Here is a 52,240-nt window from a genome sequence, read left to right as displayed (position 1 = left end):
CCCCCCCTCCCCCATCTCCCCCATCTCCCTCATCTCCCCCATCTCCCCCATCTTTCTCATCTCCCCCACCTCCCCCACCTCCCCCACAACCTACTGAGACATTTGTTGAGCCATCACAATTTGATTTTGCTCAAATTTGGCAGCAGGTAGTGAGTAATATTCAGCAAATATCCAGACGTGCTTTACTGGGGCAAATGTGTCATCTAATTGAATTTGATGGTGCAACAGCCCGTGTTGGTGTCAAACCTGCATGGTATGACAAAGTTAAATCTGATTTACCGATGATTACTGCGGCTTTTGGACAAACTTTCCAAAGGGAAGTGTTGGTAACTCTAGAAAAAGCTACTCCCTCAAATTCTGCCACCGCCAGGAAAGAACCACCAGCTAGAGGTAACGGTTCCCAGACTGTCAAGCAGCCACCGCCACCTAGTTATCACAACCAAAAACCACCAGCACCCACACCCACACCACAGCCACCAGTACCAGCCCCACCAGCAAAAACAGAAGCGGTAGTCAAAAGTACAGGAGGCGCGAAAACGCCAACACCATCACCCCAACCAGCACCTTTAGCAAATTGGGAAACCGATGAAGTGGCGATCGCTGCCCAACGTTTAGCACAATTCTTTGATGGGCAACTTGTCAGATTAAGCGAGGATAGCGAAGAATTAAGCGAAATCAGTACATCAGAATTGGTAGATAACTTGCCAGATGATGATTGAAGTCATTAGTCATTAGTCATTAGTCATTAGTCATTAGTCATTAGTCATTAGTCATTAGTCATTAGTCATTAGTTATTAGTTATTAGTCATTAGTCATTAGTCATTAGTTTTTCTCCCCCCACTCCCTCATCTCCCCCCACTCCCCCAGTCCCCAGTCCGCCAAAAAAAATGCAAAATCCAAAATGTAATTTGGGATTTTGCATTGGGAGTTTTGAATTTTCTCAAGTGGTTAATGTCCACTACCTGTATGCACGGTTTTCACCCACTTGAGGCGTTTTGGTCTAACTGACATCCGTGCTGTGGTACTGCTCATTACTACTAACCAGTGCAACATATACAAAGTACCGCGCACTGTTTGCAGCAGTAATACAAAAGGTGTGGAAACGTTAAATTTTTGCTCTTGGCGTATGCGCTTCAAACCAGCATACATACCTACAACTGACATAGCTACCGACAAGGTAGTAACCGGGGCTAAAATTGGTAGGCGATGGCGAGCCAGGGATATTAATAAATCTGGGATGGCTGCTGTAGGCAGAATATACATGGTGAGCAAGAACATGAGTAAATCCCAGGTTTTGCGCGTACCCATGCGGTTTTTGAGGATGAGATCCCAATAATCTAGATAGCGTTGATAACCGCCCTCTGCCCAACGGTTGCGTTGATGCCAAAGTGCGATCGCATTGGTAACACCTTCTTCCTGCACGAATGGGTAGAATACACATTCAATATCCCAATTATCTAAATGCAGGCGGAAAGTCATATCTAAGTCATCCGTGATGGTTTCTTCATTCCATCCCCCAAAACTTTCTAAAGCTGCACGGCGAACAAATTGGCCATTACCTCGCAGTTCACCAATGCCACCCAAAGCAGCACGCTGCTGCTGAAACCAAGTGTCGAGAGCCATTTCCGCCATTTGACCCTTTGTCCAAAAGTTTTTTTTGGCGTTGCCGTTCGCGCCAGGTTCTGCTTGCAGAATCGCTTTTCGCACCTGCACCGCCCCCACCTTTTCCCGTTGGAACAAAGGCACTACCTGAAGTAATAAGTCTGATGCTACTTGAGCATCAGCATCAAACACGGCGATAATTTCGCCTTTTGTCAATGGCAAAACTTGATTTAATGCCCCTGATTTACCGCCAGTGGCTTGAGCAGAACGCCTGATTACCTTGAGATTGCCGTACTCCTGGGCTAGTTCCGCTAACACATCGGGGGTTTTGTCGCTACTGTGATCGTCAATAATCCAAACTTCGTATTGCCCGTTAGGATATTCCAGATTACAAAGATTTTTGACTAATTTACCAATTACAGCCTCCTCATTTTTCGCAGCTACCAATATAGAGATCAAGGGCAATTCGCCCTGTATTTCTTTTTGGTAGCGGCGGGGTTTAGCAAACACTATCACCAAAGCATGAATCCCTAGGAGGGTAGTCAGTCCAAGGATAAAGAGAGAACCCCAGGAAGCTAAATGTAAGGCGAGGGTGCTACTCCAGACTATGGTTAAAACTAGAGCAGCTTTACCTCTACGCCCTTGAAACCGGGATGGTAAAGACAAATCCCGTGTTTCTACCACCGACTCCTCAGTTACTGATAGGTCAGACAACAAGGAGTTGAGTGGATCAAGTTCTTTGTAGGAATCGTTGTCGGGCCAGGAATTCGCTGGCATAAGTTACTTGATACAAAAACCAGTATTTGTCTACACCTCAAAAGAAGCTGGGAATCAGGTAACACTAAACTGTGTGAGTCAACTTTATCCCTCTTTAGCTGTACTAGATAGTAATCCGGTAGTAACTACGACTCATAACTTACTAGACAACTAGATGCGTTCCAAAATAGGGAACTGAGTTTGGGGCAAAGTAGCAACAGTTTATTGTTGGCAGAAAGTGCAATTACAGCATTTACCCCTTGAGGAGGGAGTATTTGCCGTATTATTGCGCCCAGCTTCAAAAAAGCTAATGCAGCCCTATTGTAACTGAGATTTTAATATTTCTTAGCAGTAACTTTTGATGCTGCTCTTGTTATGGGCGAATTCAGAGGTGTTGAAGGCAGCAGAGGAGAAATCCCATCAATAAATTTAGGACAGGGAACACCGGATGCTAGAGAATCCAAAATTTTGCTTTTGAAGCACTGGGAGAATCAATTGCTACCTTCTGCTTTTAACTGTGTGCATCATAAACTTTTTGGGAATACTTCATGGAGAGACACCTATATCCTCAGTTGTCAACTATGTCTTTTGAAAACATTCAGCCTGTGACTCCACAACAAGCCAGCGTTTATATGCCTTACATTCAAGGTACAAAGCGCAATTTACTGCCCTATGCTATCAGTCTCTATCAAAAAGGCATTTTGGAAGGACATCGTAAAATAGAAGCTGGTGAAAATGTACCCTTTGTCGTTTCTTGGAATGTTGCTACTCTACCTTCCGATTTAACCCGTTGCCGGATGCAGTTTGATGGTAATGCTGATTTAAGTTATGAAGTGATGATGGCAAGTTTTGAATTTATTAATTTTTTGATTGAATTAATGGAAAATTATAAACGTTATAAAATTACTGATTTTTCACAATCTTTCTACCGTAAATTACTCCGTATCGACGAATAATTTAGTTAATTTAATTCTTATGGGTGTCAGGGAAAGTTCTAATTCATCGCCCTTACACCCTTGTTGATCTGATTCAAGTCTCGTCTTGAGGTAATAGAAAATCTCAGACAAAATCATTTTTAAGTAAAACTAACAATCATATCTTAATACACCTAAAAATGATAAACTTTTAGTATAAATATATATTATTTTATCATAATAAAGTTACAGAAAAACAAGGATATTTAGGGAAATTTAATTTGGCGATCGCATCAGACTTCTGTCGGAAGGAACTAAAATTAATAAACACCTGGCTGGGTTTTACATCCTTTTGCAATTAGGAGTGCATGTGTGCCAAAATCTGCTAAATATTTGCTGATTGGCTCAACTGAGGCTTACAGTGGTAAGTCAGCAACAGTTTTGGGTTTGTCTCATCAGCTACAGCAAAAAGGATTAGAAATTGCTTACGGTAAACCCCTAGGCAATTGTTTGAGTACATCTGATGGCTCTGTAGTTGATGAAGATGTCCAGTTTATTACTCATAGTCTGAATCTCTCGGCAAACCGGATTGTGCCGACAATGCTGGCTTTGAATGAAACCAATGTGCAAAGACGCTTAAGTGGTGAAGACTCAACTGATTATCGTCAGTCTTTAATTGAGCAGTATTTACAAATTCCTAGAGGGGATTTAGTGCTGTTAGAAGGGCCTGGCGATCTGGTGGAAGGTCATCTGTTTAATTTATCTTTGCTACAGGTGGCACAAGTGTTAGATGCTGGTGTAGTGTTGGTCAATCGCTATCAATCGCTAATCTCTGTAGAGTCGATATTATCAGCCAAGCAGCGCATAGGCGATCGCTTGATGGGAATTGTGATCAACGACGTTCCCAGCAAGGAGTTAGAAACCGTGGAGAATTTCCTCCGCCCATACTTAGAAAAGCAAGGTATCGCAGTCCTAGGAATGCTACCCGAAAATGATTTACTTCGTAGTGTCAGTGTCGGGGAATTAGTCAAACAGCTAAACGCCGAAGTTCTTTGTCGTAGCGATCGCTTAGATTTAATGGTGGAAAGTCTAGCCATTGGTGCGATGAACGTTAATGCGGCTGTGAAATATTTCCGCAAACGGCGGAATATGGCAGTGGTGACAGGAGGCGATCGCGTGGAAATTCAACAAGCCGCCTTAGAAACTTCTACCCAATGTCTGATTCTCACCGGACAATTGCCGCCACAGCAGTTTATTCTCAGTCGTGCGGAAGAGTTAGAAATCCCCATTTTGTCCGTTGACTTGGATACCCTCACCACTGTAGAAATAGTTGACCGTACCTTTGGGCAAGTGCGGGTACATGAGCCAATCAAAGTTGAGTGTATTCGTCAGTTAATGGCTGAACACTTTGATAGCGATCGCCTCTTATCAAAGTTGGGTTTAACACCCGTCATTAGTCATTAGTCATTAGTCATTAGTTATTAGTCATTAGTCATTCTCCCCTGCGCCCTGCCCCCCTGCCCCCTGCCCATTTTCCACTCCCCGGAAATCTTAATTCAAAAAACTTAGTAGTATGTAACTCAAGTTCGCTTCGGATTTACACGCTCTTTGGTAGAATAGCTTGGTCGTTTAATCTGATTATCTCCGTCTTTGAGTCAGTCAATAGACCTCATCAACCTCGATACGTTAGCGCAAGAATTGGCGACAATCCAGCAAACCGGTTCTAAAAGAATTGCCTTGCTGGGTTCGCGCCATGTGCCAATCACGCATCAAAATCTCATTGAAATGATGACTTATGCCCTAGTTTTAGCGGGTAATCGAGTCATTACATCCGGTGCTACGGGTACTAACTCAGCTGCCATTAAAGGAGCAATGCGGGCTGATCCTAATTTGTTGACAGTAATTCTGCCCCAAAGCTTGGAACGCCAGCCCCTAGAATCACGGCAGCAACTAGAACAGGTTATGCACTTGGTAGAAAATCCTAGTAATGATAACTTGTCTCTGGCTGAAGCTAGTTACTTGTGCAATAAGGAAATTGTTTCCCGTTGTCAGCAGCTGATTTGCTTCGCATTTCATGACAGTCGCACTCTGCTACAAACTTGTAGCGAAGCTGAAGAACAAAGAAAGGTGGTGACACTTTTCTACTTTGATTAGTCCACAGTCAATAGTCAATAGTCCCATAACTCACCGACTATAGACTAATGGCTATAGATTATAGATTCATGATTATTTTTTTGTATGCGATCGCCGCAGCTGCGATATTAATTTACCTGCCATTTTTAGTTGTAGGGTATGCGCGTGCGCGAGTTGGCTATGATGTTTCTGCCCCTCGCGCTATGTTTGATAAATTGCCAGCTTATGCCCAAAGAGCTACTTGGGCGCATCAAAATTCTTTTGAAGCGTTCATGGTATTTGCGGCGGCTGCACTCATGGCTTATGTTACTGGTGTGAATTCTTCTACAGCAGCATGGGCTGCGATCGCCTTTGTTGTAGCTCGGTTGCTATATTCAATGTTTTATATTTTGAATATACCGCTATTGCGATCGCTAATGTTTGGCATTGGCTCTCTTAGCTGTGGTACTCTCATTGTCTTGAGTATCATTCAAGCAAGGGGGCATGGGGTATAAGGCTAATAGCATTGCTGAGGAGACAAGAAAGCAGAGGGAGCGGAGGAGGCGAAAGAGGCTTGCGGAGTAGGGAGCAGGGAGCAAGGAGGAGAGGACTTTCCCTTTTCCCCCTGCAAAGAGTCCCAATTCTTCTTTCCCAATCCCCAATCCCTTCCAGTCCCCAGTCAACAATCGAACATTTCAAGTGCAAGATAAAATATGGCTGCTACTTATTCCTTTGACATTGTGAGTGATTTTGATCGGCAAGAATTGGTAAACGCCGTTGATCAAGTCGTGCGAGAACTCAAGAGTCGTTATGATCTCAAGGATACTCAGACTACAGTTGAGTTGGGTGAACAAAGCATTACTATCGGCACTGATAGCGAATTCACCCTAGAGTCTGTACACAATATTTTGCGTGAAAAGGCTGCCAAGCGGAATCTTTCCCAGAAAATCTTTGATTTTGGCAAAGTAGAATCAGCTAGTGGTAATCGTGTCCGCCAAGAAATCCAACTCAAAAAAGGTATTAGCCAAGATATCGCCAAGCAAATTTCCAAACTGATTCGTGACGAATTCAAAAAAGTGCAAGCCTCAATTCAAGGTGATGCTGTGCGAGTGTCTGCTAAAGCTAAAGACGATTTGCAAACTGTAATCCAACGTTTAAAACAAGAAGATTATCCTGTAGCGTTGCAATTCACCAATTATCGATAACATCACAAGACACGGAGAATAATTCCTCCGTGTTTTTTTGAATCCTGAAAAATCAACTAAGAGCGTCCAGTCATCGCTTTTTGATATGCTGGTCTTGCAGTCATGCGTTGAATATACTTTTCAACGGCTGGGTAAGCACTTAAATCTAGCTTTAGCATCAAAGGAATATAAGCCAACATAGATCCGACAGCCACATCAGCAACGCTGAATTCATCTCCTAGTAAAAAAGGTTGCTTTTCAAAAATTTCATTCAGAGGAGTTAGCAATCGAGGAGTTTCTCGTTCTCGATTGGCTTCGATAAAAATACCAGTCCCCAGAGTGGAATTTGCGAATAGTACCCATTGATAAATGATGGCACGTTCCTCTGGTGAGCGGGTGGCTTGGTCATACTTATCAGCCAAATACAACAAAATCGCCCCTGATTCCCATAGCTGGAAATCCCCGTCTACAATGGTTGGAACTTTACCAATAGGGTTAATTTTTAAGTATTCTGGCTGGCGATGCTCCCCGGCTTGCATATCTAACAACACAAACTCATAGGGAACTGTCAACTCTTCTAAATACCACTGAACTATCGTTGCTCGACTACGAGAGCCGCCATACAGTTTCAACATGATGTTCTGAAATTAAAGGACTTTGTGAGTGTGAGAATGCTGTTTCACATTATCTTCTTTTGTGACCAGTCTTGAGGCATTTAGTAGCCGCTTGCGCTCTAGGGAGTATTGAAAACCAGTGTAGGTTGTTCCTTGAGGAATTAGTGCTTGTGCGCTTTCCCGACGCTTGTAGGTGCGCGCCGCCGCAAACACCCGTTGTACAAATTCATCAGCAAATTGAGCCGATTCAGGAAACCCGACTGGTAAATTTGGCTGCTGATGGTTTACGACTGCGCTGACTGTGGTGGCAACAGCTAACTTATATGAGGTAGGAATACCTTTTAACAGAGCTTCTAAAGCAGCCGAGGGAATCGGTTCAATAATTTCAACTTGATGAACTTCTCCAGCGTCTTTGATGAAGCAGGTGGCTAAACCGATAACAACATAATCATCAGCCGCTACATCAGGAGTGTTTTGGGAAGTAATTGTGGTTGTCATACAAAATATTGGGGAATGGGGTATGGGGCATGGGGGTTATAGCATTGTGCATGGGATTTTTCTCCCCCTGCTCTCTTCACTTTGGCATTTTACCAACTGGTCACTGTGACTACTGGAATCTTCTTAGAGATTAATATTTAATGTTTCAGGAATTTAACCTAAGAATGACGTATCTATTACTAGATTGGAGCATTAATTGTCTGTATTAGGTCAGTTTTCCGCTTTTTGTAGTTGCTCAAATCTAGCTGGATGCTTGTCTGCCAGTAATTCTTAACACAAATTAAGTGACACAAAAGCAAAACTACTATGACAGCAAAAACTTTGATTCTCTTGTCAAGAGCAAGTAACTCAGGTGATAACGCATGAACAGATACTCATTTCTAGCTTCTAGCGGTCAGCAAAATAACTGTCACCAATTTGTATCAAATAGTACAGTTTCGCCAAAAGAACAGGGATTTAACGGTGACAGTTCTTTACGCGCTTGTGCTTTGCAGTTAGCTCAACAAGGAAAGTACACGGAAGCGATCGCGCTGTTAACTGAGTTGATTCACCGCTATCCAGATAATGCAGTAGATTACAACAACCGGGGCTTAATTTATTTTCAAAGTGGTGCCATGCAAAAAGCTTTGCACGACTACAACACAGCCCTGAAATTAAATCCTAATTTAGCTAGTGCTTACAATAATCGTGCCAATTATTACGCAGCCTGTGGAGAATTAACAGCCGCCCTAGCTGACTATGATCTCGCCATTGATTTTAATCCAGGCCATGTGCGAGCCTGGATTAACCGAGGCATTACTTTACGCGACTTGGAACAATACGAACAAGCGATTGAGAATTTTGATAATGCCTTGCTTTTTGGTCAGCTAAAAGGGCATATTTGGGCTGAACGGGGTAGAACCTATCATCTTTGGGGTGATTGGAATGGTGCGATCGCTGACTATCGTCGTGCTTTAACTAAACTTCCTGCCCTGAATAATCAAAAAGATGTTCCTGGCTATCGCTTGCGTTTACAAATAGAAAATTGGTTAAATGAATTATTGCCATCTCATCTTAACTGGTAGATTTTGGCATCAGCTTGATTAGCAACTGCCGGCGAAAATAAAGCTATGATTCATATTTAGTTTTGACGTTTGACTTTCGCGTAGTATTACTAGCTGCTGAGGACTATGCAAAATTCAAAATCAAAAATTAAATATAATTTTTAATTTCCGTTCTGTGAATGATTAGCCCTAACAAATTAGCTGTTAGTGACTGGCATCCAAGTCCATTTTTTATACGCCACTATACTTGTCAGCAATTTTTATAATTCCCATCCCCAAATTAATATTTTTATTAGGGTGCGGTGTCTGAAAGATCAATTTCCTGGCCATACTGATCTGTTAACACCACCGGACGCTGATTAGCTTCAAATTTGAATACTTGTTCTTGCATCACGCTTTTAGTTTGACGGGGATCAAAATTACGGCTAAATTCTGCCTGTAAACTACTGACGCGTCTTTCCATTTTCTTGACTTCTGTCAGGAGTTCTACTAACTTTGCTTGCTGTGAGAAATGATGAGGTAAAAGTTGTAATAAAGCAGATATGGCTGCTGCGGAAATGGCAAAATTGACCGTTATTTTGGCTGTTACTTCTACAGCCATTACTTTATAAGAGCGTTGGCGAAGATGACGTTTTGGCCGGGGAGCAGCCGGTTTTTTCTGTATTGGTGGTTGTTGGGGGAGTCTAGAAGGTTGAAAAGCGTTCATGATGATCAAAAAAGAGAAATTTTCTGATTGAATAGCCAAGCCATTAACAGCCTGCTAGCAATGATTGCGGCTAATATTAGCCGACATATTACTTCATTTTTTCCAAATTGCTACACGTATATTACTTGTAAAAAAACACTCAACATACGTAGGTAACTGGTTGGCACAGCATAAAGCTATTCAGCCATCAGTTTATGGTAAATGCACCTTGTCTGCCAGGATTATTATCGTTTTAGGTGTTAATGTCAATTCCGAATTATAGTCTCACTTGTGAAGCACAAGTTACTGTATGATGTTATTTTTGCCGTTTTTTGGTATTTATCCAGTTGTGGCAGTTATTTCTGTCTAAAATATCAAATCAATAGAGATGTTGTAAATATTAAGACGCTAATTTATGCTGATTCTTTATAACTATATGGACAAATATAAGCTAATGGCTGACTTTAGCAATGCTAATTCATCAGTATCATTGGTGTTTTTATTGAAATAGATTTATAAAATATTACAAATTACACTTACAACCTCACTGGACAGACAAACCACTGCTAGAAACAACAATCAGGATGAGCCTGATTGTTGCCGCAGGTGGTAGAGCCTTGATTAAATGAGGCTCCAACACCTGCTGAAAAAATGGCGTTATTTATAAAGTTCGGTTGCTAAACGCCAAGCCAGAATGCCTGGAATGAGGGCGACAGCCAGAGCGATGTAAACTTGGGTATCAGAGATAGGCATGATGATAAACCTCCAAAGTTCTCAATAAATTTTGAACACTTCGATTACTACTTTTCCTTGTTTTGCCAAAAATGTGGAATATCTTGTTACAAGATGCAACAAAAGCCGGAATCAAATCGGTACTATGAGTTATTTTTCATTAAAAAAAGTTATAAAACTATGACTTGTTATCTAGGAATCGACTTTGGTACGTCTGGCGCGAGGGGAATAGTGATTGACGCACAAGAGCAGATCCAGACACAAGTGCGATATCCTTGGGAAGCTGGGGCAATTTCTGAGCCAGCAGCATGGCAAAGGGCTTTATTGACGCTGCTGGGGGCAATTCCTGAAGCTGTGCGGCGAGAAATCAAGGCGATCGCTATCAACGGCACTTCCTCTACAGTGTTATTATGCGATGCGGCTGGCAACCCTGTATATCAGCCTTTACTCTACAACGACGGGCGGGGTTCTGTGGTGTTGGAGGAGTTGCGGAAGATAGCACCGCCAAATCATACCGTTTTAAGTGCAACCTCTAGCTTGGCTAAATTGCTGTGGATGATGCAATTACCTGCTGTGAGTGCAGCGAGATATTTTTTACATCAAGCTGACTGGCTGGCGTTTCTGCTGCATGGTAAGTTAGGGATTTCTGACTATCACAATGCTTTAAAGCTGGGTTATGACGTAGAACAGTTAAAATACCCAGAATGGTTAGAAAATCTGCAACTACCGATTCAGCTACCCGAAGTTTTGTCACCGGGAACTGCAATTGGGGAATTACGTGATGAAATTGCGCGCCAGTTTTCTCTACCTGCTGATTGTTTAGTTTGTGCTGGCACTACTGATAGTATTGCGGCTTTTCTCGCCAGTGGTGCAACATCACCAGGCGAAGCTGTGACTTCTCTCGGTTCAACCTTAGTTTTAAAACTTTTGAGTCGTACTCGTGTAGAAGATGCGCGATATGGAATTTATAGCCATCGCCTGGGGGATTTGTGGCTGACTGGTGGTGCGTCTAATACTGGGGGTGCGGTGTTAAGGGAATTTTTTACTGATGCAGAGTTAGAAAACTTCAGTCGTGAGATTGATAGTGAGCAAGCTAGTGAGTTAGATTATTATCCCTTATTGAAGGCAGGCGATCGCTTCCCCATCAATGATCCGAATTTACCCCCAAGACTCACACCACGCCCTGATAATCCCGTCGAATTTCTGCATGGTTTGTTAGAAAGTATCGCCCGTATAGAAGCACAGGGATATGAATTATTGCAAAAATTAGGCGCAGATAGGTTAAATCAAGTATATACAGCCGGTGGAGGCGCAAAAAATCCCACTTGGAATGCAATTCGTCAACGACGTTTAAAAGTACCTGTAGTTTCCTCTGTGAATACTGAAGCAGCTTATGGAACAGCACTTCTGGCGAAATCGAAATTCTGAGATAAAACCATGTATTAGCCACAAATCAGTATGATTTGTTCAACAATATTTTTTAATTCCGTATGTCTCCCAGTGACAATTGATAGCTCACAGCAGATACTGGATTCATAAGATACCAGATTATAGGGTTCCAGGTTCATCTGGGCAGCTATTTGGGGTGTAGGTGCTTCGCCGTTGGCGAATGTCATCTATCCCCTTAATTAATATTGTGGGGAGTAGGGAGTAGTAATATTGTTCATTATTACCTTCTGCATTTCTCAATATTCTTTTTGATCCCAACTTAGCAATTTTTGTAGGGTGGGCAATGCTCAAAAGTCGATCCAATTTTTCTTGTTAAGTTGTCGGCATTGCCCACCTTTTGTTTATTGATAATCATCTAACATATCATTTAAAAATGTTTGACCAGCAACATCAAGATTATGATCAAGTGCAAAAGTAAGGCTACGTACTCGGATATTGCCAACCACAGCATCTAAAGCATAAGTTAAGTTAGTTGGATAAAGTAAAATAACCTCTTGGCAACTTTTAGAAACAGCGTAGGCTACCACTTGAGCTATATCTTGAGATGATGGATTATCTTGTGTTTTGTATTTTGTATCAATAATATATCGTGGCGTAGAAGTTGCAGCTTCATAGAGAACCAAGTCTGTTTTAAAGTACAGATTTTTGACTATATTGACTCTTTCTTGAAACTTGAGAGTAAAATTTGAGGGTAAGTGAACTTTAAGCCATTCTGCGATAAACAGTTCATACAGCCGATCCATGTTCACTAAAAAGGGTAGAGTAGCATTTTTACCTTTTTCATGGCTGGGTATAGTATTCTCTAAGAAAAATCGACAGAGATAATGGAGGATTTGGTAATCTTCATTAAGACGGTTGTATTGCTGCTTGATACAATATTGTGGTTGATAAGGTTGTAAGGTTACTAATCCTTGGAGTGCATGATAAGCTTTTCGGACTATTGCTGATACATTTTCAAAACAAAAACCGCTATGACTAATAATAGATAATGTCCAGGCAAGAATTTGATTTTCTGCAATATCAGCCGTGTTTTCTTCATAGTGACAGTTCAGTTTTACTTCCCACGGTTTTTGGATTATTCGTTGCACATTTAGCTTACCTCGCACATAGGTAAGCTGTTCTGTCTTAGGTACATAAGCACGATATAATCCTTTGCGACATCGTTCTAAAATTTTTTGAGCTAATATATAAGCTAGATTATTGTAGAACCCTGCCAAAGAATCACAATGTACTTCCCCTTCCAGAAAGCGAAAACTCTTTAAATTGTAGGCATATTCCAGCATTCCAAAAAGGTTTTTAATCGAGACTTTCGGATTTATATTGATAACTATTTCCGAACTTAAAGGAATGTAGCCTACCCATCCTTTAGCTTTCAAACACCATTGATCACGAGTTCTGTAGTTAGGAAATCCTACATCTACTTGTGCTGGATATTTTTCATATAGTTTTATTCCAGCTTCAACAGGTATTTCATCACGGTCAAAATATTTAGCTTGGTATTCTGTGAGTTGAATATTTTTTAAGCACACTGGATTTATATAAATAGACGTTTATCAATTTTATGCCAGCGAAATTCATCTACTTTATCTAGCTGGTTAAAAAAGTATTCCTCTAAGTAAGGCTCAATTTCCATTTGCCAGATATCTTGTATATCATCACGCAGATTATCTGTTAAAAAAAAGGAAATACCGATTTCGTAGTTTTTATCTGCGATCGCCTGATTTAATTGCTGTAAAATCTTAATCAAGTCCTCGACTGCAAAACCTGTTTTGAGGTGATATCGTCGCAATACATCATAGTTGGGACGAAGTTCAATAAACGCAAAGCGGCGGCGTAGTGCATGATCTATGTGGGAAATAGACCTATCTGCTGTATTCATCGTGCCAATAATGCGGACATTTTTGGGAATGGAAAAGGTGTTACCAGCAGCTAAAGGAATTTTTTTATCTCGGTACTCAAGTAAGTACATTAATTCGCCAAAAACCTGTGGAATATTAGCACGGTTTATTTCATCAATAATGAAAACACAAGTATCTTGGCGAGACTCAGCTTTTTTGCAAAATTTTAAAAATCTCCCTGCAACAAGTGGATATGTCAGTTTACCGTCTTGACTCCGGGGACGGATACCTTGAATAAAATCTTCATAAGAGTATGCTGGATGAAATTGCACTAATTCTGAAAAACCATCACCGCCGCTAATTAAGTATTTCGCAAGCTTTTCAGCAATATAAGTTTTACCTGTTCCCGGTGAACCATATAAAATCGCTTGGCCTTTGCGATTAATTGTGATTATCCATCTTTCTATTATTGTTTTTCCCAGACCTATTTCTTCAATAAGTTTAGATAAAGTATATTCTGGGTAATTAATTTCTTTACTCCCGTCAGTCTTATTTTTGAGATTGTAATTACTGAAGTGATATGCCTTCAACGCTACCAGCCAGTAACAGAACATATCAAACAAGTCACCATCTCGCAAAGCTGGCACACCTGACTGGCGCATCTCTTGTGCGAATTCTCTAATTAACTCATGTCCTGTACTGTTGGCTGCTGGATAGTCTGTTAGCGTTAGTTCATAGTTTGTATTCGCCAAGTAATTGATTACTTGTAACGATTTGTTGTTGATTAAAAGAAACTCATCTGGTTGGAGAGCATTAAGAATAGGTGTTAGCATTTCTGTGTGGAAATATTTGGCATAAGACATCTGCGAAAATTCCCTACAAGCTGCTAATAATTGCTGTGGATTATCATTACAGCAACGAACAAAATTTAAAATCGCAAGGGAAATTAGCTGCCAATCTTCTGGTTTTATCTCGTTTGCACTCTCAAACCATTGCCTTATATCTTTCGTAACAGATGAAGCAAAATGAATCCAAGCACCACTTTGATGATTCTTAGTATTTTGATCGTAGGGTAGCAGTTGAAGCAACACTAATTCTGTGACGTTTTCTCCTGAGTCTACTGCTGCTTTTATAGCTTCAAAATTACGGCGTGCCTGCTGACGCTGCTGAGAATATGAGTTGATATGACTTATTCCAGGTGCTGTGTAGGGATATGAAATTATGAATTCCTGAAACAACCTCAAAAATTCAATTTTTTTGTGAGCTATCATTATCATACATAATTTTTAGATTATGAGCTTTTTTATAAAAACATTATTGACTGGAAGAATCCATCATGATATCTTGCATCATTGATTGCAATATTTTAAACTCACTTTCCTTTAAATAACGGTAATTTTGTGGTGGTCTAAATTCGGGAAGTATTTCTCTTAATTGTGTTAAATCTATTGGCTCAGGTAAAGTTCTTAGATTTTTTACAAAAATACCAACCATTACTGAAGCACCATGATAATAACTTTGAAATTCTTGGGAAGTAATTCCAGCTATGTTTTTGACTTTATGCCAAAATTCATTTAAGTCTTTGGAAGATTTTTGAATTTCTATTTGAATAATCTGATCTACTTGAAATGAACCTACTAAAGCTTTTGTAGGAGATGAGACATAGACTAAAACTAAATCATCTGTATTTAAACGAGAACGTACACGACGAAGCTCAACTTGTTTTTTTCCAGAAAATATTTTTTCTGCATACTTGGGTTTGATTGAAAGTAAAAGTATATTTTTGTACATCAGTTATTTACTATAGGTTACTGTTACCTAAATTATATAACTTATTAAAACAATCATTACTGATTTTACAAGGTGATTGAAACGTTTCTTTTTTATTGATAATTTTTCGGATTGTCTGCAATTGTATAGGATATTTAAATAATTCTGTATAACTGAATCTAATTGCCATAATATTACCATTTTTATCTGGATTTATATTTAAAATATCAGCCAATTTATAGACTCCTAACCTTTGGAAACGTTGATAAAGATTTTTGGGTTTATCAATGATGATTTCATCTGCAAATGAGCAGGCTCGAATAGAGCTTATTCCGCAGTAATCAGCTTTTTCATCTCTTTTCACATACCATAGAATCCGACAGAGAGACTTTAATCCTCTTGAGTTCTTGGCTGATCTATAGTAAACAGCTTCCCGGTTAAAGGCAAGTTCTATTTTTGAGCCAAATAGCGTTTGCATAGCTAAATCTGAATCAAATAAATCTATTGCCCATTTGGGTTCAATAGAAATGATAAAGTTAGGTATCTCCGCATCAATAATCTTTAGCGGAAAAAGAAATTTTTCAAGATCTGTTGATAATTTAATCTCTTTAATAAAGCTCTTAGAATTAAGACTATTAGCGATTTGAAGGCAAAAATTGTATTCCTGTCCCAAACTGGAGGCTAAATTAGCTAGGCGTATTGATAACTGGGATGCAGTTTCAGCAACTGCTAAGTTTACCTTTAGCCATCCATTATTAAACTTGACGAAATTATCCTCCTGAATTGCATTAGTAACAGTTTCTTGTAACCATAAATCAGTGATTCTAGTAAATTGGCGATGTTCATTAGCAGAATGTAAAATTGATTGAAAAATTAAGTGCCTTGCTAGTGTGCCAGATAAGTGATTGTCTCCAACTCGTAACAGTGGAATTTCTAGCTCATTTTGCTTATGTTTACCATAGACAAATAAAGCCAATGGTTTATTTTCTTCCTCAAAAACTGCATAACAATCAAACTTTTCTACTTCAGCAATAAATCGGCGTAACTGCTGTTGAAATCCAGTTTTGGTTTCACCTTGATTGATACAAGTAAAATAATTGGTCAATAAATCTTCTTGTCCCTTTTGCACAGGTACTAGCTTTAGTAAAGTTCCAGCCAAACGTACAGGCTGATAATCAGGCTTATTGCGAAGCTCGTCTAATTGAATAACCAGTTCATTAGTAGTGATAACAGATAGGCGAAATTTATCATAAATTTCATTTGCAATATCTAAAAGTTCTTTTTTATTAGTTACAAATATATTAGATTCTGAGGCTATAGTTTTGACTAGATGGCGTACATTTAGTTCAGAAATCATTATATTTTTTTGAGATATAATATTCTGTAATTCTTGAACTGTTTTATCTAACAATTGACTGATATATGGCAGACTGATAAAACGTTGCGCTAGTTGTCTTTGCGATTTTCTTTCCTGATCATCAGTAATAATATTTATGTAGTTAAAGATTTCATCAGTTAAGCATATTTCTAACTCAAGCTCTAGCCAATCAGCTAACAATAATTTCGATTCATCATTATCTCTATCTTCATCAGCATATAAATCAAAGAATATATTTGCATCAATAACAACGCATAGTTTTGATTCAAATTTATGAATGTGAGTATTAGAAAATAGATTTTCATGCCCGTGATCAAACCACCAAAAAGTTAGCAGTTTTTTATCTTTACTCTTTCCTTCTTTATCATATTGTGGAACAAAACCTAATTTTGACCACATATCTGCTAAGTCATAATCACGACGGCAGTGTAAGCCAATGCCTGTATATTTTTCTTGAGTTATTTGTTTCAGGTGATTGACAAGTAATCGTGCAATTTTTTTGTTTTGATGCTCCTTAGCAACGCAAAGATGAACAATCGTGATTCGATCATATGAATGTCGATATAATAAATAGCCAATACATCCTGCTTGAGGCTCAAGTGCTACAAGTATATGGCGTTTTTTTGCACTTTCTGCAAAAGCACCTTTAGAGAAGAAGCCAAGTGTTGCCCTATTGGAATCCCCTAGTTCAATAACCGTAGCTAAATGCGGTGATGTATCATCAATCTCTTCAATTTTTATCTTGCTGTGTTTTGTCATTTCTTTTTACATCTTTAACTGGAACATCCACTTGCCGCTTTGAAGGCGTGAACAAGTAACATATATTACATATATAATCAAAAATATAGCCTTATAGCCAGTCACCGCAAGCTTTGTCTTTTTAAACCTGACTTCTAAAATATTATGGGATAGTGGATGTTCATTGCCAATATCTCCCGATTATCAGGAAATTTACCTACCAATCATCTGTAAATTCCCTAAATTCAGTCACAAACAATCAGAACGAAGAGATTTGACTCCTGAATTTCCAACATTATCATTACTCGTGTCCGGGTAACATACTTACCCCTTTAAACTCTGCAAAGCCAACAAACCAGCACCATAAGCAGGTTCATGCTGGGGAAACATCACCTGTACCTGGGGAAAAAACTTGATCATAGATGCGGTAAATCTCTGATGTATTTGGCATTTAGCCCGCCACACACTGCCTGTTGTCACAATTTCAAAAACTGCATCAAGAGGGAAAATCGCCTCAGCTACTGTAGATGTAGCTGTTACCAATTCTTTCACAGCATGATCAATGATATTATTAGCGACTTCATCACCTGATGCGGCTGCTAAATCTACAATTGGTGCTAAACCAGCTATTTGTTTAACTCCCCAACCTCGCCGATAAATAACCGCAATTAAATCCTCTATACTTTCTAAACCAAGATACTGTTTAAAATCATCTATCAGTCTTGTGTATTTCTCCCGTCCATCGTAAGCTTTTAATGCTGCTTGCATCCCAGCTACAGCAATTTGATAACCGCTACCTTCATCACCTAAAATATAACCCCAACCGCCAACTCGCTTGGTTTCTCCTTGAGAATTTCGACCGAAAAATATGGAACCAGTACCTAGTGCTGCCACAATTCCCACAGGATGACCAACTCCGCCCATTAAGGCAATAAAAGCATCATTACAAATGATAATATTTGATGGGTGTAAATCCCATTTTATCGGTAGATATTGGCTATTTATTAACTTTTGTAAGATATTTTTCATTATATCAATATCTTCTGCACGACCTACACCTGCTAATCCCAAACATACTGCTGTAATCTTGATATTATTTGTTAACTTCAATGCTTCCTTAGCTGCGGCATCAATTGCAGTCTCAAGAGATTTTAAGGCTGCTGCTTGTCCTATACTTTGATAATTAGATGCACCTGCTTGACCACGGCCTAACACTTGATGTATATCATCCATCAAAACACATACGGTTTTACTACCACCGCCGTCTATTCCTAAAACATAACTCATGGTTTTTCGTGGTATTTATTGTGTTTGTAGTAAGCAATTTAGGCTTAGATAACTCAGGACTACTAACTTGCACCTGTTACTTGATGATGATTTTTGTAGGGTGGGCATTGCTTGCAACTTGCTGAAAGCCTTAGTTTTATGTCATTGGATGTGCAGGGAGCGATGCTTATTGAGAAAGGTGCAAGATATGACAAGACTAAAGTCCTGACTACGAACTAGAAGTAATCAGAGTTGGCTTTTGAGTATCTGCTTTGAAAGGTATGAAAAATAGCGTAATCATACCAGGGATGGTTAGGAGACAAACTAAGATAAAAAATAAGGGATATCCCAAGGAATTTTGCAGATAACCGCTAACTATTCCGGGTAACATCATACCTAAAGCCATGATGCCTGTAGATATGGCAAAATGAGAGGTTTTATATTCTCCTTGGGAGATATACATTAAATATACGCTAAAACTTGTAAACCCAAAACCATATCCAAATTGTTCTAGAGAAACTAGGGGATACACCAATGTTAATGAAGGTTTAGTGTAAGCCATGTAAACATAAAATAGATTGGGTAGGTTCATGGCTAATGCCATAGGAAATAAACATTTTTTTAAGCCATATTTAGCTATTACCAACCCGCCAAGAATGCCGCCAAAAATTAGGGATATTACGCCAAATGTTCCATAAACTAAGCCAACATCTGATGTAGATAGTCCTAGTCCACCTAATTCTGGTTTATCTAATAAGAATAATGAGGCAATTTTTACTAGCATTGCCTCACCCAATCTATAGAGAAAAATAAATGCCAAGATGTTGAAAATTTTTGCTTGTTGAAAATAGGAAATAATAATTTCCCCAAATGGAATAGCAGTTGTTTTGGTGTGCCGTGGTTTGTCAGACTCCGGTAAGGGTAAAGCTAGGCGATGACAGATACATATTATTCCGAGGATAATGGCAGAAAAACCAAGTGCTAAACTCCAACTTAGGGGAATATTATTTAGCTTTTTTTCGAGTAATCCAGCGAAAACTACTAAAAAACCAGAACCAAAAATAACAGCCATTCTATAAAATAATGACCGAATTCCAGCAAAGAATGCTTGTTGTTCTGGTGTTAATGCTAAAAGATAAAATCCATCTGTAGCTATATCATAAGTTGCGGAAATAAATGCTCCTAATGTTAAAGCGGCTAGGGATATAAAAAAGAAATTGGGTAGTTGTAAGCAAACGGCTACTATACCCAAACAACAGCACATAGCCAATTGGGTATATAATATCCATTTTCTTTTTGTTGAGTAAATATCTACCAGTGGCCCCCAAAACATTTTGATCACCCAAGGTAGATAGAGAAAGCTAGTCCATAAGGCAATTTGTGTATTACTAATGCCTAGTTTTTTGTAAAAAATTACAGAAACCGTATTGATGATGATGTAAGGTATGCCAGAAGCAAAATATAAGGTAGGGATAAAAATCCAGGGAGAGATAGCTTTAGTTTGTTTTTGCATGAATTTTAATTAAACAGCCTGATTATGGTTTCTGGCTAGCTTGGCAATCTTTTCTGTGATAGAAAGACATTTGAAGATTATAAACGCCAATGGCAGAAACAAACCATGCCAAAAATCTGATGATAATTCTGATGATTGATGATGGTAAGTAATAATGCGGTGGTGATTTCTGGAATAGCGATCGCTTTAACTATCTACTTAGGGAAAACCTTAGCCTATAAATCATCTATCTGACGGTAAATCGTAATTTTAACGATAAATTGCGTAAACTTGTAGAGCTAACTGCCAGGAATTACCACGGGAGATAAATTCTAGTTGATTAATACTTATCTCTTCTGGTAGAAGGAAAACTAGATGGTAATTAATAAATTACTGGTAAGTGTTTTGCTAACTTAAATTATGAACATTATTGCTTGGATAATTCTGGGTATTATTGCCGGAGCTATCGCCAAAGCTATTTACCCTGGTCGTCAGGGTGGTGGTATCATATCAGCCATGATTTTAGGTGTAATTGGTGCTTTGATTGGTGGTACTTTGGTAGCTCTTTTACAAACAGGAAGGCTACAACTAACGGCCGCAACTCTGAGTATTCCTGGCTTAATTGTGGCAATCATTGGTGCAATAATTGCTATTTTCATCTGGGGCTTGGTAACTGGTAGTACCAGTGCTTAATAGGGTATAAAAACTATCATGGCTTATAGTGAATTTATTCCCGGCTAACCTTTACTTTTTACAACAAAATATCAAAACTCCACTACTTATATTAAGAGTGGAGTAATCAAGTATTGATTTTGGTATTCTATTGATGGCAGCAACACGCAACTGCTGATGGGAATTAGAGAAAAGTTATTTAAACGCCTACTTTCTGCTTTGACCAAACACCGTTTTCGTCTTCGTCAAATTTTTGATGTACAGCTTGCCAAGCGGCTTGTTCCGAGGTAAACTCATCACTGGTGTCATTCAAGACGGCGTTATAACGTTCAATGAATGTGTGTTGAGCCTCTGGTGAAAGATGAGAACGCACTTCAGGAGATAAATCTTCTGGACTATTGCAAGGCCCAGCACAAGGATGCACCAAGGTATTATCGATGGTGTTAATCTCTTCACCACCAGAACTTTCCAGCAATAATTGAAATTCGCCAGCGCGCTTACTGGGTACTTCTACCATCAGTAAAAACTCGCCTGCTTGTAAGCGGGTTTGGTAGACTGCGGCTTTATCTTCTGGCATTCCTAGAGTAGTTAAAACTGAGACTAAACCAGCACCAGCACTACCTGCGATCGCACCACTAGCAGCACCCAGCAGCAGCGCACTAATGGGGCCTGCGGCTACAATCGGGCCAACGAAAGGAATGAACAGTACACCGACACCTGTCAGCAAGCTGAGAAAAGAACCAAATAAGGAACCAAAAATTGCCCCTGTTCTCAAACCTCCCAGAATGACATCTCTTTTGGTGATAAAGCCTGAAATTCGAGTTTCTGACTGGAAGTTCCTACCCATGACCGAAATATGATCTCTGGGTACACCTCTGTCTAATAAACGTCGAATCACATCATCAACTTGTTTTTGTTCTTTAAACAAACTAGAGATAGTACGCTCTGCTTGATAAACTTCTGGCACTTGAATACTCCTCAGTTTGGGGTTTTTATCAAAAATTCATCATGTTCCCAGAGATACGGAGGATATTTAACCGTATCCCCCATCTCTGTTTCTCAGCTTCTAGTCATACTTTGGCGGCAACTACACGCCTACAGGAGTTCTAGTTTCTGATGTTGGTTGTATACCATCTGGCTGTAAGGCTTGTCCTTCAATGAATGAACGCAGCATCCAAGCCATCTCTTCATGTTCTTCCATGAGTTCGGTGAGAAAGTCAGATGTTCCTTGATCATGGAACTCTTCCGCGCTTTGATCTACGTGTTGTCTCAAGTTACGAATAATCTGCTCATGATCTTCCACGAGTCGAGCTACCATATCTGTAGCGTTGGGGACATCGCCTGAGTGTTCTTTGAGAGTAGCAATCTTCAGAAATCCTGCCATTGTTCCTACAGGATAACCACCTAAAGCACGAATTCGTTCAGCTAACTCATCAATATTCTCTGTCAGTTCCTCGTAGTGTTCTTCCCATAGTTCATGCAAACTGCGGAACTGAGGCCCAACAACATCCCAATGGTATTTTTTGGTTTTCACTAACAAAAGATAAGAATCTGCTAAATCTTGATTCAACAGATTAATTACACCTTGACGTTGTTCGTTTGTTAAACCAATGTTTATTGTCCGCATTGCTGTTTATTCCTAGTCAAGTTCATTTACTAATTTCACAAAAAATAGCTTTTCTCTGCATCAACCAGAGGAAAGATTATCAAACCTTAAGTAACTACAACTTAAGGATAGGTTTATCTGTGACAAGTAACAAATATAGTTGGTAAAATCCCAAAACTGAAAAAGTAAAATTAGTTAGGGACTTTCAGAGCAGAAAATATCCAAAATGTCGGGTGCGTCAGTACGAGAATCCCCAGCTATCCCAAGAAAATATTGTCATATCTTGCACCTTTCTCAATAAGCGTCAGGTGGGCATTGCTAATGAGGTAAAACTAAGGCTTTCAGCAAGTTGCAAGCAATGCCCACCCTACAAAAATTATCATCAAGGAACAGGTGCAATATGTGTGTATTCATACTGACACACCCTACTAACAGTCGATTTGAATAATTTATTTTTTGGTGTTACCTTATCTTTATGATGAAGAACTAAGACATCTACTTTCATTCAAGATTATCGTGGTAGTCACAAATTTAATTTATTTGTGACTGTTCTATCTCGGCTTATTGATTACCGGTTACTTTTTCCAAGAAATTTCTGACTTCATCTTCTACGCTAGTTGCAGCTTGAGAATTTTCAGGACGCTTCATTTTCTCAATATCAGCAGCACCTTGAACTTCATTGAGTCCTTCATTAGACTTTTTCTGAACTTCTTTCAATGAGGGGGGTGCAGACCTACTAACTTCGTCAGTTTTGCGTTGCGTCTCTAAAAGTTGTGTAGTGGCTTCAGTCGGTTCACTTTGGTAGCTTTCAATGGCAAAAGCTGGAACGATACTAGATATGAATATTAGCGCACAACTCAAAGCTACAATCACAAACTTGACTGGACTTAGCATAGATAAAACACTGTTAACAATCTTCATTTACAATCCTCCAAACATTCATAACTCAATCTTTTGGCAACTGACAAACTATTGCTTATGTGTTGTTCGATTAAGTTATAAATTAATTGACCTAATAAAGAAAATCTTCTGTGATTATCCTATATACTGAAGATAGGTAAATCATGCAGTTGGTTTAGCCAATATTTTCTTTATCACAGCCTGATACATTGACTATTTTAAACGGTAAATCCTAGAATTATGTATCGACCGAAAGAATGAATTAATATATTTTTTTTGATAATAAAATCATTCGTTAGGTAGAGCAAAAAAATAAAATTTGAAATAGATGATAATTCGCTAAATAAAAAAAATAAATATTAACTATCTAATAATTATGTAATGAATTCTCTTTTAAGTAAGAATACGCAAATAGATAACTTGATAATAAGCAAGTAATACCAAGCAATAAAACAGCAAAACTGAGGTTATGGTCGTGGTATTTTTCAGGGAAATTCGCGATCGCTGCCCAGGCTGTTCCGCAAATGCGCTGATGACTTCATGAGCCAACTTCATAAATTCCGCATAATTACGGTTACTTTAATTTGTGCTTTTGAGCAAAATTGCCACTATCCAGTTCATGAGGGTGCATTGATGATTAACCCTGTAACTAACGTGATTAGATGCAATCTGGAAAAGGCGAAAGAAGTAGCTATGAAGTGGGAAAAAGCTTCAGGTAATGAACTCAGTGCTTATTGTTTGGAAATTTTAAAGGAAATCGGATGTACTGATACCCAACTGCCAAACAATCTACAAACACGTGAACAACAATTAAATTTCATCACAGGTTTTGCATCTTTTGCTTTTGGGGAGGTTCAAAATGTTCAAAGCTGTAATTGAAGATATCTTTTATGATCCCGAATGGTCAGAAGATGCGACTTTACCAGCAACAGATAATGATTTGTTAATTTTGACACAACAGCTTTTAAATCAAGAAGTTCCCACCAATGTTTTTTTTCAAGCTATAGCTATTGCTGCTTATGATGGTGCATCCGCTTTCCGGTACGCTAATAACTATTTAGCTAAGGTTAAACAGAAGAACAAGCGGAAAAATTTGCTGCTATTCCGCAAGAATTGGCGGAAGTTTGAGCAAAATTAATTACTGGATATCTTAGCGAAAAATTCTTAATTTTTGAGCGTCGGTTTTTTATATCAGGGTGAATCAAGTCTTTTTCAACATTCAAAATTCAAAATTCCAGCTATATTCAGGTAAGTTAAGTATATTTTTTGGTTTCGCACACAGCACAAATAAAACCCGCTTTTTTAGCCCTAATCAAAGCGCAATAGTCTGTTTTCAACAGGGGGAGACGTATTGATTTAAATTTCTTTGCGTCCCCCCTGATAGGCGTTAGCTTGATTAACCATTAGCGGGAAACTCTGACACATGATTCTCCCGCAGAGGCAGGATCAGCAAAAACCGCTAAAGTATGATATTCTGGCGCGTTATCTCCATAGAGAACTCGAAAGGTGTAAAGCTTAGGTTGACCTTGGGCATCAGTAATTACAGTTAAAAGTGTATTGTTAGTCTTAGGTAAACCGGGGATGTTGAGTTTGGGAATGCGTCGCAGTTGCATGACATTGGCTGCTGAGTTTTGACAATCGCCTGTAACACCGCTTTCTTGACCAAACTGCATACACATGGGGCCATCAAAGTCTATTGTTACCTGTGATGGGTCATTGAGCCAGACTTTCCTGATGGTTTCACCTGTGGGAATAAAGCTTAAGTTTGTCCCTTGCTGATACCAGACTTTGATAGTAGGTATGACTCCCCCTAAACCCTGAGCCTGACAGGAAAAAATTGAACGGAGAACAGCATTATTAGCTGTAGCACGTTCTGCCAGGAATAAGATTGCAGCCGTAAAAATTAGCAGGAATACATTAGATAAATAATGACGCTGCCGGGGGGTTGTAGGGAGGGAAAAATAAGTTTTAATTGTCATTGGGGATGGCTTTCAAAACTGTACGGATTGATTGACAAATATTTCTACTTCAGTCCCGGCTGGTAAGATCCAAATGTTGGTTTGTTGCATCATTTGGGCGATCGCCTGTTGATTGCGCTGGGCAATTTGGGGAATCACAGAGTTTAAACCCCCTTCCAGCACCCCAGCTGCAATATCGCGCCCAGCACTACTATTGCTGACTACGGTACTACCACCGTTGACGGTGACTTGTGAATCGACACGATTATATAACTCTGCGGCTTTGGCAATTCCACCTAACAGAAATAGTCCCGCATCCATCCCAGCTATTGATGAGTTACGATTGGGGTATTGCTGGGCTAATAAAGGTCTACCTTGAGAAGCACGGATGAGTAGGGCATTTTCAGGTATATCTGTTTCTAAGAGATTACCGTTATTTTGCCAGATAACTTTAACTAATTTTAGTTGTACTAATCCCTGTTCAGAAATTCCACTGACTTGGGTTAGTAACTCGGTTTTTGCAGGTAAAGCGATCGCACCATCTACACTTTTTAAAGGTTCCCGCAACTGCACAACAAATAAGTTGGGATCATTGTCATCACCACTATTACCTCTGTTTCTCTGAGTTTCCCCAAACACAGCCGTAGCTAACACCGCCTTGGCAATTGTTCCTGGTTTCAGGGTTTTCGGACTGTGATTTGATGCTTGACTAATAACCACAGGTGCGCTGTTACCTTGGCTACTCCGGGGATTTGGGCGTGGTGGTGACATTTCGGTATTATCTACCGACTCAGGGGCAGCGACAGTTCTTATCGGTGCAGAGGAAATATTCACCTGCCCGTAGCTACCCAATTTAGCTAACCTTGACCATTCCTGGAAAGGGTCGGGTGCAGCAGGTGTGGGTGTAGAATTTGATTGTGCTGGCGGTGGTGGTGCTAACTGGGGAGGTAAGGCAGGTACTACGGGAACAGGTTGTTGGCGGTAGGGATTGCTGACAACTCGCTCGACTATCACAGTCCGTGTTTCGGGCTTGCTTGTTTTGGCAGTTTGTAACCGGTTGCGATCATTATTAGAATTATTCTGTGTAGTGGGGGTAAATGTGGGACGCACAGAGGGGGTAGTGACATTCCTGAGATTTTGTTGTGCGACTTTTACCGCCTGGGCTTGTTCAGCCAAAGCTAATTTAGTTTTGAGAGTTTCTACTTCTTGCTGTAGGGTGGCTTCTGGCGATAAATTGGCGGTTGGTGATGCCGTTGGTGATGCAATTATATTACGGGGCTTGGGCTTTTGATTGTTGATGCTCATCATCTGTGATAAAAAAGCACCCGCCACCACAACTATAGTGAAAGTCCCAGTAGCCACTAAGGCTAATTTGGCAAACGGGTTAGTGGCGAGGGGTTGCTCAGTTTGCACAGATGACACAGATGGATCGGCGATCGCCTGCTCATCTTGTGATGTATTATCAACAGTAGGAAATGTTTCAGCCAAACCCACTAATCTTGCTATCTGTGATTCCCAATCAGCAGCATCTACTTCTGTTTGGTCATCATCAGTAGTTAAACTAGCAAGTTGTTTAGGTGGAAATTCGGAATTCCCTGAGTATGGATTCATGGCGTATTACTTAATTTAAATTGCTAGAACATTTATCATCTTGCAGTTCGCAGATATTATAAATTTCTAATTTCGCTTCACCTAAACGGTAAGCTGCTAATTGCCAAGGTAGCGGCGAAGTTGGTAACACAGTTTTTTGCTCATCTATAGTTCTCACTAAAATTTGTTTATTAAACGGAATTGCCCGACCTAAATTGTCAGAACCATTAAAAATTAATTGATTAGCAAGCATTTCTACTTTCCACTCACCATCACCAATAGCAATAGGTTGAGAAATTTTTTGTATTACCAATATATGTTCATCATTGCGATTAATATTAGCAATCCGACCCGCAGAATTTAAGTTATTTATCTGTGATAAAAATTTTGATTGTAGATTATTGGCTAATAGTTGTGAGCTACTTTCCCAAATCGTTGCCGGGGGCTGTTTTGGCGACCAAGTTAACAGCAGAGTCATAGTTTCACCCACAAACCGACGTACAGTTTCCGGGTATCTTTCCATACTTGACTTAGGGTCTACCGTAATTGCACGACCATCAACCAATTGTACTAAACTACGTGGTGTGAGTCGCTCATTTAACATCTGTAACATCGACCCGTGAAACAAAAGCAACAGCAAACTCAACAAGTGTAACCCAAATGTGCCTACAGCAAATAAAGGAAGAATACTACTCTTTTTGGGTTCTGATTTAACTAATTGCATAAAAGCTGTGAATAAATTCAAAATTCAAACTACCCTAAAGGTAGGTTTACGCCTCCGTACTCTTTTCCTCAACTTCCTTACAGGTACGGAGAAGCAAGCTACGCATTAGCAAGACTGCGCCTACAATATTAAAAATTATACAACTCCTATTCACTGAGTTAGCCGGACTTCATCAAAAATTAAGCCTCAACGAAGCCCAGGTTTTCCCAGGTTTTTGGGTTATATACAAGTTATGCTAAAAAAGCATGATACCCTATTTTATCCGTGATTGGTTGATTCATTGTTGTTACTGTAACTCAATAGACTAAGAAACGCTATATATCAAACAACTTAACCGTAGCTTTCAATAAAATAGCGGAAATTTCCCAATATAAATGATGATGCCTCTGCGTTAACTGCTTGTTTATCTACTAAAATTACCTGCACATGGATTGGATTGATTAATATCCACATTGCTATAATCATCTATCAAACATAAATTACGAATTTCATAAATTTCTAACTTTTCTGCACGACTACTATAAATTGCTTTTTGTAAATCGGTGCTAATTTCAGGTAATGGATAAGGAAAATAATCTACTGCTCTTACAAGTACATCTTTATTAAAAGGAGTAATTAACTTTTTACCATCAAATTTTCTGGTTTGTACCAAGTCTGCCACCATCCCCACCCGCCACTTACCCGGAGAAATTTGGATAGGGGGATAAACGCGCTTAATAGTTAATTGTGCGGACATCGCTTGGTTAGTATTACTCGCAAAGATTTCTGGTGGAGTCATGTCAGCCAGCACACTTAAAAAACCTTTGCGAAAATCTTCGGAAATGGCGAAACTGGCAACCCATGTGCTAGTAGTTACTTTTTTACTGCCACCTGTGAGTGTTATTACTAATATTCCTGGGTCGGGTTTGGCTTTGGCGACTTCCTCAATAGTTTGTGGTGGGAGAGTGCCAGACCAATTAAATATCGATATCATAGTCTGACTGACAAATTGCCGAATTGCTTGCGAGTCTCTGGCTAATGTGTCAGTATTACCGATGGGTTGACCATCAATTGTTTGTATAAAGTGAGACGGTTTTCTCTGGCTAAATTGGCGAATATTCAACCCTTGAGACAGAAAGATAAATAATACAAGTAAATGTAAACTAAAAGTGGCGATCGCAAAGATTGTTAAAATACTGATTCTTTGTTTTTTTTTCTTCGTTAACAAATTAACCATTACTACTTTACCTACTAATTTGTCACCAACTACCGCCACATTTCTTATATTCTGTTACTCACCGAATTAGCCGTATTGCTAATAGCATTAAACACTGCGAAACCTCCAGCACCAGCCACAATCAAAGATAACAATGGAGCCAAAATCCCTAGAAAAATGATAAACCACATTAAATCAGGATTAGCATTAGGGTCTTGTCCAGGGCCATTTACTATCACGGCGGCTGTTAAAACCGCAATAATATTAAACGAAATCTTAGCAATTCCCGCCGATAAAAACCCGGTTAACCAAGCAAAAATCGGCTTACCAGCTACAGGTAACAAAGAACCACCCACCGCCAACGGCCCTAAAGCTGCGATGAGTAACATAGTAGCTTCGATCAAATTCTGAAAAGCATATTGCAAAGAAATTAAAAAATTTTTAATAGTAGTTTGAACAGTATTACCTAACAAAGCATTAAACTCAGTTTCCGAAACAATTACCGTACTAAATCTAATTTGATTAACTTGATTTTCTAGTCTATCTATCCAAACTTGATTACCATATAAATTTCTATATTCACGCCAAAGATTATCAATTCTTTCACTGGCTTTAGTCAAACATTGGCTTTGTTGTTCACCAGTCAGTGCTTGACACGGACGCAACAAAGACCCAGCCACTTCTTCCGCCACACTCATATTTATTGCTTGTTGATACACCTGATTAGCGTTGGCTGTAGTAATCACTTGCTGATTCACAGTATTAATCACATTTCTCACTCCCAATGTCAAAGTAGAAAGGATACTCCCATTACCAGTATTACTTAATAAAACAACTACAGTAAAAGGCCAAATCAAAGCCGATATTGGGCGAGAATATTCACTGTATATCAAATCTTTCAACCACTGGAGCATGAAAAAAAGTAAAGTGCCAACCGCAAAAAAAACACCCAAATTAGTTAATGCTCCATACAAATTATTATTAGTATTATTCTGCAATAAATCCAGCCATTGATTATCCCAACTTTCCGCCAGACGGCGTGCAGTAGTTGCACCACTATTAAAAGTATCAGTAATGCCAATATCAGCTAGAATTTTTGGATAGAGCCACATTGTAATTCACAACCTAGCTAGGTAAATAAACATCAAGCTTTTGATATCATATTTTACACCAGAAATCAGAAAAAGTTCGTAGTAAGGACTTTAGTCCTGATTGTCTCAAAACTAAAGTCCTTATACCGTTTCTTGATATAGCTTGCGTGGCGTAGCCATAGATGCGCTTTATTCTGCACGGTAGAGACTAGCCATGCTGAGTCTCTACATCATTTATTGGGTGCAACTACAAACAAAAAGCGTATTGGCGAATATGACAATTAATTATTGATATCTCTACCAAATAAATCTATTTGCGAAGTAGTGCGTAACAGTCTCGCCGCTTCTGCCGATGTATCCACACGCCGCGCCCTGTTGGCTACTTCCATCTGCTGAGAAATATTGGCTAAATTTAAATTTGTATATTGAATAAACTGATTTGTTTGCAGAGATTGAGCGAAGGTTTCAGCCATAATTTTTGACTGCTCACTTTGAACTTTTAGCTGTAAATTAGATTGTTCTTTTACTGCATTTATCTCTGTGTGTTTAGCTGCATCTGTTATGGTATTAAGAATTTGGTCAAAAATGCTATTAGAATCATTGGCGATTTTTGTAATATTATTGATTGTTGCCTGAGTATTTTCTAATTTATTTCTCATTCTTGTTTGCCCATCTCTACCCAAAACACCCTCTACTGCCGAATGGGTGATGACGCGATTGATTTCATTGCTAACTGCATCAGAATGCACAGCCTGATTATTTTCAAATTTATCAGGGATAGTATTAAAAAATAAAATATTTTGGCGAGCTTGTTTTCCGGCTTCTACGGGGTTAGGTAGATTTAATTCACCACGAGAAATACTCAGCGCATTTTGGGCATTGATATCTAAACTATCGCGTAGATTGTTTCTGAGATAGTTTTGTAAATCTGTTGAGTAATATTGAAAGTCAGTCCAAACTCTCCCTAATTGTGCCATTGCTGGCAAAACTAATAAAGTTGAAACAGCTAAAGTCAATAAAATAGTTTTTTTCATATATTTATCCCCAGATTGACACACTCCTGATTTTGGGAATTGTAAAAACTAACTACTGCGTAGTGTAGCTACTAACTGACGAGCAAACATAGAAATTGCTTCATATTTATTGCTGTAAAGCTGCATCATCTGTTGCCGGGCAGTTTGCTCATGGGGGTTGTTAGCGACTATTGCCAATTGTTCGTAACCTGGATAGTAACGGCAGAAGGTAGGAACACTGTTATCATCTAGAAGCCATTGACTATAAACTCCTTCTTTGCGGGGGAAAAAGCTTTCTGTGGCGTTGCGGGCAATAATTTCGCGGGGATATTTTAAGATGTTGACAAAACTATCTACTGCGACTGGTTGAATACGTCCAATTAACCGGGTGGTGAGGTTTTGTAAAATCTTGGATGCAGCTTTAGATTTGGCGATGGTATCGGGGTCTTGGGCTGATAAAATGACTCTAATCCCGGCTTTAGCACCGTTAGCGCATATTCTGCCCACTAAATCGGAAATTTGGTCAAATTCAAATAAAATTGGGGCTTCATCTATAAAAAAGATAGAAGCGGGACTACTTAAAGCGCGACGCAATGCCGCCGAATAAGCACTTAAGGATAGCACGGCTGCATCTTCGTTATCTGAAAGGTTTCGCAGTGCAAACACCAATAGTTGAGCATCTGTAGGAAAACTCGATGGTGCAGAGATGGCTTGCCCTACACGGCTTGATAGCCAAAACCGTAAACGTAGGTGAATTTGACTAAGTGCATCTTCAACTCTGTCGCTGACAGAATCTAGACGCAGATTTTCTAGAGAGCAAAAATGGAGAAAGTCTTTTAAGGTGGGGGTTTTTTCCCAAGCTGTACTACCGAATCCTCCTGCTATTGCCATTTGATACCGTTGTTTAATCCCTGCGTCGTTAAAGAAGGCACTTAAAGCCAAGTTGAGCAGAGAACGGACGGTTTGCGCTAGTAGTGGATTATCGTTGGATGAGCCTAAGACCATTGTCATCAAAGCTGATTCCAGAAAGGCGATATAATCGAGGAAGCGATCGCGCCGTTGTTCTGGAGGTAGCGATCGCAAATCCGGCTGTTCAAATAAATTATTTGATTGTTTAGAAATATCAAAATAAGCTCCGTTCCCCTCCATAAACTGGGCGTAATCAGTAAAGGTAGATGTACCATCCGGTTTGGGAAAGTCTAAGGCTACTACAGGTAAGCCATGCGCCAAAGCTTGGGTTAAAATTCCTGATACCAATACTGATTTACCTGCACGAGTGGTAGCGAATAATGCTAAATTTTTATGTTGATTAAATAAGTCTAGATGTATCGGTGTCCCACCTTCTTCCGCAATTAATTCAAAGCCATATTTATCACCGGCTTTAGTTTGCATCAAAGGCATTAAACCCGGTACTTCACTGGTTAAATATAACTGACGACGGTTAAAAGGTTTAGTTAATAATCCTTCCCAAACTATCGGTAAAGACTGTAACCAAATTTTCCAAGCATATTCAGTTTCTCTGACTACCTGCGCCGGGCGTTGAAAACAATTTTCAATATATCTTGTCGCCTCATCTAATTTCTCCACTGTCGGACGATGTACAAAAATGGCTAACCCTGTATAGATAGGAATAGCACCCTCATACAATTGTTCTTGAGCCGCAATCGATTTTTTTAATTTTAATTGCGCGTTAACATCAATAGTTTTATTTTTTTCTTGCGCCATGAGTGCTGTAATATTCGACTGCTTCAACACTCGTTGCAAGGTAGTTTTTACCAAAGCGGGATTTGCGGCTGATAATTGACAAACAATTTCTGTATCTACTACTGTCTCTCTAGCTAGTAGTTCCCATAAATACCGCAGTTGAGCAAATTTATGAGGCCAACCACCGGGTTTTTCCAGAAAAGTCAGCGCACCAATATATTTATTATTAACATGAATCCAACGCCGATCTGCACAAGGTACGCCAGATGCCATCAGCATAGTTGTACTGTGGAGATTTTCCATGAGCAGTTGGGTACTAGATAACTCGGAATAGACTTGTTCTTGTAGTCCGTTTTCATCTAGATTCACTAATTGAGGAATGGCTATGGCTGGTGTATCGTTAAACCTCCTCCAGACGTTTTCCCACAGTTCTTCAGTAGTCAGAGGTTTAATATCCAAACCCATTTTATTAGATAAAAGCTGTTCCCAACGGCAAAATCCTTGTTGGTAAGCTTTAATCATCATGCTTTCAATGCGCTGATTTTCAATCTCTGCAATCTCACCCTGAAAATTTAACCACCAGCCTTCAGCTTTCGCTAAGAGTTTTTCTACCCAATCATTGGCATGGGTGGCACTGGTATCAATAGTATATGTCACATAAATTCTTAAAAATTTCGGCTTGCGAATGCCGGCATTTGTCAATTCTTGTAATCTGGCTCTTTCTGCCATTAATAAATACTTGATATCCCGTGATGGGGCGCGTTTAATCAAATCTGCGAGTTCAGTTTGTCTCTGTTGATCAGAACTAAAAGAACCCAGATGTAATGTCATTCTTTCCCCATCGGGAATATCTTTCAATCCCGATTCAATATTATTAAATATTGGCTCTATTTGTTCCTGGCTTAAAGTAGTATGAATGCCGCTACACTCAAAACCAAAAACAAAGCAGAATTTATCTTTTTGAGTTCCTTGGGTTAAAATATAAGCACCAATATTACGCCCATCTAAGGCGATACGTAGCATTGTTGCTAGGTGTAAAGCATCTTCAAATGGTGTTAATCTACTTTCTTTTCCTGCGATAGCGACGCTTTGTTTTCCGATTTTTTGCTTCATGGTTCACTTCCAGTAAGCTGTGATAACGAGGAAAGCCTCTTGTCCACCTGGGAACTCCAATAAATTTACTTAAAAAACGCCAACTCCTACCACCAGTTAATATCCACCAAGTTCCCATTCCCCAACCAGCAATTAATGCAGTCCATAGCCATTTTTGAAAGTCATCTGGAAATAAACCCCCAAAAATTCCATGAATAATAAAGTATGCTCCTAAAATAATGACTGTCCAAGGAAATATTTGGTCGGCCGGAATTGGCCCTAATGATGGTTGAGAGCCTAAGATTTGATTAACTGGACGAAAATCTTGCTGTTGTTTATCAGACATAAATAATCGGGGAATTTAGCTGCATCTAATTACTACTACCAATTACAAAGCCTGTAAGAACATCTGCAATGGTAACAGCAACAACTACTAATAAAGGAGTTCTGGCGACACTTTGCCAATCCTCATCTTTACGTACTGCATTAATTACACCAATTAAAGACACAGCAATATAAAGTAGGTAAATTGCGCGTAATACATTGAAGATTAAACTAACAGCCATTTGGCTATTAGTGCCATTGGTAGAACCCTGATTAAATGTGGTATTGAAAAATTTCTCAGCCCTACCAAAAAATTGCGCCTGTGCTGGAGCAGCAAAATAATCCAAGCAAAATAAACTTAAAGTTATTGCTACTGCTAACATCTTCAAGATGACTCGCATTTTTTTTGGTAAGCGCACCTGTTGCTCAATTTTTTGAACTACTATAGCAATTAAACTACCAATTAGCAAACAAAACAACAAAATTGGACTTTTTAAACTGATGACGCTTAAAAATACGGCACAAGCTAACAAAAAAGGGACTGATTCAACTAATCTAATGCGCCAGATTTCTAATAAATTTCGCCAAAATTTTGATAATTTTAGGGATTTTTCAGTACATTTAACTAGGTAAACATTTAAACCATGACGCAGCTTTTTCGTATAAATACTCTGTCTAGGCATTGACTAATTTCCCTGATAATTCTTACCAATGTAAGTGTATGCCATTTATTTTGGAAATGGTGAGAATTTAATACGAGATTATCCTCGTTATTTGAATAAATATAGGTTGGAATTTCAACTATCTATCAATACCATAGGATGGTCAAAGTCTAGTTAATCAATTGAGAACTCGATTTAAAATCTACCTGGGTAAAGCTAAAACTTCAGGCAGAAGCATTCAGACAAAACTCATTGGCTATTGTTAGCCACTGATGGCTTTTGTCTTCCATCAAAATTGTTTTAATTAATTTTTGCTTCCTGGCTTAATTAAAAAAACTCTAGAAAAATTTTTAAGTAAAATCTTGCAATTAAACTGTAACTTTAATCACAAAATACAGATTGTTTGATTTTACGATTATGTCAATAAAGTTTCCGCAGACTAGATACCAGCCAGCAGAATGAGTTGATGGATTTAGTGGGTGATAGTGACAGACAAATTATGCCACAGTATGTTGAATTTTATTTGTAACAATATACAACAACTGAGTGCGATCGCACGGCATTGATCAAGAAGATATATCCTTTCTTCAGAGAAATATTCAACTCCCTTCTCTACGAGAGGCTGCGCCAACGGGAGAGGGAACTCTTAACGAGCAACTCTTAACAGTTCGTCCGTTCGTTCCCTCTCCCCACCCTTGGGTAAGACAGCCCCCCACCTTATTTAGTCCCTGTTCCCTGTTCCCTGTTCCCTGTAACTGTTGCCAGTTGCATAAGTTCTGACTGATTCATACCCCTAAACCATGCTTATGGCACAATGAGACAGATAACAACAGTATATTTACCAAAAAACTAGGATGAAATACCTTGAGGGGAAAGTGGCATTAGTCACAGGTGCAACACGGGGTATAGGTAAGGGAATAGCCATTGGACTAGGTGAAGCGGGGGCGACAGTATACATTACAGGGCGTAGGTTAGACAGCAACTCCGCTAGCGGTGAAGATATTGGCGGTAGTTTGAGTGAGACAAAATCAGCTGTAGAACAAGCTGGGGGTGTATGTATTCCCGTCCAGGTAGATCATAGCGACGATGAGCAGGTAAAATTACTGTTTGAGCGTATCCAAGATGAGCAACATGGACAACTCGATTTATTAGTCAACAATGTTTATGCAGGAGTTCAAGCATTAAAGGATGCTCAGGGAAAACCTTTCTGGGAAAGAGAACCAAGTCTATGGGATGCTTGTAATAATGTGGGTTTGCGTAGCCATTATGTAGCCAGTATCTTTGCTGCGAGGATGATGAGCCAGCAACAACGGGGATTGATTTGTAATATATCCTCTTGGGGTGGCTTGTCCTATATATTTGGTGCAGCTTATGGTGCTGGTAAAGCAGGGTGCGATCGCCTAACTGCTGACATGGCTGTAGAGCTAAAACCCTATAATATTACTGCGGTTTCCCTCTGGCCGGGAATAGTTGGCACAGAACACATATCCCGTCTCGCCACAGAAATGGAACAGCAAAACATTAATAATCCCAACACTTCCGTCATCAGTGAACGATATAACTGGGAAACACCCCTATTAACAGGACGAGTCATCGCCAAATTAGCTTCAGAACCCGATGTTATTCGCCGTACAGGACGAGTCCAGATTGTAGCTGAGTTAGCTAAACAATACCAACTGGTAGACCAAGATGGTAATTTACCTGTATCACTACGTTCTCTCAAGTTTCTCATCCCTTCTGCCCTACCTGCAATGAGAAAATATTCCTGGCTCATTCCTGACGTTAAAGTACCTTGGTCATTGTTACTACTGAGTACCCTAAAATCACCGCAGATTTAAGCGGATAAGTGGCGCAATTAGACATAGATATAATTTTCAGTTCGTAATCAGGACTTTAGTCCTGATTTTTGTCGCCTAGCGTCTCCAACAGAGGACTAAAGTCCTCACTACCAACAAAACTAACTCTTTTATTTTGAATTGACATGACGCAATTATCCCAAGCAGTTGTTTTGATTACTGGTGCATCTGGTGGATTTGGACAGCAACTAACCCGACAATTACTAGAGGCTGGTAGCCGACTGATTTTAACAGATATAGATGAAACCCTATTGCGTCAAAGAGTGGCAGCAATTCAACAGGAAGTCAAAACAGGTGAGGTACTAGCTTATTTAACCGTTGATCTGGCTAACCGTGAAGGATGTGAAAGCCTGTATCATCAAGTCAAAGCCCTAGATATCCCCATCGATATTTTAATTAACAATGCCGGAATTGCCTTATTCGGTCGCATGGATGAAATTCCCACCGAGAAATGGGAACGACTCATACAAATCAATCTCCTCTCCCCAATGCGCTTAAGTTCCTTATTTGTTGCTGATATGATTACTCGCCGCCAAGGACACATCGTCAATATTTCTTCCTTGGCTGGTTGGATAGCAACAGCTGGCTTAGGACATTATTCAACCAGCAAGTTTGGATTGCGTGGCTTTAGTGAAGGACTGTTCCAAGAAGTCAAAGACTACAATGTAAAAGTTACAGTTGTTTATCCCTTTTTTAGCCGTACCCCCATTCTGGAAGTAGAAAGATATGGCACTTTAGCGCAAGAATTTCAGGGACTTCCAGAAAATTTAGTTACAGATCCTGCCGATGTCATGCGTGCCACGATACAAGGAATTATCAACAATCAACTCCATGTATTTCCAGATAGAACAGCTAAAACCGCCCATCTACTCAAACGCTATTTTCCCCAGTTACTAGACTGGATTAATGCTGGATTCGGTAGGAGGTTAAAAAATGGTGACAGTAAGTAGCACCAGTACAACTCAAAATATGATCGATACCACTGATAAACATCTGATTATCGGTGCAGGATTTGTGGGATTGGGTATGGCTCAAGCACTCAAGGCTGCTAATATTCCTTATGATCAGGTGGATGCAAGTGACGATATTGGCGGTAATTGGTATCACGGTGTTTATGAAACCGCACATATCATTTCATCACGCAAAATTACCCAATTTAGCCATTTTCCCATGCCAGAAAGTTATCCCGACTTTCCCAGTGCCAAAAATATGCGGGATTACTTAAACTCTTTCGCTGATCATTTTGATTTGCGCCAGCATATTGAACTTAATCATACAGTTAGTTATGTCCGCCCAGTAGAAAACAATCTTTGGGAAGTCACCTTCGCTGGTGGCGAACAACGCATCTACAAAGGTGTTTTAATTTGTAATGGTCATCACTGGTGCAAACGTTTTCCTCAGTTTCAGGGAGAATTTAACGGCGAAATAATCCATTCCAAAGATTACAAACACCCTAATCAACTGTATGGTAAACGAGTTTTGGTGATTGGTGGTGGTAACTCCGCTTGTGATGTTGCAGCTGAAGCGGCGCGTGTAGGTGCTAAGTCTGTTTTAAGTATGCGTGAATCAGTATGGTTCATTCCCAAGACATTTGCTGGCGTACCATTTGCTGATTTAATTAAATGGTGGATGCCGGAATGGTTACAGAGGCTACTAACTTATGTAATTATCCGTTTGACCTTCGGCACACACAAAGATTATGGTCTACCAAAACCTCAACATCGAATCTTTGAGAAACACCCAACATTAAATAATGAAGTTCCTTACTATATCAAACATGGGCGTATCATTTTTAAGCCTGCTGTGAGTCGGTTAGACGGTTGGGAAGTAGAGTTTATGGATGGTAGTCGAGAAGCTTTTGACCTGATAGTTTGTGGAACTGGCTATTATGTGTCCTATCCCTTCCTACCTCCAGAACTTCAGCGCGTTGAAGGCCCAATAGTCAAATGTTATGGTGGTTGTTGTTTTGAGGACTACAAAGGACTGTATTTTATTGGTTGGGGACAAGCACGGGGTGGTGTTGGTTCGCTAATTTCTGCTTATGGTAAGTTTTTTACAAGTTATCTGAAATTACAGGATGAAATTAATGTGCCTATCGGTTTAGTGATGAAAAACCTAGGACAACAGCTACCCCAAACCCATCTTTCTGATCCACAGCAAATTTTTAGGCAGTTAAAATTGGCTAATTTTTTGTTGAAATACTTTGTCAAAAAAGCCCATCAGGTTGATAGTCAATATTCTCATTTTAGCAATAAACCATTGCCTTGTGAGTAGAGCGCAGGGGAGCAGGGAGAGGAGAGGAAGACAAAGAAGAAATTCTTTAAGAGTCAACAGTCAACAATGACTAATGGCAGACCTGTAAAATCTGGGTTATAAATGTATACAATACTTAATATATGGTGGAGAGTAGATTAGCGATCGCCGTACTCCTACAGGGAAGCAAGCTACGTGTAGCGTCTCGTAGAGAAGGCTTAAGCTTCGCTTATCGCTCTCATTTTCAGTTTAGACCACCAAATCGCATTACTACTGCATTGGCAACATCAAACCACAGTATCATAAGGTGTGTTTAGTATGAACTCAGTACCAGTAGTTAGGAAAGGTAGGCTTAACTCTGCTTTTAAGCGGTTGATGTCTATACACTGGCTCATGGCTGCTTGTTATCTAGTCTTATTTGTGACTGGTTCAGGTATGGCACGTCTAACTCGTGGAACTCCTTTCAGAAGTGAATTGTATGATTTTCACAAATCGATGGGGGCTTTAGTGGTAGCTTTGCTGACTTGGCGTATTTTAGTGTTGTTACAAGTGTGGTGGCGAAAATACACTAAACATTTACCCAAATTCACACCGGAATGGCAGCGTAAATTTTTCCTACATACTTTGCTGTATCTGTTTATGTTTGCAGTTCCCGTGAGTGGGTTCTTTTTTTCTAATTCATATCGCAGTAATAACGTTCGCTTGTTTGGTTTGACTTTACCTGATTTATTTCCACAAAATTCTGATTTGGTAGATTTAGGTAGAAGTATTCATTTTTGGATAGCGTATATCTTTTTAGTTTTTATCATTTTGCATACTCTACAACAGTGGAAAGTTGTGCGAGCTAACTGGCGACGGTTTCAAGGTTTTGTGATGAATTGGAAGCAGAGTAAAAGTATTTAACCTAGATGGTTTCACCTAACCGAAAAACTCTGTAACAGATGTTGATTTGGTTGTAAACTACTGGCAAAACGACTGTAAACAATTTTGTTTGCAGAGGCAGCATCAAACCAATAAATATCTTGAATTACTTGATAATTATTGTTATCAAATAATTCAAAATGTACTGAAGCGATATTATTGACACCAACTACTTCTCGTCCATCTTGAAACCAACGAGTTTGCCAAAACTTGAAAGGCTCTAACCAACGCCATCGAGAATTTTTAGCTGTTTTTTTAGCAGCTATTAAATCAGATATCTCGGTGTAATAATTAAAACTTTGAGTGCTTTGTCGTGGTATCCATTCTAGGACACAATGCCAATTAGGTTTAGTTAAAGCTTGGCTACGGGTTAATTGCTTGACTCCAATTTCTAGCATATTCGGCGGTTGATTCCAACCTATCCAATGGCGAATTTTTTCGGGTAATAGCCATTGTTTCAAGCGTGTATGAATAATTCTAGTGATTAGTTCTTCGTTTTTTAAGGCACTAGCGGTTAACTGCACTAAGACTGATGGTGTTTGTGAATTGTAAAGTGGTGCATACGAGAAGCGTGATACACAACTGTAGTGAATATCCCCAGTCAGAATTACTAATTTTTGACGTTGTTCACACAGAATGGTGAGGAGTCTGGCTAAGGCGGGAAAATTAATGTTCCAAGCATCGCCGACATCTGTAGAAAAAACTTGTTCACGTTTTAATTGCCAATGGTGAATCCAATCAATGACTTGCAAGCCAAAGACATTTGTGGGCGCAATTACAAATGTGGTAAGGTTTTGATTGTCTGCTGTTTGTTGTAAAGGTTGCAATAGTTGTTGCTGCATAGCTCTGGGACACAACAACATCGGTGGTGCGATGGGTTTTTGATTGGCTGGGTAGCCGCGCCAAGTGCGTGTATCTAAGACGATGACTTCATGACAATGACTCTTGATGGTGTAGTTCCAAGTCAAGGCTTCTGCATCTCGTTCTAAAATAAAGACTGCATCTTCCTGCACAAAATTCGGTAGGTTGGTGTGGGGATTGCTGCTAGGTATGCCGAGATAACGAGCGATCGCTGCTTCCGTTTTTGGATGTTGTCCTTTAAAATGTGACCAAGCTACAGCCGCATACAGCAACTTCTCACCATTCTCACCTGCTTTAAATCTCCCAGGCGTATTACCCCAGCCTTGAAACACGGCATAAGCTAATAAAGCATTCTGCACAACTCGCCGCCCTAGGGGATTTCCTAACACCCGCAAACACCAAGCTTGATTCAGGTTCCAATCATCAGTAACATCATGGTCATCAAAAATAGTATATGTAGGAATATTAGCCAAGGCACGACGCACTTGTGGCAGTGTTTGAATGAATTGGCGTAAATCTTTAACCGACTTTTGCCAAGACTTGATAGCATGAGGCTTACTGGTGACTCTATCTGCTGGGGGAAAGGCATCTGGCCAACAAACTTGTGACCAAGATAGGATATAAGCAGCGTAATATTCCCCCAAGCTGAAAAGATGACTGGAAACTTTCCCTGGTTTATTGTGTAATCCCGCCGTAAACCCAGCTACTTCTGTTGCTACTGCCGCCCTTTCTCCTGGGGGTAATTCCTTCGGTGTACGATAAATTTCATCTAAAGGTAGTTGTTCTTCCCAACCTAATAAAGCATCACCTAAACGACTGGCACACCACAAAAACGGGCTAGCTACATCATCCCCATAAATTTGATCTCCTGTTAAAAATAACTGATGGGGACGCTTCTGGGGTTGGTTAACGGCTGTCACAATTAAGCTATCAATAATTGGTAAAGCATCAAATCCATGTCCATGAGGTTTACGACAGGAAGCATGGACAATATGCAAATCTTCCAGCCGGTTAGGTGGGAGAACAAAGGTTGGTTTTTGATGTTGAAAATAACTAATATTAACTGTAGGGAAACGGTTAGAAGATAAGGCTTGTTCTAGGGTGAGGACAGTTTGATCTGCAAGGGTAAATTGTAAATCATAGGCATAGATGCAATCATTCGTTAAACTCTCCCCAATGGGAGACACCGCCGTAACAGCAACTACGTGCAGATATTTACCTAAAGCAGCTGTGGTACGTCGTCCCACAAATAAACATTTGTCCAACCTTTCACCATTCTCTGTGGTTCTATAAACCTTAAGTTTTACCTGGCAAGACTGTTTTAATGCCACTAATACTGTCACTGATTCCGGTGCAGTATGTTTTAGTATTGGCCCTGCCAAAATTATCGGTAGATCGTCAACAAAGCTTCCAGTTTGGTGATTCATTACGCAATAGACAAATTAATATTCGGCAACAAGTTTAACGAACTGGAGAGAGTCATCATTTCAGGGAACACCAAAAAATAAATTATCCAAATTGACTGTTAGTAGCGTGCGTCAGGATGAATATTTTCTTGGGATACTTAGGTTTTCTCGTACTGACGCATCCTACATTTTGAATATTTTTGGCTCTGGAATTCCCTAACAGTATTACAGAACCTCTCTCTCGTGTATTTACTCAAGCTTATGTAACGAATTTATAAGTCGTTCATGATATGAGTATGGTGAAATCAAACTATTCCCATTGACTGTGTTGGTGAGCGACTTGCAGTTACTCGCCTGGCTGCACAAGTGGATTAACGCAGCAATAAATGTAGTGTATCCTAGCTTAATAAAATAGTACAGTCTTTTGCGGTTGTATAGTTAAATTTTTACAGTATTTTCACGACTATTGTCGAATCATAACTTGATTTGCTAGATAATTTTTGGATATTTGATTACTATCTCTTGCTTAACTATAAATTCTTAGTGCATAAATCTTTTTATGACATTGACCAAAAGGTTGATTTTTTTCAATTATAAAATGGTTGTTCTTTCTGGTTAGCTGTTCATTAAAAGTTAAGCTTGAGTTTTTGATAATGCGTGATTGTTAGAATAGTCTGAGGAGAATGCAAGAGACAAACTCATGGTTACTAGCAAATTTGATAATACATTAGCTGCTATTGAGTTAAATGCAGCTAGAAAATTACACTGGGATTATAACGAATTTAAAGACTGTTTCAGTTTTACAGTTAATCAGGAAGCTATTGAGATATTCCCTAAACAAAATATCTTGGAAGAATCTGATTTAGAAATTTTAAAACAAGCTTTGTTAGATTATGGGTTTCAATACAAAAAAACTGTAAATGATTCTGTCTTAGTTTTTGAGAAAAATGTGGAATTAAGATAAAGTAAAATTTAGAACTCTGGAGATGAGGGATGGAACCATTAGCCCATCCCATGTTGAAATTAATTAGCTGCGGGCAATTCCTTCTTCGCGGGCTGCTTGTTGTACAGCCGCAGATACAGCAGACACAACACGCTGATCAAACACGGAAGGAATAATATGTTCCCGATTTAACTCTGAGGGGCTAACTAAAGAAGCGATCGCAGTCGCCGCTTGTAAATACATGGTAGTAGTAATTGTCTGCGCCCCACAATCTAAAGCACCCCGGAACACGCCAGGGAAAGCCAAAACGTTATTAATTTGGTTAGGGTAATCACTACGCCCGGTAGCAATAACAGCCACATCTTTAGTCACTAATTCCGGCTGAATCTCAGGAATAGGGTTAGCCATAGCAAAGATAATCGGATCTTTAGCCATAGATTTCACCATTTCTGGTGTTAACACACCCGGCGCACTCACCCCAATAAACACATCTGCGCCTTGTACAGCACCCGCTAGTGTACCTTGAGCTTTAACAGCAAATTCTTGTTTTTCTTCATTCAAATCAGTGCGAGAAGTAGATATAATGCCCTTAGAGTCGCACATCCAGATTTTTTCGGCTCCTGCTTTCCGCAACAGACGGGCGATCGCTACCCCAGCCGCACCCGCACCATTAATGATAATGCGGATATCTGTAATTGATTTTTGGACTAATTTCAGAGCATTAAATAACGCCGCTAAAGTGACAATAGCTGTACCATGTTGGTCATCATGAAAAACAGGTATATCTAACTCTTTTCGTAATCGCTGTTCAATTTCAAAACAACGAGGCGCGGCGATATCCTCCAAATTCACCCCCCCAAATACAGGCGCGATATTTTTCACCGTTTGGATAATCTCATCTGTATCTTGAGTATTCAAACAAATAGGAAACGCATCAATTCCCGCAAATTCCTTAAACAACATTGCCTTACCTTCCATCACAGGTAAAGCTGCATGGGGGCCGAGATTACCCAAACCTAAAACCGCACTACCATCAGTGACAATAGCAACAGTATTTTGTTTAATAGTTAAATTATAAACCTCTGCCGGGTCTTGAGCGATCGCAGTACAAACGCGCCCCACCCCTGGAGTATAAGCCATTGCCAAATCAGACACACTCTTAAGCGGAATCCGGCTAGCAATGCTAATCTTACCACCCCGATGTAAATTAAACGTGCGGTCATAAACACTCAACACCTGAACATCAGGTATAGCCTTAACTGCTTGCACAATCGTTTCCGCGTGTTCAGTGCTAGCAGCATCAACATTCAAGTCACGAATAGAAACTTGACGAGTTTGCTCAATTAAATCGATTGTACCGATATTGCCGCCAGTAGTCGCAATAGATTGAGCGATCGCCGCCAACATCCCCACACGATTGGGAATTTGCAACCGCAGAGTCACACTAAAACTGGAATTAGGAGTTAGGTTTGTCATTTCGATTAGAGATTTTAAATCTTAGATTGTATATTGAATTCCGCAGTAAACATCAAAACTAAAACTAAAATCCCAAATTTTTCCACCCCACTCAAAAAACGCCCCCAAAACAGAGAGCGTTTTTCCTCAACACCAACTCCTCACCTAATCCTCCGCGTTTCCTCCGCGCCCCTTTGCGTTTAACCCAGAGGTACAGCCTCACCACAAGCTAAATCTAACGGGAAATTGTGAGCATTACGCTCGTGCATCACTTCAATCCCCAAATTAGCCCGATTCAACACATCAGCCCAAGTATTAATCACACGACCATGAGAATCCAGAATCGAATGGTTAAAATTAAACCCATTCAAATTAAACGCCATTGTACTGATACCCAAAGCCGTGAACCAAATCCCCACAACAGGCCAAGCCGCCAAGAAGAAATGCAAAGAACGGGAATTGTTAAAACTGGCATATTGCCAAATTAACCGCCCAAAATAACCATGAGCCGCCACAATGCTATAAGTTTCTTGTTCTTGACCAAACTTATAACCATAATTAACCGACTCAACCTCTGTCGTCTCCCTCACCAGAGAAGAAGACACCAAAGAACCGTGCATAGCAGAGAACAAAGCCCCACCGAACACCCCCACCACACCCAGCATGTGGAATGGGTGCATGAGAATATTATGCTCGGCTTGGAAGACAAACATGAAATTAAAAGTGCCGCTAATGCCCAAAGGCATCCCATCAGAAAAGCTACCTTGACCAATGGGGTAAATTAAGAAAACAGAAGTAGCAGCCGCTACAGGTGCAGAGTAAGCCACACAAATCCAAGGACGCATCCCTAAACGGTAACTTAACTCCCATTGACGACCCAACCAGCAAAAAATACCGATCAAGAAATGCAAAATAATCAGTTGATAAGGGCCGCCATTGTATAGCCATTCATCCATTGATGCCGCTTCCCAAATCGGGTAAAAGTGCAAACCAATGGCGTTGGATGTAGGTACAACAGCACCAGTGATGATGTTATTGCCGTATAACAAAGAACCAGAAACAGGCTCTCGAATGCCGTCAATATCGACGGGTGGCGCAGCAATAAAGGCGATGATAAAACAGGTGGTAGCAGTTAACAGGGTAGGAATCATCAACACCCCAAACCAGCCAATATATAGCCGATTATCGGTGCTAGTAATCCATTGACAGAACCGATCCCAAAAGCTACCGTTTTCCCTTCTTTCTAAAATTGAAGTCATGGCTATGGTATTGATAAAGTGCAAACAACAATCTTTCTCAAGAAATAAAATTGAGAAATACGCTGTTTTTAATGACTTTTGCCAAATACCTTCTCCCTAATCGCCGGGATTCTGCTTACCTGCCTCACACTCAAAATATTGCTGATGAATTTCCCCAGGGAGATGGTAAAATCACGGGGAAACTTTTCCCGGCTCTATAAGTCCGGTTTTACATTAAAAATTTATATTTTTCCATAAACTTTAATTAAGGTTTACTAATATTTCGTCATAATAACTTATAAATAGTTAAAAGTAATACCTTATCCCCAGTGAGCATAGCTGATATTTGCATTAGAGACTTCCAGAGCAAAAAATATCTAAAATTTAGGGTAAGTCAGTACGAGCAACCCTAGCCATACTCAGAAAATATTTATTTCTTGGTGTTCCCTAAACTAGCATCTAAATGTCTTAATAAATAGATAATTGCTTGATATATTGGGATATGTAGTTAATTTGCTGGACTAAGATTTCAGTAATTTTACTGTTATGCGCTATCGCTAATCATTGTCGTTCCTCTTGAAACATAGTATAAATTCGGTATTTTACACAGAAAAGTAAATATAATTTGCTTTCAAATCACCTTGTTTATAAAAAGTTAAGCTTTGGTTAAATAAATTATATTGTGATATTATATAATGATTAGTTATTATATATTTTTTTTACTTAATTAATTAAAATAATCTCAACTGAAAAAGAGTTAAGTTTTGCTAAAAAACAAGATTTTAGCTAAGTAGCTTGATTAGCAATTAGCATAATCTAACAAAACATAAATAACAATTAACATAAATTAATAAAAATGAAAAATATTAAATTATTAGAGCAAATTTATCTGAATAACTGTGAACAAGACCCAATTAATATACCGGGCAGTATACAGCCTCATGGTATGCTGATAGTCTTGCAGGAACCAGAGTTAAATATTTTACAAGTTAGTGAGAATACGCGTGATTATTTAGGAATCGATGCTAAGTTTTTACTGGGGAAAAATTTAAGTTTTTTAATCCCCACAGCAACGATAAGAATTATCAAGCAATATCTAACACAAAAAAATTTATCTTTGATTCCGTTAATAGAAATTACTCTCAAATGTAGTAGCAAGTGTCAGCCGAAAAATCAATCTAACTCATTTTTAGGAATGCTGCATCGTTCAGAGAATGTATTAATCCTGGAATTAGAACCACAGCCATTCTTAAAAAGCAGTAAATATCTGGAAAATTATCAAATTTTAGAGAAGGCGATCGCTAACATCAATAATTCATCAAACTTATCCGAACTCTATCAAAATCTTGCTACAAGCGTGCGAAAAGTTACGCAATTTGATCGGATAATGATTTATAAGTTTGAAACAGACAATAGTGGGGTAATTGTAGCTGAAGATAAACAAAATCATCTCGAAACTTATTTAGGACTGCACTATCCTGCTACGGATATTCCTAGAATAGCAAGACAACTTTACTATGAAAAATGGCTGAGACTTATCCCCGATTTTAATTATCAGCCAGTGAAATTAATTCCTACAAACAACCCCATCACAGATACACCGCTTGATTTAAGTGGCGCATTCTTGAGGAGTGTATCACCCTTGCATATAGAATATTTGCAACACATGGGTGTAGCTGCTTCTATGTCTATCTCACTCATTAATCAAAACAGGTTGTGGGGTTTAATAGCTTGTCATCATTACACACCTAAAAAACTAGATTATGAAATTCGTAAAATCTGCGAATTTATCGGCAAATTTGCATCTATTGAATTAGTCAAACAGCAAGAAAAGCATTTAGGTATTTATCGTCAACAAGTAAAATTAATTCAGGAAGAACTGAGGGCATCTTTAGCCAATCAACTTGACTACATTGGTAATGTATTCAAGCGCAATGAAACTAATTTATTGGATATAGTTCAGGCTCAAGGTGCAGTTATCTTATTAGAAGAACAACTCACAGTATTAGGTAATACACCTAGTGAAGCGGCAATATATGAACTCGTCAACTGGCTGATGAATCGCAATTCTCAAGAGATTTTTTACACAGATTCATTGCCAAAAATTTACCCAAAAGCCAAGAATTTTCAAAATATAGCCTGTGGTATTTTAGCCATTTCTATTGTTCTCAATCAGAGGTCATATCACATTATCTGGTTTAGACCTGAACAAATTCAAATAGTTAATTGGGCAGGTAATCCTAATCAAACCTTATCTGTTGATCCCAAGAATAATTTACGTTTAACACCACGCACCTCCTTTGAATTGTGGAAAGAAACTGTTAAAGAGAAATCATTGCCTTGGCAACATTTTGATTTAGAAGTTGCCCAAGAAATGCGGAATAATTTAATGCTTGCCGCCTTAGAATTTTCTCATGCAGCCTTAAAGTTCGCGGCTGAACAAGCGGAGATTGCTAACCGTGCTAAGAGTCAGTTTTTAGCTAAAATGAGTCATGAATTACGTACACCACTGAATGCGATTTTAGGCTTTACTCAGTTAATGACTCGTAATCGTTCTTTATCGCCAGAAGACCAAGAAAATTTAGATATCATTAGCCGTAGTGGTGAGCATTTACTAGCTTTAATTAATGATGTTTTAGAAATGTCTAAAATTGAAGCTGGTCAACTAACTTTAAATGAAAGTTATTTTGACTTACATCGTCTGATTTACTCAATTAGAGAAATGTTCGCCCTGAAAGCCGCAGATAAAGGCTTAGAAATAACAATCAATCTGGGTCAAGAAGTAAATCAGTATGTGTTTGGTGATGAAGGTAAACTCAGACAAATACTCATTAATCTTATCGGTAATGCGATTAAATTTACTGTTGTTGGTCATATTACACTCAGAGTCTCTTATCTCAATTCTTCCTCTACCACAACACCTGTAGATCAGGTGATAATTGTCTTTGAAGTTGAAGATACCGGCCCAGGAATTCCCCCGGAAGATATGGATCTGATCTTTGAAGCATTTATACAGGCTAAAGGTGGACGGCAATTTATGCAGGGTACTGGTCTTGGACTACCTATTAGCCGTCAATTTGCCAAACTGATGGGTGGTGATGTGACTGTGCGGAGTTTTCCTGGTCAGGGTACAACTTTTAGTTGTCAAGTACAACTGACATTGGTGGATAAAATTGATGTTTTACCAGTTACACAAGTTACTCGCCGAGTCATTGGTTTAGAACCTGGACAATCGCCTCACCGAATTTTGATTGTTGAAGATATTCAAGAAAATCGGCAACTGATGGTTAAACTTTTAGAGTCCGTTGGTTTTGAAGTGTGTGCTGCTGAAAATGGTTTAGAAGCAATTAATCTTTGTGTAGAATGGAAACCCCATCTTATTTGGATGGATATTCAAATGCCTGTGATGGATGGGTATGAAGCGACTAAAGAAATCAGAGCTATGTCTGAAGGTAAAGATATCAAAATTATTGCTCTGACTGCAAATGCTTTTCAGGAAGACAAACAAGCTGTATTAAACGCTGGCTGTGATGATTTTGTAGCCAAGCCTTTTGAAGAAACGGTCTTGTTTAACAAAATGGCTCAATATTTAAATTTACACTATGTTTATGCAGACAATTCTCTGCTAATTCCTCCTGAAACTCCTAAGAAATTGCAAAAACTCACTGCTGCTGATTTACAGGTAATGTCTGCTAATTGGATTGCCCAAGTCCATGAAGCTGCGCTATTAATTGACGATGCTAAACTCTATAATTTATTTAATCAAATACCTGCATCTGAGCAGCAACTCGCTGAGGCACTAAAAGATTTAGTTGATAACTTTCATCTAGAAACAATTGTTAACTTAACTTCCCCAGGGTGAATTAAATATGTCTCTACCTGAATACTTTTATGAGTCTGGGCCAATTTTGCTGGTTGACGATACGCCAGATAATCTGCGGTTATTATCTAAAATCCTAGAATCAAGAGGATTTAAAGTTAGAAAAACTATTAGTGGTAAAATGGCGATTCAGGCTGCTCAAATTGAGCCTCCTGATTTGATTTTGCTTGACATCAATATGCCAGAAATGAATGGTTATGAGGTGTGTAGACAATTAAAGTCTCACCCGAAAACTGCTGATATTCCTATTATATTTATTAGTGCTTTAGACCAAACAGCAGATAAGATTAAAGCTTTTGATATGGGAGGAGTTGATTATATTACAAAGCCGTTTCAAGAATCAGAAGTTTTGGCTAGAGTGAACAATCAATTAATTATTCACCACCAAGAAAAACAACTAAAAGCACAAAATCAAAAACTACAAAAAGAAATTATCAAACGCCAAAAAATAGAAGCAGAGTTACAGAAAATTCAACGAGGTTATGAAGAAGATATTTTAGAATTGACTAATCAACTACAGCGATCGCTCGCTTTAGTAGATGCAATGCAGGTAATTACTACTACAATCTATGAACAATCACCCGTAGATATTTGGCTGCTAGTCGTCCAAGAGTTGGCAGTGAGTTTACAGTTTGAGGCTTGTTACTTCACTACTTATGATTCAGATTTTAAAAATTGTACCATTAAGCATCAATATGCGATCGCTCATCATAATTCCTTAGCCTGTAATGTCTCTCAACGGTTAGCAAAATTAGCCGAATTTTATCAAAAATCACTACCAGAACCCAGTTTTCAGTTTTGCTGGTGGGAACCTGAATCAAATCTTGATTTCACTTGTAAACACACAATTTTGCTTTACCCAGTTTTCGACACTCAAGGCATTATCGGCCATCTTTGGCTGTGTAAAAACCATCTTGAAGTATTTTCTGACTTAGAAACGCGCTTAGTCACACAAATATTATCTCTCTGTGCCATGTCCATCCTTCCAACCCAAGCATATCAGGGTTTTTAAAGATTTGATGAACCTGATTGACAATCATCTGCTAATTTAGTACATCTGTATTAAAACATTTCTGATTGTCTAGATTTCCCCAGCCAACAGGAGAGCATCATGAAGTTATCTAAAATCGACTTGAGCAATTTAGTAGCGATCGCTCATACTGATGGATATTTACAATTATTGCTCGACCGAGGCGAAGAACTGGAGTTGTTAGAAATTCCTGCACCCGTCCAAGCTTTTGAAGGACTGCAACAGCTAAATGAAATTGTGGCCGAAACTCCTGAATTACCTTATGTAGAAGCACCAATTGCCATGTTACCAGTTAGCTCATCAATGGCAAATGCTGTAGGCTACTGTAGTGATGAACAAGTATTGCAAGTTGAGTTTCACAACGGAGCAATTTACGAATATTCAGGAGTAGAAGCAGAAACCTGGGAAGATTTACAATCAGCAGAGTCTGTTGGTCAATTTTTTAACCAAGAAATTAAAGGTCGCTATGAATGCGATCGCCTAGATTATATTTGATTTTCAACAAAAAAATTTAATATCTAGAGACGTTAGGCGTAACGTCTCTAAACTCAGAAATCAAGCCCATCTACATTAACAAACGGCATCCTCAAAAGTACAAGCGATCGCTAATTCTGCGTGCTGTACTAATGTCTGTTTATCTAACATTTGTACCGCATATTGGGGAGTAACTGCTAATAGCTGTTCAATTCTCTCCTTCGCTGCTTCTACCACAGACTCTGCAAGGCTACCGTTATTTAAAGACTCGACAAAATCCTCAGCAATTTTATAAGTATGTTCAATTGAAGAAGTATGGATATTGCGCGAGACAATAAATAAATCACAGCCAGCGTAAAACGCCCGCGCTACCGTACCACTTTGAGTAAACATATCGGCAACAGCCCTCATATCCAAGTCGTCAGATACTACAACACCCTCAAAGCCCAGTTCTTCCCGCAGGATATTTTTCAGGATAGCCCGTGATAGCGTCGCCGGTAAATCAGGGTCGATTTGCGGAAACAGAATATGTGCTGTCATGATGATGGGAATCTGTTCCGCAATCAAAGCTTTAAAGGGTATTAATTCTCTGCTTCGCAATTCTTCCAGAGAGAGATTGAGTATTGGTAACTCAATATGAGAGTCCTTGTTAGTGTCGCCATGTCCCGGAAAATGCTTGGCACATCCCAAAATTCCGGCTTCTTTTAATCCTTGGTAATATTCGATACTGTGTTTACTGGCAGTTTCCGGTGTGATACCAAAAGCACGAGGGCCAATAATTGGATTTTGGGGATAAGAAAAAATATCTGCAACGGGCGACCAAGACAAGTTAATCCCCAAGGATTTTAATTCTATACCCGTGGCTTTGGCTACTTCCCGTGAGTGCGATCGCAACAGCAAAGCATAAGGAAATCTGGTAATTGGTAAAGGTGTACGTACAACGCGCCCTCCTTCATGGTCTAAAGTAAAAAACATAGAAGCGCGTTCAGTATATTCTCGTATTTGCTGGCTTAACTGCTGAAAACTTTGCAACCAAACTCTGTAGGGAACACCATTCACAAAATTTTGCCCGAAAAATATTACCCCTATTGGTTTGAGTTCATTGAGTGCGCGTTTATCCTCATCACTTAACTGAGTCCCGGAAATGCCAAGAATCAGATGATGTCCAAAGCGTTCTAGATTCTGTAACACTGGCATAATACTTGACCTGGGATTGATAGCTAATGGCTTAGATTCAACCTACAAAACATAGCGTGAAGTACCTACACTTCTGCAAGCAGTAAGTGTAGGCTTCCTGTCTCATTTGCCACTGCTCTGTTAG

The 52,240-nt window shown here is 39.3% G+C and carries 46 protein-coding genes and 1 pseudogene; 20 read left to right on the top strand and 27 right to left on the bottom strand.

Going from position 1 to position 52,240, the window contains the following annotated elements; genetic code table 11:
• Positions 1-719, top strand: a pseudogene (locus tag A3775_RS24780) (DNA polymerase III subunit gamma/tau); the annotation flags it as partial.
• Between the two features lie 229 nt (positions 720-948).
• On the opposite strand, the gene A3775_RS20410 reads toward A3775_RS24780, so the two are convergent.
• Positions 949-2,379 (bottom strand): glycosyltransferase family 2 protein, encoded by a 1,431-nt coding sequence (locus A3775_RS20410; RefSeq protein ID WP_066384010.1) that lies wholly within the window; start codon positions 2,377-2,379, stop codon positions 949-951.
• Positions 2,380-2,939: 560 nt separating this feature from the next.
• On the opposite strand from A3775_RS20410, the gene ebsA reads away from it, so the two are divergent.
• The 5 genes from ebsA to A3775_RS20385 all read left to right on the top strand — a co-directional run bounded on the left by ebsA (position 2,940) and on the right by A3775_RS20385 (position 6,589).
• Positions 2,940-3,314 carry a type IV pilus biogenesis protein EbsA gene (ebsA, locus tag A3775_RS20405; protein WP_066384016.1) on the top strand — a complete coding sequence of 125 codons (375 nt, stop codon included), beginning with the start codon at positions 2,940-2,942 and terminating at the stop codon, positions 3,312-3,314.
• A gap of 330 nt (positions 3,315-3,644) precedes the next feature.
• Entirely contained in the window at positions 3,645-4,736 is a 1,092-nt protein-coding gene (locus A3775_RS20400; protein ID WP_066384020.1) for a phosphotransacetylase family protein, read from the top strand.
• 186 nt (positions 4,737-4,922) lie between these two features.
• Positions 4,923-5,426: a DNA recombination-mediator protein A gene (locus A3775_RS20395; protein ID WP_066384023.1), complete on the top strand. Its 504-nt coding sequence runs from the start codon at positions 4,923-4,925 to the stop codon at positions 5,424-5,426.
• Positions 5,427-5,494: 68 nt separating this feature from the next.
• Positions 5,495-5,899 carry an MAPEG family protein gene (locus A3775_RS20390; protein WP_066384027.1) on the top strand — a complete coding sequence of 135 codons (405 nt, stop codon included), beginning with the start codon at positions 5,495-5,497 and terminating at the stop codon, positions 5,897-5,899.
• A gap of 198 nt (positions 5,900-6,097) precedes the next feature.
• On the top strand, positions 6,098-6,589 hold the full coding sequence (locus A3775_RS20385; protein WP_066426524.1) for a YajQ family cyclic di-GMP-binding protein: 492 nt from the start codon (positions 6,098-6,100) through the stop codon (positions 6,587-6,589).
• Positions 6,590-6,645: 56 nt separating this feature from the next.
• Here A3775_RS20385 and A3775_RS20380 read toward each other — a convergent pair whose 3' ends face one another.
• Positions 6,646-7,203, bottom strand: coding sequence for a glutathione S-transferase family protein (locus tag A3775_RS20380; RefSeq protein ID WP_066384034.1), 558 nt, complete (start codon positions 7,201-7,203; stop codon positions 6,646-6,648).
• 12 nt (positions 7,204-7,215) lie between these two features.
• Positions 7,216-7,680 (bottom strand): hypothetical protein, encoded by a 465-nt coding sequence (locus tag A3775_RS20375; protein WP_066384040.1) that lies wholly within the window; start codon positions 7,678-7,680, stop codon positions 7,216-7,218.
• Positions 7,681-8,042: 362 nt separating this feature from the next.
• Between A3775_RS20375 and A3775_RS20370 the strand changes: the two genes are divergently transcribed.
• The gene (locus tag A3775_RS20370) at positions 8,043-8,744 is read left to right on the top strand and encodes a tetratricopeptide repeat protein (protein ID WP_066384041.1); all 702 of its coding nucleotides are present in this window, start codon (positions 8,043-8,045) and stop codon (positions 8,742-8,744) included.
• A gap of 271 nt (positions 8,745-9,015) precedes the next feature.
• Here the strand turns inward: A3775_RS20370 and A3775_RS20365 are convergent, their stop codons facing one another.
• Together A3775_RS20365 and psaM are read right to left on the bottom strand one after the other, a co-directional pair.
• Positions 9,016-9,429, bottom strand: a complete 414-nt coding sequence (locus A3775_RS20365) for a hypothetical protein (protein ID WP_066384114.1) — start codon at positions 9,427-9,429, stop codon at positions 9,016-9,018.
• 636 nt (positions 9,430-10,065) lie between these two features.
• On the bottom strand, positions 10,066-10,161 hold the full coding sequence (gene psaM, locus A3775_RS20360) for a photosystem I reaction center subunit XII (protein ID WP_006196319.1): 96 nt from the start codon (positions 10,159-10,161) through the stop codon (positions 10,066-10,068).
• A 159-nt stretch (positions 10,162-10,320) separates the two neighbouring features.
• On the opposite strand from psaM, the gene A3775_RS20355 reads away from it, so the two are divergent.
• Positions 10,321-11,568, top strand: coding sequence for an FGGY-family carbohydrate kinase (locus tag A3775_RS20355; RefSeq protein ID WP_066426532.1), 1,248 nt, complete (start codon positions 10,321-10,323; stop codon positions 11,566-11,568).
• A gap of 362 nt (positions 11,569-11,930) precedes the next feature.
• Here A3775_RS20355 and A3775_RS20350 read toward each other — a convergent pair whose 3' ends face one another.
• The 6 genes from A3775_RS20350 to A3775_RS20325 form a co-directional block, all read right to left on the bottom strand.
• Positions 11,931-13,118 (bottom strand): McrC family protein, encoded by a 1,188-nt coding sequence (locus A3775_RS20350; protein WP_231867041.1) that lies wholly within the window; start codon positions 13,116-13,118, stop codon positions 11,931-11,933.
• A gap of 5 nt (positions 13,119-13,123) precedes the next feature.
• Positions 13,124-14,704 (bottom strand): McrB family protein, encoded by a 1,581-nt coding sequence (locus A3775_RS20345; RefSeq protein WP_197480200.1) that lies wholly within the window; start codon positions 14,702-14,704, stop codon positions 13,124-13,126.
• Between the two features lie 37 nt (positions 14,705-14,741).
• Positions 14,742-15,218 carry an ASCH domain-containing protein gene (locus A3775_RS20340; RefSeq protein ID WP_066426518.1) on the bottom strand — a complete coding sequence of 159 codons (477 nt, stop codon included), beginning with the start codon at positions 15,216-15,218 and terminating at the stop codon, positions 14,742-14,744.
• A 10-nt stretch (positions 15,219-15,228) separates the two neighbouring features.
• Positions 15,229-17,334, bottom strand: a complete 2,106-nt coding sequence (locus tag A3775_RS20335; RefSeq protein ID WP_066426515.1) for a GNAT family N-acetyltransferase — start codon at positions 17,332-17,334, stop codon at positions 15,229-15,231.
• A gap of 303 nt (positions 17,335-17,637) precedes the next feature.
• Positions 17,638-18,600 carry an N-acetylglucosamine kinase gene (locus A3775_RS20330; RefSeq protein ID WP_066426513.1) on the bottom strand — a complete coding sequence of 321 codons (963 nt, stop codon included), beginning with the start codon at positions 18,598-18,600 and terminating at the stop codon, positions 17,638-17,640.
• Positions 18,601-18,808: 208 nt separating this feature from the next.
• Entirely contained in the window at positions 18,809-20,092 is a 1,284-nt protein-coding gene (locus tag A3775_RS20325; RefSeq protein WP_082803805.1) for an MFS transporter, read from the bottom strand.
• Positions 20,093-20,491: 399 nt separating this feature from the next.
• On the opposite strand from A3775_RS20325, the gene A3775_RS20320 reads away from it, so the two are divergent.
• Positions 20,492-20,764 carry a GlsB/YeaQ/YmgE family stress response membrane protein gene (locus A3775_RS20320; protein ID WP_066384043.1) on the top strand — a complete coding sequence of 91 codons (273 nt, stop codon included), beginning with the start codon at positions 20,492-20,494 and terminating at the stop codon, positions 20,762-20,764.
• Between the two features lie 178 nt (positions 20,765-20,942).
• Here A3775_RS20320 and A3775_RS20315 read toward each other — a convergent pair whose 3' ends face one another.
• From A3775_RS20315 to A3775_RS20305, 3 genes are all read right to left on the bottom strand, one after another.
• The gene (locus tag A3775_RS20315; RefSeq protein WP_066426512.1) at positions 20,943-21,710 is read right to left on the bottom strand and encodes a ChaB family protein; all 768 of its coding nucleotides are present in this window, start codon (positions 21,708-21,710) and stop codon (positions 20,943-20,945) included.
• A gap of 120 nt (positions 21,711-21,830) precedes the next feature.
• Positions 21,831-22,370: a Dps family protein gene (locus A3775_RS20310; protein WP_066384056.1), complete on the bottom strand. Its 540-nt coding sequence runs from the start codon at positions 22,368-22,370 to the stop codon at positions 21,831-21,833.
• Between the two features lie 540 nt (positions 22,371-22,910).
• Positions 22,911-23,270 (bottom strand): hypothetical protein, encoded by a 360-nt coding sequence (locus tag A3775_RS20305; protein ID WP_066384063.1) that lies wholly within the window; start codon positions 23,268-23,270, stop codon positions 22,911-22,913.
• Positions 23,271-23,882: 612 nt separating this feature from the next.
• Here A3775_RS20305 and A3775_RS20300 point away from each other — a divergent pair.
• Entirely contained in the window at positions 23,883-24,128 is a 246-nt protein-coding gene (locus tag A3775_RS20300; RefSeq protein WP_066384119.1) for a hypothetical protein, read from the top strand.
• Positions 24,109-24,387 carry a hypothetical protein gene (locus A3775_RS20295; RefSeq protein ID WP_066384065.1) on the top strand — a complete coding sequence of 93 codons (279 nt, stop codon included), beginning with the start codon at positions 24,109-24,111 and terminating at the stop codon, positions 24,385-24,387. The genes A3775_RS20300 and A3775_RS20295 overlap by 20 nt, the downstream gene beginning before the upstream one ends.
• A gap of 265 nt (positions 24,388-24,652) precedes the next feature.
• On the opposite strand, the gene A3775_RS20290 is transcribed toward A3775_RS20295, so the two are convergent.
• The 9 genes from A3775_RS20290 to A3775_RS20250 all read right to left on the bottom strand — a co-directional run bounded on the left by A3775_RS20290 (position 24,653) and on the right by A3775_RS20250 (position 34,623).
• Positions 24,653-25,222 carry a hypothetical protein gene (locus tag A3775_RS20290; RefSeq protein ID WP_369816005.1) on the bottom strand — a complete coding sequence of 190 codons (570 nt, stop codon included), beginning with the start codon at positions 25,220-25,222 and terminating at the stop codon, positions 24,653-24,655.
• An 18-nt stretch (positions 25,223-25,240) separates the two neighbouring features.
• On the bottom strand, positions 25,241-26,818 hold the full coding sequence (locus A3775_RS20285; RefSeq protein WP_066384070.1) for a TrbI/VirB10 family protein: 1,578 nt from the start codon (positions 26,816-26,818) through the stop codon (positions 25,241-25,243).
• 10 nt (positions 26,819-26,828) lie between these two features.
• Positions 26,829-27,521, bottom strand: a complete 693-nt coding sequence (locus A3775_RS20280) for a hypothetical protein (protein WP_066384071.1) — start codon at positions 27,519-27,521, stop codon at positions 26,829-26,831.
• A gap of 403 nt (positions 27,522-27,924) precedes the next feature.
• Positions 27,925-28,737, bottom strand: a complete 813-nt coding sequence (locus A3775_RS20275) for a hypothetical protein (RefSeq protein WP_066426528.1) — start codon at positions 28,735-28,737, stop codon at positions 27,925-27,927.
• Positions 28,738-28,781: 44 nt separating this feature from the next.
• Positions 28,782-29,828 (bottom strand): hypothetical protein, encoded by a 1,047-nt coding sequence (locus tag A3775_RS20270; RefSeq protein ID WP_066426509.1) that lies wholly within the window; start codon positions 29,826-29,828, stop codon positions 28,782-28,784.
• Positions 29,829-30,088: 260 nt separating this feature from the next.
• Positions 30,089-30,841: a hypothetical protein gene (locus A3775_RS20265; RefSeq protein ID WP_066384075.1), complete on the bottom strand. Its 753-nt coding sequence runs from the start codon at positions 30,839-30,841 to the stop codon at positions 30,089-30,091.
• 48 nt (positions 30,842-30,889) lie between these two features.
• The gene (locus tag A3775_RS20260) at positions 30,890-33,637 is read right to left on the bottom strand and encodes a hypothetical protein (protein WP_066384078.1); all 2,748 of its coding nucleotides are present in this window, start codon (positions 33,635-33,637) and stop codon (positions 30,890-30,892) included.
• A complete protein-coding gene (locus tag A3775_RS20255) occupies positions 33,585-33,962 on the bottom strand; it encodes a hypothetical protein (RefSeq protein ID WP_066384079.1) in 378 nt (125 codons plus the stop codon). The genes A3775_RS20260 and A3775_RS20255 overlap by 53 nt, the downstream gene beginning before the upstream one ends.
• A gap of 25 nt (positions 33,963-33,987) precedes the next feature.
• Positions 33,988-34,623 carry a hypothetical protein gene (locus A3775_RS20250; protein ID WP_066384080.1) on the bottom strand — a complete coding sequence of 212 codons (636 nt, stop codon included), beginning with the start codon at positions 34,621-34,623 and terminating at the stop codon, positions 33,988-33,990.
• An 833-nt stretch (positions 34,624-35,456) separates the two neighbouring features.
• Here A3775_RS20250 and A3775_RS20245 point away from each other — a divergent pair.
• The 4 genes from A3775_RS20245 to A3775_RS20230 all read left to right on the top strand — a co-directional run bounded on the left by A3775_RS20245 (position 35,457) and on the right by A3775_RS20230 (position 39,614).
• A complete protein-coding gene (locus A3775_RS20245) occupies positions 35,457-36,440 on the top strand; it encodes an SDR family NAD(P)-dependent oxidoreductase (protein WP_066384084.1) in 984 nt (327 codons plus the stop codon).
• A 143-nt stretch (positions 36,441-36,583) separates the two neighbouring features.
• Positions 36,584-37,408, top strand: coding sequence for an SDR family oxidoreductase (locus A3775_RS20240; RefSeq protein WP_066384086.1), 825 nt, complete (start codon positions 36,584-36,586; stop codon positions 37,406-37,408).
• A complete protein-coding gene (locus A3775_RS20235) occupies positions 37,392-38,732 on the top strand; it encodes an NAD(P)/FAD-dependent oxidoreductase (RefSeq protein WP_231867040.1) in 1,341 nt (446 codons plus the stop codon). Before A3775_RS20240 ends, A3775_RS20235 begins: the two co-directional genes overlap by 17 nt.
• 297 nt (positions 38,733-39,029) lie before the next feature.
• Complete coding sequence (locus A3775_RS20230; RefSeq protein ID WP_066426507.1) at positions 39,030-39,614, top strand: cytochrome b; 585 nt, start codon at positions 39,030-39,032, stop codon at positions 39,612-39,614.
• 11 nt (positions 39,615-39,625) lie between these two features.
• On the opposite strand, the gene A3775_RS20225 is transcribed toward A3775_RS20230, so the two are convergent.
• The gene (locus A3775_RS20225; RefSeq protein ID WP_066426504.1) at positions 39,626-41,920 is read right to left on the bottom strand and encodes a PhoD-like phosphatase; all 2,295 of its coding nucleotides are present in this window, start codon (positions 41,918-41,920) and stop codon (positions 39,626-39,628) included.
• A 679-nt stretch (positions 41,921-42,599) separates the two neighbouring features.
• Here A3775_RS20225 and A3775_RS20220 point away from each other — a divergent pair.
• The gene (locus A3775_RS20220) at positions 42,600-42,863 is read left to right on the top strand and encodes a hypothetical protein (protein WP_066426503.1); all 264 of its coding nucleotides are present in this window, start codon (positions 42,600-42,602) and stop codon (positions 42,861-42,863) included.
• 63 nt (positions 42,864-42,926) lie between these two features.
• On the opposite strand, the gene A3775_RS20215 is transcribed toward A3775_RS20220, so the two are convergent.
• Both A3775_RS20215 and psbA read right to left on the bottom strand, forming a co-directional pair.
• Positions 42,927-44,318, bottom strand: coding sequence for a malic enzyme-like NAD(P)-binding protein (locus tag A3775_RS20215; RefSeq protein WP_066384101.1), 1,392 nt, complete (start codon positions 44,316-44,318; stop codon positions 42,927-42,929).
• 179 nt (positions 44,319-44,497) lie between these two features.
• Positions 44,498-45,556, bottom strand: a complete 1,059-nt coding sequence (psbA, locus tag A3775_RS20210; protein ID WP_066384104.1) for a photosystem II q(b) protein — start codon at positions 45,554-45,556, stop codon at positions 44,498-44,500.
• A gap of 71 nt (positions 45,557-45,627) precedes the next feature.
• On the opposite strand from psbA, the gene A3775_RS25310 reads away from it, so the two are divergent.
• The 4 genes from A3775_RS25310 (at position 45,628) to A3775_RS20195 (ending at position 50,940) form a co-directional block, all read left to right on the top strand.
• Entirely contained in the window at positions 45,628-45,756 is a 129-nt protein-coding gene (locus tag A3775_RS25310; protein ID WP_255362923.1) for a hypothetical protein, read from the top strand.
• Positions 45,757-46,391: 635 nt separating this feature from the next.
• Entirely contained in the window at positions 46,392-49,397 is a 3,006-nt protein-coding gene (locus A3775_RS20205; RefSeq protein ID WP_066426501.1) for an ATP-binding protein, read from the top strand.
• 7 nt (positions 49,398-49,404) lie between these two features.
• Complete coding sequence (locus tag A3775_RS23870; protein ID WP_082803804.1) at positions 49,405-50,427, top strand: response regulator; 1,023 nt, start codon at positions 49,405-49,407, stop codon at positions 50,425-50,427.
• A gap of 99 nt (positions 50,428-50,526) precedes the next feature.
• Positions 50,527-50,940 (top strand): KTSC domain-containing protein, encoded by a 414-nt coding sequence (locus tag A3775_RS20195; protein ID WP_066384109.1) that lies wholly within the window; start codon positions 50,527-50,529, stop codon positions 50,938-50,940.
• 75 nt (positions 50,941-51,015) lie between these two features.
• Here A3775_RS20195 and nagZ read toward each other — a convergent pair whose 3' ends face one another.
• A complete protein-coding gene (gene nagZ, locus A3775_RS20190) occupies positions 51,016-52,116 on the bottom strand; it encodes a beta-N-acetylhexosaminidase (RefSeq protein ID WP_066384112.1) in 1,101 nt (366 codons plus the stop codon).
• Positions 52,117-52,240: the final 124 nt, after the last annotated feature.

Origin of the sequence: Anabaena sp. 4-3 (assembly GCF_001597745.1) — a bacterium.
In the GTDB taxonomy this organism is placed as follows: domain Bacteria; phylum Cyanobacteriota; class Cyanobacteriia; order Cyanobacteriales; family Nostocaceae; genus Trichormus.
Note: the sequence above shows the minus strand (reverse complement) of the source record. Positions and strands in the feature narration are given on the sequence as shown.

What these genes read in the sequence shown, in the direction of transcription:
- A3775_RS20410 (WP_066384010.1), bottom strand. Translation starts at nt 2,379, where the DNA reads ATGCCAGCGAATTCCTGGCCCGACAACGATTCCTACAAAGAACTTGAT.
- ebsA (WP_066384016.1), top strand. Translation starts at nt 2,940, where the DNA reads ATGTCTTTTGAAAACATTCAGCCTGTGACTCCACAACAAGCCAGCGTT.
- A3775_RS20390 (WP_066384027.1), top strand. Translation starts at nt 5,495, where the DNA reads ATGATTATTTTTTTGTATGCGATCGCCGCAGCTGCGATATTAATTTAC.
- A3775_RS20385 (WP_066426524.1), top strand. Translation starts at nt 6,098, where the DNA reads ATGGCTGCTACTTATTCCTTTGACATTGTGAGTGATTTTGATCGGCAA.
- A3775_RS20380 (WP_066384034.1), bottom strand. Translation starts at nt 7,203, where the DNA reads ATGTTGAAACTGTATGGCGGCTCTCGTAGTCGAGCAACGATAGTTCAG.
- A3775_RS20375 (WP_066384040.1), bottom strand. Translation starts at nt 7,680, where the DNA reads ATGACAACCACAATTACTTCCCAAAACACTCCTGATGTAGCGGCTGAT.
- A3775_RS20370 (WP_066384041.1), top strand. Translation starts at nt 8,043, where the DNA reads ATGAACAGATACTCATTTCTAGCTTCTAGCGGTCAGCAAAATAACTGT.
- A3775_RS20365 (WP_066384114.1), bottom strand. Translation starts at nt 9,429, where the DNA reads ATGAACGCTTTTCAACCTTCTAGACTCCCCCAACAACCACCAATACAG.
- psaM (WP_006196319.1), bottom strand. Translation starts at nt 10,161, where the DNA reads ATGCCTATCTCTGATACCCAAGTTTACATCGCTCTGGCTGTCGCCCTC.
- A3775_RS20355 (WP_066426532.1), top strand. Translation starts at nt 10,321, where the DNA reads ATGACTTGTTATCTAGGAATCGACTTTGGTACGTCTGGCGCGAGGGGA.
- A3775_RS20345 (WP_197480200.1), bottom strand. Translation starts at nt 14,704, where the DNA reads ATGATAATGATAGCTCACAAAAAAATTGAATTTTTGAGGTTGTTTCAG.
- A3775_RS20340 (WP_066426518.1), bottom strand. Translation starts at nt 15,218, where the DNA reads ATGTACAAAAATATACTTTTACTTTCAATCAAACCCAAGTATGCAGAA.
- A3775_RS20335 (WP_066426515.1), bottom strand. Translation starts at nt 17,334, where the DNA reads ATGACAAAACACAGCAAGATAAAAATTGAAGAGATTGATGATACATCA.
- A3775_RS20330 (WP_066426513.1), bottom strand. Translation starts at nt 18,600, where the DNA reads ATGAGTTATGTTTTAGGAATAGACGGCGGTGGTAGTAAAACCGTATGT.
- A3775_RS20325 (WP_082803805.1), bottom strand. Translation starts at nt 20,092, where the DNA reads ATGCAAAAACAAACTAAAGCTATCTCTCCCTGGATTTTTATCCCTACC.
- A3775_RS20320 (WP_066384043.1), top strand. Translation starts at nt 20,492, where the DNA reads ATGAACATTATTGCTTGGATAATTCTGGGTATTATTGCCGGAGCTATC.
- A3775_RS20310 (WP_066384056.1), bottom strand. Translation starts at nt 22,370, where the DNA reads ATGCGGACAATAAACATTGGTTTAACAAACGAACAACGTCAAGGTGTA.
- A3775_RS20305 (WP_066384063.1), bottom strand. Translation starts at nt 23,270, where the DNA reads ATGAAGATTGTTAACAGTGTTTTATCTATGCTAAGTCCAGTCAAGTTT.
- A3775_RS20300 (WP_066384119.1), top strand. Translation starts at nt 23,883, where the DNA reads ATGATTAACCCTGTAACTAACGTGATTAGATGCAATCTGGAAAAGGCG.
- A3775_RS20295 (WP_066384065.1), top strand. Translation starts at nt 24,109, where the DNA reads ATGTTCAAAGCTGTAATTGAAGATATCTTTTATGATCCCGAATGGTCA.
- A3775_RS20285 (WP_066384070.1), bottom strand. Translation starts at nt 26,818, where the DNA reads ATGAATCCATACTCAGGGAATTCCGAATTTCCACCTAAACAACTTGCT.
- A3775_RS20280 (WP_066384071.1), bottom strand. Translation starts at nt 27,521, where the DNA reads ATGCAATTAGTTAAATCAGAACCCAAAAAGAGTAGTATTCTTCCTTTA.
- A3775_RS20275 (WP_066426528.1), bottom strand. Translation starts at nt 28,737, where the DNA reads ATGGTTAATTTGTTAACGAAGAAAAAAAAACAAAGAATCAGTATTTTA.
- A3775_RS20270 (WP_066426509.1), bottom strand. Translation starts at nt 29,828, where the DNA reads ATGTGGCTCTATCCAAAAATTCTAGCTGATATTGGCATTACTGATACT.
- A3775_RS20265 (WP_066384075.1), bottom strand. Translation starts at nt 30,841, where the DNA reads ATGAAAAAAACTATTTTATTGACTTTAGCTGTTTCAACTTTATTAGTT.
- A3775_RS20260 (WP_066384078.1), bottom strand. Translation starts at nt 33,637, where the DNA reads ATGAAGCAAAAAATCGGAAAACAAAGCGTCGCTATCGCAGGAAAAGAA.
- A3775_RS20255 (WP_066384079.1), bottom strand. Translation starts at nt 33,962, where the DNA reads ATGTCTGATAAACAACAGCAAGATTTTCGTCCAGTTAATCAAATCTTA.
- A3775_RS20250 (WP_066384080.1), bottom strand. Translation starts at nt 34,623, where the DNA reads ATGCCTAGACAGAGTATTTATACGAAAAAGCTGCGTCATGGTTTAAAT.
- A3775_RS20245 (WP_066384084.1), top strand. Translation starts at nt 35,457, where the DNA reads ATGAAATACCTTGAGGGGAAAGTGGCATTAGTCACAGGTGCAACACGG.
- A3775_RS20240 (WP_066384086.1), top strand. Translation starts at nt 36,584, where the DNA reads ATGACGCAATTATCCCAAGCAGTTGTTTTGATTACTGGTGCATCTGGT.
- A3775_RS20235 (WP_231867040.1), top strand. Translation starts at nt 37,392, where the DNA reads ATGGTGACAGTAAGTAGCACCAGTACAACTCAAAATATGATCGATACC.
- A3775_RS20230 (WP_066426507.1), top strand. Translation starts at nt 39,030, where the DNA reads ATGAACTCAGTACCAGTAGTTAGGAAAGGTAGGCTTAACTCTGCTTTT.
- A3775_RS20225 (WP_066426504.1), bottom strand. Translation starts at nt 41,920, where the DNA reads ATGAATCACCAAACTGGAAGCTTTGTTGACGATCTACCGATAATTTTG.
- A3775_RS20220 (WP_066426503.1), top strand. Translation starts at nt 42,600, where the DNA reads ATGGTTACTAGCAAATTTGATAATACATTAGCTGCTATTGAGTTAAAT.
- A3775_RS20215 (WP_066384101.1), bottom strand. Translation starts at nt 44,318, where the DNA reads ATGACAAACCTAACTCCTAATTCCAGTTTTAGTGTGACTCTGCGGTTG.
- psbA (WP_066384104.1), bottom strand. Translation starts at nt 45,556, where the DNA reads ATGACTTCAATTTTAGAAAGAAGGGAAAACGGTAGCTTTTGGGATCGG.
- A3775_RS25310 (WP_255362923.1), top strand. Translation starts at nt 45,628, where the DNA reads ATGACTTTTGCCAAATACCTTCTCCCTAATCGCCGGGATTCTGCTTAC.
- A3775_RS20205 (WP_066426501.1), top strand. Translation starts at nt 46,392, where the DNA reads ATGAAAAATATTAAATTATTAGAGCAAATTTATCTGAATAACTGTGAA.
- A3775_RS23870 (WP_082803804.1), top strand. Translation starts at nt 49,405, where the DNA reads ATGTCTCTACCTGAATACTTTTATGAGTCTGGGCCAATTTTGCTGGTT.
- A3775_RS20195 (WP_066384109.1), top strand. Translation starts at nt 50,527, where the DNA reads ATGAAGTTATCTAAAATCGACTTGAGCAATTTAGTAGCGATCGCTCAT.
- nagZ (WP_066384112.1), bottom strand. Translation starts at nt 52,116, where the DNA reads ATGCCAGTGTTACAGAATCTAGAACGCTTTGGACATCATCTGATTCTT.